At 59.6% G+C, this 57671-nt stretch carries 49 protein-coding genes (2 of these 49 running past the window's edge); 20 read left to right on the forward strand and 29 right to left on the reverse strand.

All coding sequences use genetic code 11. The annotated features are described in order from the left end of the window. Together BWR59_RS22425 and BWR59_RS22430 are read left to right on the forward strand one after the other, a co-directional pair. Window positions 1-1437 carry the 3' portion of an ATP-binding protein gene (locus BWR59_RS22425; RefSeq protein ID WP_081567812.1) on the forward strand. It extends 456 nt beyond the left edge of the window, so only the last 1437 of its 1893 coding nucleotides appear in the window; the start codon falls outside the window, past its left edge; the stop codon is at window positions 1435-1437. A 99-nt stretch (window positions 1438-1536) separates the two neighbouring features. Next, complete coding sequence (locus BWR59_RS22430) at window positions 1537-2862, forward strand: sigma-54 dependent transcriptional regulator (RefSeq protein WP_081567813.1); 1326 nt, start codon at window positions 1537-1539, stop codon at window positions 2860-2862. A gap of 114 nt (window positions 2863-2976) precedes the next feature. On the opposite strand, the gene BWR59_RS22435 is transcribed toward BWR59_RS22430, so the two are convergent. From BWR59_RS22435 to metE, 7 genes are all read right to left on the reverse strand, one after another. Beyond that, on the reverse strand, window positions 2977-3897 hold the full coding sequence (locus tag BWR59_RS22435; protein WP_081567814.1) for a PfkB family carbohydrate kinase: 921 nt from the start codon (window positions 3895-3897) through the stop codon (window positions 2977-2979). Beyond that, window positions 3887-5356, reverse strand: coding sequence for a cytosine permease (locus BWR59_RS22440; protein ID WP_081567815.1), 1470 nt, complete (start codon window positions 5354-5356; stop codon window positions 3887-3889). Before BWR59_RS22440 ends, BWR59_RS22435 begins: the two co-directional genes overlap by 11 nt. A 168-nt stretch (window positions 5357-5524) precedes the next feature. After that, window positions 5525-6541 carry an ADP-ribosylglycohydrolase family protein gene (locus BWR59_RS22445; protein WP_081567816.1) on the reverse strand — a complete coding sequence of 339 codons (1017 nt, stop codon included), beginning with the start codon at window positions 6539-6541 and terminating at the stop codon, window positions 5525-5527. Beyond that, window positions 6538-7251, reverse strand: coding sequence for a GntR family transcriptional regulator (locus BWR59_RS22450; protein WP_081567959.1), 714 nt, complete (start codon window positions 7249-7251; stop codon window positions 6538-6540). Before BWR59_RS22450 ends, BWR59_RS22445 begins: the two co-directional genes overlap by 4 nt. A gap of 168 nt (window positions 7252-7419) precedes the next feature. After that, on the reverse strand, window positions 7420-8103 hold the full coding sequence (locus BWR59_RS22455; RefSeq protein WP_081567817.1) for a DsbA family oxidoreductase: 684 nt from the start codon (window positions 8101-8103) through the stop codon (window positions 7420-7422). A 90-nt stretch (window positions 8104-8193) separates the two neighbouring features. Beyond that, the gene (locus BWR59_RS22460; protein WP_081567818.1) at window positions 8194-9186 is read right to left on the reverse strand and encodes an alpha/beta hydrolase; all 993 of its coding nucleotides are present in this window, start codon (window positions 9184-9186) and stop codon (window positions 8194-8196) included. A gap of 237 nt (window positions 9187-9423) precedes the next feature. Then, entirely contained in the window at window positions 9424-11736 is a 2313-nt protein-coding gene (metE, locus tag BWR59_RS22465; RefSeq protein WP_081567819.1) for a 5-methyltetrahydropteroyltriglutamate--homocysteine S-methyltransferase, read from the reverse strand. 107 nt (window positions 11737-11843) lie between these two features. Between metE and metR the strand changes: the two genes are divergently transcribed. Beyond that, window positions 11844-12761 carry a transcriptional regulator MetR gene (gene metR, locus BWR59_RS22470; RefSeq protein ID WP_081567820.1) on the forward strand — a complete coding sequence of 306 codons (918 nt, stop codon included), beginning with the start codon at window positions 11844-11846 and terminating at the stop codon, window positions 12759-12761. Between the two features lie 167 nt (window positions 12762-12928). On the opposite strand, the gene BWR59_RS22475 is transcribed toward metR, so the two are convergent. The 3 genes from BWR59_RS22475 to BWR59_RS22485 form a co-directional block, all read right to left on the reverse strand. Continuing rightward, window positions 12929-13333 (reverse strand): NUDIX domain-containing protein, encoded by a 405-nt coding sequence (locus BWR59_RS22475; protein WP_081567821.1) that lies wholly within the window; start codon window positions 13331-13333, stop codon window positions 12929-12931. Then, a complete protein-coding gene (gene ddlA / locus BWR59_RS22480; protein WP_081567822.1) occupies window positions 13330-14421 on the reverse strand; it encodes a D-alanine--D-alanine ligase in 1092 nt (363 codons plus the stop codon). The genes BWR59_RS22475 and ddlA overlap by 4 nt, the downstream gene beginning before the upstream one ends. A gap of 265 nt (window positions 14422-14686) precedes the next feature. Further along, a complete protein-coding gene (locus tag BWR59_RS22485) occupies window positions 14687-14956 on the reverse strand; it encodes a type B 50S ribosomal protein L31 (protein WP_081567823.1) in 270 nt (89 codons plus the stop codon). Between the two features lie 202 nt (window positions 14957-15158). Between BWR59_RS22485 and BWR59_RS22490 the strand changes: the two genes are divergently transcribed. Next, window positions 15159-15524 carry a hypothetical protein gene (locus BWR59_RS22490; RefSeq protein WP_081567824.1) on the forward strand — a complete coding sequence of 122 codons (366 nt, stop codon included), beginning with the start codon at window positions 15159-15161 and terminating at the stop codon, window positions 15522-15524. Between the two features lie 90 nt (window positions 15525-15614). Here the strand turns inward: BWR59_RS22490 and BWR59_RS22495 are convergent, their stop codons facing one another. Then, window positions 15615-16949 carry an APC family permease gene (locus BWR59_RS22495; RefSeq protein ID WP_081567825.1) on the reverse strand — a complete coding sequence of 445 codons (1335 nt, stop codon included), beginning with the start codon at window positions 16947-16949 and terminating at the stop codon, window positions 15615-15617. Between the two features lie 126 nt (window positions 16950-17075). Next, a complete protein-coding gene (locus tag BWR59_RS22500; RefSeq protein WP_081567826.1) occupies window positions 17076-17897 on the reverse strand; it encodes a carbon-nitrogen hydrolase family protein in 822 nt (273 codons plus the stop codon). Window positions 17898-18031: 134 nt separating this feature from the next. Between BWR59_RS22500 and BWR59_RS22505 the strand changes: the two genes are divergently transcribed. From BWR59_RS22505 to BWR59_RS22540, 8 genes are all read left to right on the forward strand, one after another. Beyond that, window positions 18032-18844, forward strand: coding sequence for a LuxR C-terminal-related transcriptional regulator (locus BWR59_RS22505; protein ID WP_081567827.1), 813 nt, complete (start codon window positions 18032-18034; stop codon window positions 18842-18844). A gap of 78 nt (window positions 18845-18922) precedes the next feature. Further along, entirely contained in the window at window positions 18923-20536 is a 1614-nt protein-coding gene (locus tag BWR59_RS22510; protein ID WP_081567828.1) for an FMN-binding glutamate synthase family protein, read from the forward strand. Between the two features lie 158 nt (window positions 20537-20694). Continuing rightward, on the forward strand, window positions 20695-21153 hold the full coding sequence (locus BWR59_RS22515) for a helix-turn-helix domain-containing protein (protein ID WP_081567829.1): 459 nt from the start codon (window positions 20695-20697) through the stop codon (window positions 21151-21153). Beyond that, window positions 21153-21650, forward strand: coding sequence for a PIN domain-containing protein (locus BWR59_RS22520; protein ID WP_143490906.1), 498 nt, complete (start codon window positions 21153-21155; stop codon window positions 21648-21650). Before BWR59_RS22515 ends, BWR59_RS22520 begins: the two co-directional genes overlap by 1 nt. Before the next feature lie 255 nt (window positions 21651-21905). Continuing rightward, a complete protein-coding gene (locus BWR59_RS22525) occupies window positions 21906-23051 on the forward strand; it encodes an OpgC domain-containing protein (protein WP_081567830.1) in 1146 nt (381 codons plus the stop codon). 238 nt (window positions 23052-23289) lie between these two features. After that, a complete protein-coding gene (locus BWR59_RS22530; protein ID WP_081567831.1) occupies window positions 23290-26415 on the forward strand; it encodes a transglycosylase domain-containing protein in 3126 nt (1041 codons plus the stop codon). Between the two features lie 277 nt (window positions 26416-26692). Beyond that, window positions 26693-27286, forward strand: coding sequence for a PadR family transcriptional regulator (locus tag BWR59_RS22535; RefSeq protein ID WP_081567832.1), 594 nt, complete (start codon window positions 26693-26695; stop codon window positions 27284-27286). After that, a complete protein-coding gene (locus BWR59_RS22540) occupies window positions 27283-28053 on the forward strand; it encodes a siderophore-interacting protein (protein WP_081567833.1) in 771 nt (256 codons plus the stop codon). The genes BWR59_RS22535 and BWR59_RS22540 overlap by 4 nt, the downstream gene beginning before the upstream one ends. A gap of 126 nt (window positions 28054-28179) precedes the next feature. On the opposite strand, the gene BWR59_RS22545 is transcribed toward BWR59_RS22540, so the two are convergent. Together BWR59_RS22545 and BWR59_RS22550 are read right to left on the reverse strand one after the other, a co-directional pair. Then, window positions 28180-28836, reverse strand: coding sequence for a Pr6Pr family membrane protein (locus BWR59_RS22545; protein WP_081567834.1), 657 nt, complete (start codon window positions 28834-28836; stop codon window positions 28180-28182). A gap of 23 nt (window positions 28837-28859) precedes the next feature. Next, window positions 28860-29087, reverse strand: coding sequence for a VF530 family protein (locus BWR59_RS22550; RefSeq protein ID WP_081567835.1), 228 nt, complete (start codon window positions 29085-29087; stop codon window positions 28860-28862). Between the two features lie 211 nt (window positions 29088-29298). Here BWR59_RS22550 and BWR59_RS22555 point away from each other — a divergent pair, with 211 nt between their 5' ends. The 3 genes from BWR59_RS22555 to BWR59_RS22565 all read left to right on the forward strand — a co-directional run bounded on the left by BWR59_RS22555 (window position 29299) and on the right by BWR59_RS22565 (window position 35717). After that, a complete protein-coding gene (locus BWR59_RS22555) occupies window positions 29299-31329 on the forward strand; it encodes a TonB-dependent receptor (protein ID WP_081567836.1) in 2031 nt (676 codons plus the stop codon). A 477-nt stretch (window positions 31330-31806) separates the two neighbouring features. Further along, window positions 31807-33171 (forward strand): carbohydrate porin, encoded by a 1365-nt coding sequence (locus BWR59_RS22560; RefSeq protein WP_081567837.1) that lies wholly within the window; start codon window positions 31807-31809, stop codon window positions 33169-33171. 125 nt (window positions 33172-33296) lie between these two features. Then, window positions 33297-35717 carry a glucose/quinate/shikimate family membrane-bound PQQ-dependent dehydrogenase gene (locus BWR59_RS22565; RefSeq protein ID WP_081567838.1) on the forward strand — a complete coding sequence of 807 codons (2421 nt, stop codon included), beginning with the start codon at window positions 33297-33299 and terminating at the stop codon, window positions 35715-35717. A gap of 234 nt (window positions 35718-35951) precedes the next feature. Here the strand turns inward: BWR59_RS22565 and BWR59_RS22570 are convergent, their stop codons facing one another. The 4 genes from BWR59_RS22570 to BWR59_RS22585 all read right to left on the reverse strand — a co-directional run bounded on the left by BWR59_RS22570 (window position 35952) and on the right by BWR59_RS22585 (window position 40309). Continuing rightward, window positions 35952-36380, reverse strand: a complete 429-nt coding sequence (locus tag BWR59_RS22570; protein WP_081567960.1) for a group 1 truncated hemoglobin — start codon at window positions 36378-36380, stop codon at window positions 35952-35954. A gap of 2 nt (window positions 36381-36382) precedes the next feature. Then, on the reverse strand, window positions 36383-37201 hold the full coding sequence (locus BWR59_RS22575) for a DUF3034 family protein (RefSeq protein ID WP_230982069.1): 819 nt from the start codon (window positions 37199-37201) through the stop codon (window positions 36383-36385). A gap of 85 nt (window positions 37202-37286) precedes the next feature. After that, window positions 37287-39641: an EAL domain-containing protein gene (locus BWR59_RS22580; protein WP_081567840.1), complete on the reverse strand. Its 2355-nt coding sequence runs from the start codon at window positions 39639-39641 to the stop codon at window positions 37287-37289. After that, window positions 39638-40309: a methylamine utilization protein gene (locus tag BWR59_RS22585; protein ID WP_081567841.1), complete on the reverse strand. Its 672-nt coding sequence runs from the start codon at window positions 40307-40309 to the stop codon at window positions 39638-39640. The genes BWR59_RS22580 and BWR59_RS22585 overlap by 4 nt, the downstream gene beginning before the upstream one ends. A gap of 266 nt (window positions 40310-40575) precedes the next feature. On the opposite strand from BWR59_RS22585, the gene lon reads away from it, so the two are divergent. From lon to cmoB, 4 genes are all read left to right on the forward strand, one after another. Further along, on the forward strand, window positions 40576-42993 hold the full coding sequence (gene lon / locus BWR59_RS22590; protein ID WP_081567842.1) for an endopeptidase La: 2418 nt from the start codon (window positions 40576-40578) through the stop codon (window positions 42991-42993). Between the two features lie 238 nt (window positions 42994-43231). Then, window positions 43232-43624 carry a protease inhibitor I42 family protein gene (locus BWR59_RS22595; RefSeq protein WP_081567843.1) on the forward strand — a complete coding sequence of 131 codons (393 nt, stop codon included), beginning with the start codon at window positions 43232-43234 and terminating at the stop codon, window positions 43622-43624. A gap of 91 nt (window positions 43625-43715) precedes the next feature. Beyond that, on the forward strand, window positions 43716-44459 hold the full coding sequence (gene cmoA, locus BWR59_RS22600) for a carboxy-S-adenosyl-L-methionine synthase CmoA (protein WP_081567844.1): 744 nt from the start codon (window positions 43716-43718) through the stop codon (window positions 44457-44459). Further along, window positions 44456-45415, forward strand: a complete 960-nt coding sequence (gene cmoB / locus BWR59_RS22605) for a tRNA 5-methoxyuridine(34)/uridine 5-oxyacetic acid(34) synthase CmoB (RefSeq protein ID WP_081567845.1) — start codon at window positions 44456-44458, stop codon at window positions 45413-45415. Before cmoA ends, cmoB begins: the two co-directional genes overlap by 4 nt. Window positions 45416-45559: 144 nt before the next feature. On the opposite strand, the gene pdxJ is transcribed toward cmoB, so the two are convergent. From pdxJ to rpoE, 11 genes are all read right to left on the reverse strand, one after another. Beyond that, window positions 45560-46306, reverse strand: coding sequence for a pyridoxine 5'-phosphate synthase (gene pdxJ, locus BWR59_RS22610; RefSeq protein WP_081567961.1), 747 nt, complete (start codon window positions 46304-46306; stop codon window positions 45560-45562). Between the two features lie 47 nt (window positions 46307-46353). Next, window positions 46354-47043 (reverse strand): DNA repair protein RecO, encoded by a 690-nt coding sequence (recO, locus tag BWR59_RS22615; protein ID WP_081567846.1) that lies wholly within the window; start codon window positions 47041-47043, stop codon window positions 46354-46356. A gap of 161 nt (window positions 47044-47204) precedes the next feature. Then, a complete protein-coding gene (gene era, locus BWR59_RS22620) occupies window positions 47205-48107 on the reverse strand; it encodes a GTPase Era (protein ID WP_081567847.1) in 903 nt (300 codons plus the stop codon). Continuing rightward, the gene (gene rnc / locus BWR59_RS22625) at window positions 48100-48789 is read right to left on the reverse strand and encodes a ribonuclease III (protein WP_081567848.1); all 690 of its coding nucleotides are present in this window, start codon (window positions 48787-48789) and stop codon (window positions 48100-48102) included. Before rnc ends, era begins: the two co-directional genes overlap by 8 nt. Continuing rightward, window positions 48786-49163: a DUF4845 domain-containing protein gene (locus BWR59_RS22630; RefSeq protein ID WP_081567849.1), complete on the reverse strand. Its 378-nt coding sequence runs from the start codon at window positions 49161-49163 to the stop codon at window positions 48786-48788. The genes rnc and BWR59_RS22630 overlap by 4 nt, the downstream gene beginning before the upstream one ends. A 103-nt stretch (window positions 49164-49266) precedes the next feature. Further along, on the reverse strand, window positions 49267-50121 hold the full coding sequence (gene lepB, locus BWR59_RS22635) for a signal peptidase I (RefSeq protein ID WP_081567850.1): 855 nt from the start codon (window positions 50119-50121) through the stop codon (window positions 49267-49269). A 9-nt stretch (window positions 50122-50130) separates the two neighbouring features. Continuing rightward, on the reverse strand, window positions 50131-51927 hold the full coding sequence (lepA, locus tag BWR59_RS22640) for a translation elongation factor 4 (RefSeq protein WP_081567851.1): 1797 nt from the start codon (window positions 51925-51927) through the stop codon (window positions 50131-50133). 168 nt (window positions 51928-52095) lie between these two features. Then, the gene (locus BWR59_RS22645) at window positions 52096-53526 is read right to left on the reverse strand and encodes a DegQ family serine endoprotease (protein WP_178111245.1); all 1431 of its coding nucleotides are present in this window, start codon (window positions 53524-53526) and stop codon (window positions 52096-52098) included. Between the two features lie 318 nt (window positions 53527-53844). Then, window positions 53845-54807 carry a MucB/RseB C-terminal domain-containing protein gene (locus BWR59_RS22650; protein ID WP_081567853.1) on the reverse strand — a complete coding sequence of 321 codons (963 nt, stop codon included), beginning with the start codon at window positions 54805-54807 and terminating at the stop codon, window positions 53845-53847. Between the two features lie 8 nt (window positions 54808-54815). Further along, window positions 54816-55406 (reverse strand): anti sigma-E factor RseA C-terminal domain-containing protein, encoded by a 591-nt coding sequence (locus BWR59_RS22655; protein ID WP_081567854.1) that lies wholly within the window; start codon window positions 55404-55406, stop codon window positions 54816-54818. Window positions 55407-55439: 33 nt separating this feature from the next. Next, window positions 55440-56021, reverse strand: coding sequence for an RNA polymerase sigma factor RpoE (gene rpoE, locus BWR59_RS22660; protein ID WP_037014368.1), 582 nt, complete (start codon window positions 56019-56021; stop codon window positions 55440-55442). A gap of 497 nt (window positions 56022-56518) precedes the next feature. Between rpoE and nadB the strand changes: the two genes are divergently transcribed. After that, window positions 56519-57671 carry the 5' portion of an L-aspartate oxidase gene (nadB, locus tag BWR59_RS22665; protein WP_081567855.1) on the forward strand. Its footprint extends 464 nt past the window's final position, so 1153 of the gene's 1617 nt are visible here — the first part of the coding sequence; it begins with the start codon at window positions 56519-56521; its stop codon lies beyond the right edge, outside the window.

Below are 57671 nucleotides of genomic sequence, written 5' to 3' on the forward strand. Positions count from 1 at the left end.
GCCATTCGCGGCCTGCCCGGGCGCTTCTACGGCATAGGCAGCACCACCGGCGAGCCGGGTTATTACCTCGCCCACGGGCTGGAAGAAAAAGGCAAGATCATCGGCGTTGCCGTGATCAAAGTGCGTCTGGAAGCCTTGGAAGAACGCTGGCAGCGGGCGCGTCTGGAAGCCTTCGTCAGCGATGAGAACGGCATCATCATTCTGTCCAGCGATCCGGCACGGCGTCTTAAATCGGTTCGTCCGCTGACCGCGGAAACCAAGGAGCGACTGGCGCGCAGCCTGCAATATTACTGGTGGCCGCTCAACGAGTTGGTGCCGCTGGAACGCGAACTGATTTCCGAGGGTGTGGAGAAGCTGACCTTCCCCGCCAACACCAGTGTCGACCATGAACATACGGTGGTGAGTTATCTGGCGCAGACCCGCGATCTGGCCGACACGCCGTGGCATCTCACCCTGCTCACACCGCTGGAAGACCTGCGTCGTGAGGCTGCCAACCAAGGCATGCTGGTGGCCGTGGCCTGTGCGCTGGTGGCGTTTCTGCTGATCGCCTGGAACGAGCGACGCAAGGTGATTTCCACTCGCCTCGCCGCACGTGAGGCACTGGAGCAAGCCAACAACGAACTGGAGCGTCGGATTACCGAACGCACCGCTGATCTGCGCGCCAGCAATGAACGCCTCAAGGGGCAGATTCGCGAGCGGCGTCAGGCCGAGGAGACGTTGCGTCAGGCGCAGGATGAGTTGGTGCAGGCCGGCAAACTGGCGGCTATCGGGCAGATGTCCACCAGCATCGCTCATGAACTCAACCAGCCGCTGGCGGCATTGCGCACGCTTTCCGGCAATACCGTGCGCTTCATCGAGCGTGGCGCGCTGGACACCGCCAGCGCCAATCTGCGAACCATCAATGATCTGGTGGACCGCATGGGTCGTATCACGGCGAGCCTGCGCGCGTTTGCCCGACGCGGCGAAGACAAGGGCCAGGCATCGCTGACCAAGGCGGTAGAAGCCGCACTCCAATTGCTTTCCGGACGTCTGGAAAGCAACTCGCTGGCACTGCATCAACAATTCGACGATGTGGAGCTGGCGATTGATCAAACCAGGTTGGAACAGATTCTGGTGAACCTGATTGGCAATGCGCTGGACGCCATGCAGGCGCAACCGCTGCCGGTGCTGTGGCTGGAGGGCGACCTGTTCGAAGGCCGCTATCGCCTGCGAGTCCGCGACAACGGCCACGGCATCGACGCTGAAGCGCGCAAGCATCTGTTCGAACCGTTTTTCACCACCAAGCCCGGTGAACAGGGCCTGGGACTGGGCCTGACGTTGTCGGCCAGTCTCGCTGCTGCGGCAGGAGGCAGCCTGAATGCCGAAGACCCGGCCGAAGGAGGCACGATGTTCGTGTTGATGTTGCCGCTGGTGAACAGCGGGGCTCACACCGCATGAGATTTCAAGGCCGACTCTGTTCCTCTAGCAGTCCGGCCTGCCGGCGGAGCGGTGTGTCAGCCAGCATTTTCTTCACAGGTGTATCGATGAGAGTTTCGAATGAACACTGAACTGACTGTCCTCATCGTCGAAGACGATCCTCATGTCCTGCTCGGCTGCCAACAGGCGCTGGCACTGGAAGACATTCACAGTCAGGGCGTGGGCAGTGCCGAAGAGGCGCTGGCGCTGGTCGGCGACAATTTTGCCGGGATCGTCATCAGCGATATTCGCCTGCCAGGCATCGACGGGCTGGAACTGCTCAAACGCCTGAAGGCGCGTGATCGCACGCTGCCTGTGGTGCTGATCACCGGCCACGGCGATGTGTCGATGGCGGTCGGGGCGATGCGCGACGGCGCTTACGATTTCATGGAAAAACCCTTCTCCCCCGAACGCCTGGTGGATGTCGCCCGACGTGCGCTGGAGCAACGCGGGCTGGCGCGGGAAGTCTGGTCGCTGCGTCGTCAACTGGCCGAGCGCGATTCGCTGGAAGGCAGAATCATCGGGCGCTCGGCCGCCATGCAGAATCTGCGGGCGCTGATCACCAATGTCGCCGACACCTCGGCCAACGTGTTGATCGAAGGCGAAACCGGTACCGGCAAGGAACTGGTCGCCCGTTGCCTGCATGATTTCAGTCGGCGTCATTCCAGTCAGTTCGTCGCCCTGAACTGCGGCGGGCTTCCGGAAAACCTCTTCGAAAGCGAGATCTTCGGCCACGAAGCCAATGCCTTCACCGGTGCTGGCAAACGGCGCATCGGCAAGATCGAACACGCACACAACGGCACGCTCTTTCTCGATGAAGTGGAAAGCATGCCGATCAACCTGCAGATCAAACTGCTGCGGGTCTTGCAGGAGCGCACGCTGGAGCGGCTGGGGTCCAATCAAAGCGTTGCCGTGGATTGCCGCGTGATCGCCGCGACCAAGTCGGACCTCAACGAACTGAGCAAAGCCAGTCAGTTCCGTAGCGATCTCTATTACCGTCTCAATGTAGTAACGCTTGAACTGCCGCCTCTGCGTGAACGCCGCGAAGATATCCTGCAATTGTTCGAGCACTTTTTGCAGTTGTCTTCGCTGCGTTTCGATCGTGAGCCGCCACAGCTGGATTCGCAGACAATGTCCGCACTGATGGGCCACGACTGGCCGGGCAACGTGCGCGAGTTGCGTAACGTCGCAGAGCGTTATGCTTTGGGGCTTCCTGCTTTCAAGAAGTCAGGGCTTTCGGTCAGCAGCCAGAGTCTGGGTTTTTCCGAAGCCGTGGAGGCGTTCGAGAAGAACATGCTCAGCGAGGCATTGCAGCGCAGTGGCGGGAATCTCAGCCAGGCCAGTCAGGAACTGGGGATGGCCAAGACTACGTTGTTCGACAAGGTCAAAAAGTACGGGTTGGGCTGAATGCCGGCGCGATCGCGCATTACCGTTTCGCAAATACAGCTTCTGTTGCCGTCCGGCTTGCCGGCGGTGACACACCCAAGATCGCCACCGCCGGCAAGTCGGACGGCTACAGGGTTATCCGCCAATCAGCTCATCAACCTCATCGGCTTTCGGTGCGGTCGCAGGCCCCCAGCGGGTCACGGCAATCGCCGCTGCCGCGTTAGCGCGCAATGCGGCCTGTTCCGCTGATAGCCCCGCCGCCAGCCCGGCCAGCAATACACCGGCGTGAGCATCCCCTGCACCGTTGGTGTCGATGGCGGTGACCGGGAAACCCCGCACATGGCGCGTTTCCCCTTGCTGACGAATCCAGCAACCCTGAGGCCCGTCACGCACGACGATCAGTGCATCGTCGTTCAGCCACTGCGCCAACTGCTCCAGTGCATCGGCGATGACTTCGCAGTCGGTGAAGCGCAATGCCTCTTCGCAGTTGCTGGTCCACAAGGTGATCAGAGGCAGCACCGCCTGCATCTCGGGGCCGTCCGGCGAGTTCACCAGCGGACCGGGATCGAACACCACTCCCGCACCTTTGGGCAGCTCGCACAGCCACTCCAGCAAAGTCGAGACTTTGTGCTTGTGCAACAGGCTGTAGCCGCTGACGCACACATAATCCTCAGGGAGCACCGTGACGCTGCGCAGGTCCTCGCGGGACAACCCGCCTTCGGCGCCCACGTAAGAGATGAACGAGCGCTCGGCGGACGGTTCGATCAACGCGACCGACAAACCGGTGTCCTGATCATCGGACCCCGGCGTTGCGATTTCGATACCTTCGGCAGCCATCGCCTGACGCGCCAGGTCGCCGAAGCGACCCGAACCGTGACGCCCTAGATAGACCGTCTGCATGCCGTTTCGACAAGCAGCGGCCATCACGTTGAAACCACCTCCGGTCTCGAACTTCGCCGAGCTGGCGAGCACATCGCCGCCTGAGCGTGGCAAGGCATCGAGCGCCATGACCAAGTCAACCACGACCTGGCCTGTGTAGAGCAATCTAGCGGGCATGAGCAGCCTCTTCGGGAACGACGCGGCGGTCGCGAGAACCCCCGAGAATGGCATACAGGCCGCCAGCGACCACGAAGGTCACGATCCAGCCCAGACCGTTGTGGCCAAACCAGGAGTCAGACAGAAAGCCTTTGAACAACACGTTGTCCGCAGTAGTGGCGACAGTGGTGAAGCTGAACCCCAAAACAATCGCCAGCGCCCAGGATCCCAGCGCTCGCCACTCGATCCCGCCGCGATACCAGTAGGCGCTGCGTGGCGACACGTCCATCAGATCCTTGGCCGAGTAGTAATGGCGATGGATCAGATCGACGACGAAGATCCCGACCCACGCGGTGATCGGCACGGCGAGCATCGAAATGAAGGTGATGAACGGGCCATAGAAGCTGTCGGCGATCAGCATGAAGTAGATCGAACCGGCGAAGATCGCCACGATGTCGACGATCACTGCGTGAACGCGCTTGATCTTCAGACCCAAGGTGAGCGTGGTCAGCCCGGCCGAATACACCGACAGATTGTTCGACAGCAACAGCCCGCCGAAGGCCGTGATCAGGTAAGGAACGGCCATCCAGGTCGGCAGCAATTCGCGGATCGCGATGATCGGGTCCGTGGCCGACGCCAGGTGATCGTTGCCCACCGACAGCAAGCCGCCGAGAGTGATCAGCAGTACCAGAGGAATGCCCGCACCGAATGCCGCCGAGGCGACCAGGCGAGTGGCTTTGACGCTGCGGTGTTGATAGCGCGACATGTCGGCGCCCGCGTTCGCCCAGCCGATGCCGGTGCCCGCCGCCATGGTGCCCACGCCGATGATCATCGCGCTGAGGGGGGCCGGGGTGGCATTGAATACCGCAGTCCAGTCGATGTGTGCGATCAGGAAACCGCCGACAATGATGTTCAGTGCGCCAAAGATGTACGTCGCCCATTTCTGGATGACCAGCAGCGTGGCGTGGCCCAGTCCGGAAACGGTGAGAGTCATCAGTACGAAAATCGCGATGAACAGCAGGGTCAGGCCCGGCGAGTTTTTCGCCTCGACCGCCGTACCGAACAGAATCGAGCACAGCGACAGCAACACGAAAGCAGCCGTGGTGGTGTTGACCGTTTCCCAACCCAGGCGCGACATCAGCGAAACGATGGTCGGACCGATATTGCCGCGCACCCCGAAAATGGCACGCGAGAGGGTCAGACTGGGCGCACGGCCGCGTCGGCCTGCGATGGAAATAACCCCCACCACAGCGAAGGAGCCCGCCGCTCCCAGAATCGCCACGATGATTGCCTGGCCAATGGACAGCCCGCGAAAGGCCACCAGCGTCGCACCCAACGGCAAGCCGAGAATGCTGATGTTGGCCGCGAACCAGACCCAGAACAGTTGCAGCGGATGGCCGTTGCACTCGTTTTCCGGAACCGGCTCGATGCCGCGTGTTTCAAGTTGTCCTGCGCCTTGACTGGCGTTGGATGACGTCATGGGAAATGCTCCTGTTGCCATTTGTTCTGGTTGTGGGCAGTACGCAAAGCAAGTGACGTCCATGTCGCTGGGGCTTTTTCTGACAACGAGGCGCCCCGAACCTGCGCCGAATCCAGCGCAGGTATATGTCTCTTATTCATTTCAGCCAATCAGCAGGCTGGCGTCGGCTCAGACCGCGCGCAGGGACAGCAAATGCTCGACCAGTGGATAAAGTTCGAGTCCATTCACGGTTTTGATCTGTTCAATCAGCTCATCAGGCCAGGCGGACATGCCCTCGCAGGCGCCCAGCATCGCACCGAGAATGGCTGCGATGGTGTCGGTGTCGCCGCCCAGACTGGCCGCCATGCACACCGCGTCGAATGCCGATAACTGCGCCGACGCCACTTGATGAGCCAGGGCAAAGGCTGCGACCACCGACTCCTGGGAGGCCACCGAAGTACCGATGACGTCGTAGACCATTTCAGGCAGCTGTTCATTGCTGCACTCGGCGCAGAGCTTTTTCGCCCAGACGATCCGCGCCGCGATTCGCCCGCCCGCGATCCAGTGGCCATGGCGCTCGGCGCGCTGCGCAATACGTACACCAATCTCCAGCGCATCGCCCAGACTGGCGCCATTGATGCCCGCCGACACCACGGCGGCCACCGCCGCCGCGCTGGAAATCCCCAGGTTGGTGTTGTGGGTCACTTGGCAGGCCTGCATCACTGACTGGACAAATTGCTCCTCGTCGACCACGTCGGCGGCAATCCCAACCGGGGTGATACGCATGGCAGCGCCATTGGTAGTGCCGAAACGCCCCGCTTCTTCGGGGCTATGGCCCGCCAGGATCATCTCGATTGCGCGCTTGGTGGAGGGGCCAAGCAAATCCTGAGATCCCTTGGCCTGCATCACCGCTTCCCAGTCGATCAGGCTCTGCGCCAGATCCGAAGGCTCGATGCGCCCTCCTCCGGCCACCAGCAATTCGGCGACCAGCACCGCCTGTTCCGTGTCATCGGTGATCGAGCCCGCGACCATGTTCGGCGCGATGGGCTGATCGGCATCGGCTGCGGTCAGCGTGGTAATGCGATCAAAGCGTTGCTTGATCTGCTCGCGACTCAACGATTGCGTGGGCATGCCCAGCGCATCGCCTAAAGCCAGGCCGTAAAAAGCGGCCAGAGCGCGGTCGCGAATGTCGATCAATGCAGTCATGTAGACGATCCAAATGCCAGGTGAAGTCGAAAATGCACGGGGTCCAGAAGACTTTCCACGTGCTCCATGAAACGTTGTCGTCGGTCGAAGGTGGTGCGGATCGCTTTGAGAAACACCGAACCCGGCTCACGCAGCATCAGCGCTGCATCGTCTTTGCTCAGCGGCTCGGCGCCGATCCATTGATCACCGCGATCACCTACATAACCATGAGCGGCCATGGTTACGGTCAGCGAGTCGTCGATCAGCCCGTCGCGTGGCAGGTTTTCCAGCCCGTCGACCGCCGGAATCAACACACGCTCCAGCGACACCACGCTGCCGTCCGCCGCCGTGCGACGACGGTCCAGCGCAATGAAATCCGCCGTGCCGAACCGGGCTTGCAGATCGGGACGTTGCACCGCGACCAGGCGCAGAATCTCGGTGCTGACCCTGGCGCCAGTGTCGGCCAGTGCCTGCGCCCACCCTGCGCGTTGATCCAGCGAGATTCCGTCGTAGGTCACGATGGAGCCGACGCCGGTCTGGGTCGCGATGTAGTTGCGGCGTTTGAGTTCGGACAGCGCCTCACGCAACGTGCCACGGCTGACGTTGAATTCCTGAGCCAGCAGATTCTCGCCGGGCAACAATTCACCGGACCCCATCTGCCCGGTTTCAATGCGTCGCGCCAGCTCATCGACCACGCGTTTTTTCTTGTCAAATCGAACCTGTCTAATCATGTACAAATTGATATCCGAGTTGGGGAATGGGAGCAAGTGATTTTTCATTTGCAATCCGGAATTTGTTACAGCTGTTACATCGCGTTGCGAGCGATTTCGCTCCACAAAGGTCGAGCGAAACCCTGTGAAAACGAGCTTGCTCGCGGGTGCATCAATCAGCGTAGACCATCATTGAGCAGGGTTAACCACACTGCCCTGCTCGCTGACGATCTGACGAATGGCGCCAACGAACACGTCCACAGGCTGACCACCGGTGACGGCGTATTGATCGTTAAAGACGATTGTCGGCACCGAACTGACCCCGCGCGAGGTCCAGAGCTGTTCCAGCGCGCGCACGTCATCGGCGTACTGGCCTGAGGTCAGCACCTCTTCGGCACGAGCGCGGTCCAGGCCGACTTTCTGCGCGACATCGGCCAGTATCGAGTGGCTGGACACATTGGCGTGCTGGCTGAAATAGGCTATGAACAGGGCTTCCTTGAGGGCGTGCTGCTTGCCTTCGTGCTTTTTATCTTCGAGCGCAGCCCAATGCAGCAGGCGATGGGCATCGAAGGTGTTGTAGATACGCCGTTCGCCCTGCTTGAAGACAAAACCCAACTCCGCGCCGCGCTCACGGATGTTTTCGGCGTTGGCCTTGTACTGCTCCTGGGTCGAGCCGTACTTCTGGGCAATGTGCTCGAAGATCTCCTGACCCTCGGGAGCCATCTTCGGGTTGAGTTCGAACGGCTGGAAGTGGATCTGCGCCTGAACCTCATCACCCAGATGCTCAAGGGCCTGATCCAGTGCCCGCAGGCCGATGATGCACCAGGGGCAGGAAACGTCAGAGATGAAATCGATTTTCAGTGGAGTGCTCATGGCAGCCTCGTGCGAAAGAGGAAAAGTCGCACGATACGCCTAAGTGGCCCGGGTAAAAACCTGTAGCCGTACACCTGCAGAGGGAGCACTTCAGAGTTGCGCCACGTGGGAAGCATCCTCGCGGTGTTCTCGCAGATACGGCAACACCGCCGCCAGCAGTGGCGCCTTGAATGCTTCCTGGAAACGGTGGGCCAGGCCAGGAATCAGCTTCAATTGACTGCCCTGAATGTGCGCGGCGACATGTATGCCGTGCATCACCGGCAGTAACGGATCGGCCGTACCGTGTACCACCAGCGTCGGAACACGCAGGCGATTCAACAGTTCCACCCGGCTTGGCTCCGCGAGAATCGCCAGAATCTGGCGTTTTACACCCTCTGGATTGAACGCTCTGTCGTAGGAGAGAGCCGCTTGTTGCAGCAGCTTTTGCCGATCATCCTTGACCTCCGGACTTCCCAGCGCTGCCAGAAGGTCAGCCTGTTGTTCCAGAGCGGTCTGACGATCAGGCGCGCCACGGCGGGCAAGCAATTGCAGCAGCGCAGGGCTGGGCATTGGCAGCCCCGGCGCACCGGAGCTGGTCATGATCAGGGTCAGGCTCTCAACGCGTTTGGGCGCCATGTCCGCCAGATGCTGAGCGATCATGCCGCCCATGCTTGCGCCCAGTACATGGAATTGCTGAATGTGCATGGCGTCCATCAGGCCCAGAGCATCCTGTGCCATGTCGGTCAGGGAATACGGTGCCGACACCGGCAGACCGATCTTGTAGCGCAACACCTCGTACGTCAGGTTGGCGCTTGCAGGTGCCTGAACCCAGGTCGACAGGCCGACGTCGCGGTTGTCATAGCGAATGACCCGAAAGCCTTGCTGACACAGCGCGACGACGACCTCGTCCGGCCAATGGATCAACTGCCCGCCCAGCCCCATGACCAGCAGCAGTGCCGGGTCCGAATCACGACCGATACTTTGATACGCCAGGTGCACCTCATCGAGCTCGGCCACTTGCGTGGGAACGTTGACATCGCATCGAGAAGCCGCAAAAGACGGCAAGCTGCACAAGAGAGCAGCCAGGAAAAATAGAACCCGCATGAAAAACACCGAAACGCAGAACCCCAGTAGGCCGCGAGTCTGATGAAGTTTTTAAAAGCGCGCTGCCACAGTTGCATGACATTTTGATGAAGGGGGCCAGACGGTAAGAAATCCTCCAGAACCAACAGGCCAGGGGGCCCCGGAAATAGTCTGTAGCGGCACGGCATGTCGGCAGTGACGGATTCAAGATCGCCACCGCCCGCAAGCCATGCTGTTACAGACATTGCGTCACATCGCTCAGGCCAGTTCAGACCGCAGCTGCCGCGCCGCCGCAACCATGTTCACCAACGCAGCCTCGGTTTCAGGCCAGGCGCGTGTTTTCAGGCCGCAATCGGGGTTGACCCAAAGACGCTCGGCCGGAATGCGCTGCACCGCCTTGTTCATCAGCTTGACCATCTGCGCCTTTTCCGGGACTTGAGGCGAATGGATGTCGTAGACGCCGGGGCCGATGTCGTTCGGGTAATCGAACGCCTTGAAGGCTTCCAGCAGTTCCATATCCGAACGCGAGGTTTCGATGGTGATCACGTCGGCATCCATGGCCGCGATGGACTCGATCACATCGTTGAACTCGCTGTAGCACATGTGGGTGTGGATCTGGGTTTCATCCCGCACGCCCGAGGCGCACAGACGGAAGGCTTGCACCGCCCAGTCCAGATATTCGTTCCACTGCGCGCGACGCAATGGCAGCCCTTCGCGGAACGCGGCTTCGTCGATCTGCACGATCTTGATGCCGGCGCTTTCCAGGTCCACCACTTCGTCCCGGATTGCCAGCGCCAGCTGCTGTGCCTGAACCTTGCGCGACACATCTTCGCGCGGGAACGACCACATCAGCATGGTCACGGGCCCGGTCAGCATGCCTTTCATGACTTTGTCGGTGAGGCTCTGCGCGTACTCGATCCAGCTGACGGTCATCGCCTGCGGACGGCTCAGGTCGCCGAAGATCACTGCCGGCTTCACGCAACGGGAGCCATAGCTCTGCACCCAGCCGAAACGACTGAAGACGTAGCCTTCCAGTTGCTCGGCAAAATACTCGACCATGTCATTGCGCTCGGCCTCGCCATGCACCAGCACGTCCAGGCCCAAGCGTTCCTGGATTTCCACCGCATGACGAATCTCGGCGCGCATCGCATCGTTGTAGTCGTTGGCCGACAGCTTGCCCTGCTTCCACGATTGACGCGCCAGGCGGATCGATGCGGTCTGTGGGAACGAGCCGATGGTGGTGGTCGCAAACGCAGGCAGATTCAGACGAGCACGCTGCACTTCAATGCGTTCGGCAAAGGCTGACTGACGCTGACTGTCGGCAGCTGTAATGGCGGCCAGGCGCGCCTGTACCTCAGGCTTGTGAATGCGCGACGACTGTCTGCGGCTCAGTTGCACGGCACGGCTTTCGGCAAATGCTGCCTGTACGCGCTCGGCCTGAGGCTCGTTCAACGAAGCGCTGAGGATGGAGATTTCAGTGCACTTCTGTTTGGCAAATGCCAACCAGCTTTTCAGCTCGGCATCGAGCTGGTCTTCGCGCTCCAGATTGACCGGGCTGTGCAACAGCGAGCAGGAACCGGCCACCCAAAGGTTGTCGGCGAAGCGCAGTTGAGCTTCGATCAACAGCTCACGAGCCGCTTCCAGATCGCAGCGCCAGACGTTACGCCCGTTGACCACACCCAACGACAGCACTTTGTAACTCGGCAGGCGATCCAGCAGTGTCGATAGTTGCTCAGGGGCGCGCACCAGGTCGACGTGCAAGCCGTCCACCGGCAACGAAACTGCAAGACCGAGGTTGTCTTCCAGACCGCCGAAGTAGGTCGCGATCAGCTTTTTCAGCGGTGAATATTGAAGGCTGTGATAGGCGCGTTCGAACGCGTTCTTCCACTCTTGTGGCAGGTCCAGGCTGAGGATTGGCTCATCGATCTGCACCCACTCCACGCCCTGCCCGGCCAGACGACCGAGGATTTCGCCGTAGATCGGCAGCAAGCGGTCGAGCAATTCGAGCTTGTCGAAACTGTCGCCCTTGACCTTGCCCAGCCAAAGGTAGGTCAGCGGGCCGATGATCACCGGCTTGACCTTGTGGCCCAATGCGCGGGCTTCGTCGACTTCCTCGAACAGCTGCTCCCAGCTCAGTTTGAAGCGTTGATCCTGAGTGAATTCCGGGACGAGATAGTGGTAGTTGGTGTCGAACCACTTGGTCAGTTCCTGGGCATATTGCGCCTTGTCATGACTTGCGCCGCAGCAGGTGTTGGTGGCGCCACGGGCCATGCCAAACAGAGTATCGAGGGTCGGCAGGCCTTTGTCGTTGCGTAGGTCGTTAAAGCGCTCCGGGATGACCCCGAAAGTCAGCGAATGGGTGAGCACCTGGTCGTACCAGGCGAAGTCGCCTACAGGCAGCAGATCGATGCCTGCGTCTTTCTGCAACTGCCAGTGGGTCGCACGCAGCTCTCGTCCTACAGTTTGTAGCGCGACCTGATCGAGGTCGCCTTTCCAGTAGGACTCAAGGGCTTTCTTCAATTCGCGATCAGCGCCGATGCGCGGAAATCCAAGGTTATGGGCCAGGGCCATGACGACAACTCCATTCAAAATATGGCGCCATTGTCGACACTCGCGGTTACATGAGACAAACTCATTGTTTTCGTGTTGATCACAAAATACATTCATGGAGCGCCACGGTGCTTGAGATACGCCACCTGAAAACCCTGCATGCGCTGCGCGAGGCCGATAGCCTGGTGGATGCGGCCGATCGTCTGCATCTGACCCAGTCCGCGTTGTCCCACCAGTTCAAGGAACTGGAAGAGCGCATGGGCATGCCGCTGTTCGTGCGCAAGACCAAACCGGTGCGTTTCACCAGTGCTGGCCTGCGTCTGCTGCAACTGGCTGACTCGGTCCTGCCGCAATTGCGCAGCGCCGAGCGTGACATTTCCCGTCTGGCGGGCGGTGTCGCCGGGCGCTTGCATATGGCGATCGAATGCCACAGCTGTTTCCAGTGGCTGATGCCGACCATCGACCAGTTCCGCGATGCATGGCCGGAAGTGGAGCTGGACCTGGCCTCGGGTTTTGCCTTTGCCCCGCTCCCTGCCCTGGCCCGCGGCGACCTCGATCTGGTGGTCACCTCGGACCCGGTGGATCTGGCAGGCATTACCTACGTGCCGCTGTTCACCTACGAGGCGATGCTGGCGGTGGCCAACCAGCATCCATTGGCGAGCAAGCCTTACGTGGTGCCTGACGATCTGGCCACCGAAACGTTGATCACCTATCCCGTGGAGCGGGATCGTCTGGACATCTTCACCCGTTTCCTGGAGCCAGCGGACGTTGAACCAGCACAAGTGCGCACTTCGGAGCTGACCGTGATGATGATGCAGCTTGTCGCCAGCGGCCGAGGCGTGTGTGGGATGCCGCACTGGGCGCTGCACGAATACAGCTCACGTGGGTACGTGAAGGCGAAGCGGCTGGGTGAGAAAGGTCTGTTTGCCACGTTGTACGCAGCGATCCGCGCAGACATGCTGGATGCGCCGTACATGCGCGATTTTCTGCTGACGGCCAAGGACACGTCGTTCTCGACGCTGGATGGGGTGAGTGCGGTGCGATGAAAAACCCAACGCAGGTTACCGCGTTCGTTACTTTCCAGCGCGACCTTATACCTGTAGCAGTCCCGCTTGCCGGCGGCAGCGGTCTTGAGCCCGTCACCGCCGGCAAGCTGGAGTACTACAGGGTATCCGACACCCACAGTATCAGTGTCAGCACGGAACAGAGAAAATCAGGCGCTTTGCAGACGTCTGTACAACGGCAAAATCGAATCCCGGGTCAGCGGCGCCAGATGAAGGTGATCGATACTTGCGGCGTCGACCCAGACAATCTCCTCGATCTCTGCCGCTGGCACCACTTCCTGCTCGACGTGCAACTGGTAGAGCTGGCAATTCACCTCAAATCCGGGCTCATTGGCTGCAACAGCCGAGAACTCGCCTAGAAACTGCGCATGTTCTGCCGCGATGATCAGTCCCAACTCTTCGTGCAGCTCTCGCACCAGCGCTTCGGCGGCGGACTCGCCAGCGTCGATCTTGCCGCCGGGTTGCATGAACGCCTGAGTACCGCGCTTGCGCACCAGCAAAGTCCGGCCATCCGCGCCAATTAACAACGCGGCAGCGATGCGAATGACCTTCACAACACCACCTCGGTTTTCAGCGCGCGGTTTTCTTCGGCGCGTTCCAGAGCCAGCACGATCAGGCGGTCGATCAGCTCCGGATAGCTCAAGCCACTTGCCTGCCAGAGTTTCGGGTACATGCTGATTGAGGTGAAACCGGGAATGGTGTTGACCTCGTTGATGATGATTTCCCGCGCCTCAGTGACAAAGAAATCCACCCGCGAAAGACCGGCGCAACCGAGCACACGATAGGCCTGCAAGGCGACCTCACGCACTGCGTCGCTGAGGTCCTGCGGCAACTCGGCAGGAATCGCGATACGCGCCTGACCGTCGTTCAGGTACTTGGTGTCGTAAGCGTAAAACTCGTCGTTGGCGACCACTTCACCGCACACGCTCACCTGCGGCTCATGATTGCCCAACACTGCGCATTCCACTTCGCGACCGACGATGCCCTGCTCCAGCAGCACCTTGTTGTCATAGTCGAATGCCAGCTTCAAGGCTGCGGCGTAGCCGGCTTCATCAGTGACCTTGCTCACGCCGACGGACGACCCCTGGCTCGCGGGTTTGACGAAAAGCGGCAGGCCCAGCTGTGCAGAAACGCTGACGAAATCCACGGACTCACCGCGATGCAACACCACGAATGGCGCGACGCTGATGCCGGCATCTCGCAGCAGGCGTTTGGTCACGTCCTTGTCCATGCACGCGGCCGAGCCAAGCACATCGGGGCCTACGAACGGAATATCGAGCAGACGCAACAGGCCCTGCAGCGAGCCATCTTCGCCATAGCTGCCATGGATCAGCGGGAACACCACGTCGATCCGCGGTACCTCGAGGCCCCTTTCTACCTCGACGAACTGCGGCCCTTGAGTGCCAGGCATCAACGACAGCCGGCGGCCCGATTCGCTGAGCCTGATATGCGCAGGATCATTAGGGTGCTGCAGGTAATCGCGCTCGTCGAAACGCAGCCAATGGCCCTGTTTGTCGATGCCGATCAGGGTCACGTAATAGTTGTTGCGATCAATCGCGTTGATCACGTTGCGCGCCGATTGCAACGACACTTCATGTTCGGAGGATTGCCCACCAAAAACGATGGCGACTGACTTTTTCAAAGGGAGAAGCTCCTGGATTACAGGTCGCAGAGCTAAAAGCAATTTGCGTCGTTAGTCCAGTGCCAAGGGCATTCGGTTGACGGAATGCAGGGGGGCTTAAGGCGTGAAGGCGTGCCGTTTTGTGGGCAAATCCGAAATTTTCGGTGTTGCCCGTTTGGGCTCCGGCTAACCCAGCCCCGTGTCAGGATCACCCCTCCCCAAACAAAAAAATCCCGCGCTCCGGGAATTCGTCATACGAAACCCCAAAGCGCGGGAATCACCAAGGTCACTCAGCCTTCCTGGCACCCGACCCAAACGTCGCAAACCGCTTGTTGAAGCCCGCAATACGGCCTTCAGTCGTGGTCTTGCGCTGCTGCCCGGTGTACATCGGATGCGACGCACTCGACACATCGAGCGCAACGTAAGGGTAGGTATTGCCATCGCTGTGCTTCTGCGTGCGGTCAGTATCGACCGTCGAACCGATCAGAAAATACACATCGGCAGCGGTGTCATGGAACAGAACCTGACGGTAGTCGGGATGGATATCGGCTTTCATGGCGCTCTCCAGATTTAAGTGATCATGTAATACGTTATACAGTAACAAACTGTAAAAGTTCAACCGCCGACTTTTTTGTAACGGTTACAACTTTCAGCTTTGCCCACACCTCGACTGCCGCTAACGTTCGCGCCGCCGACAAAAAGCCCACCCGGGCCTCCATCGGAAACGGAATGAAAAATCATCACCAGGAGGTTGTGCCATGCATGTCATCGATCGCTACGAACTGACCATTCCCGGCCACATGCGACTGGTCGACGCCCGAAGTGCATTGAATGATCTGGAGCGCTTCGTCGAGCGCAGTGAAGGCCAACTGGACCGCGACCTGCTAGGCGAGAAGCTGGAGCTTTTGGTCGAGGCGCTGAACGACGCCGCCGACGACACGCGCCCCATAGACGGTCATGACGCGTTCATGCGTCAGGCCTGCGAGTGGAATTACATTGCACTGTCGCACAGAGAGCACGAGGTACTTCAGGAATTGCGCAGTTGCAGTGCCGAGGGTCAGGAAGACATTTTCCGGATGATCAGCGACACCCTCGATCGCAAACCTACCCGCGTCCCCCTGTAGCGTTCAAACATCGGCACTGTGGACCTTCGACATACGAGCAAATACATCTGAAACAACGGAGCGCGCCATTGCAGCGCGCTCCGCTTTGCATCACGCCGCTTCCTGGAAATCCATTTCGGGCGGCTGACGGCGGAAACCACCGGTGAGCCAGGCCAGGTAGATGCAGCCCAGTACAAGCCAGCTGACGCCGAGCATGATTGCCAGCTTGTCGAGGCTGACCATCAGCCACAGGTCAGCCAGCAAGCCGATCAGCGGGCAGATCAGGAACAGCACCAGCTCGCGCAACCCGCGTTTTTCGCCAGCGATCCAGTAATGAAAGATCACCGACAGATTGACCAGACTGAACGCCAGAAACGCACCGAAGTTGATGAAAGACGTCGATGTCGTCACGTCCAGTTTCAGCGCCAACAGCGCGACCACAGCGCAAAGCAGGATGCTATTGACCGGCGTGCCGAAGCGCTCGCTCAAAGCGGCGAAGAACGACTTGGGTAATACGCCGTCGCGGCCCATGGCGAAGAGCAGGCGCGAACCACTGGCCTGAGCCGAAAGCCCCGAGGCGAACTGGCCGACGATCAGGCCGATCAGGCCGATCAGGAAGAGGGTCACGAACAGGTCACCACCGATGTTACGAGCGATCTCGTACGCGGCGGAGTCAACGTTTTCGAACTGCGCCGACGGATGCGCCAGCTGGACGAAATACGACACGCCGACAAAGATCAGGCCACCGATCAAAGTGATCAGCATGATCGCCTTGGGAATGGTGCGACGCGGGTCTTTGGTTTCTTCGGTCAGCGTACTGACTGCGTCGAAGCCCAGGAACGAGTAACAGGCAATCGCCGCACCGCTCATGATCAGCGGCATCTGCATGTCACCGTTGAAGAACGGCGTCAGGGTCCACAACGGCTTGCTGGCATCACCGCCGATGTAATGGATGCACAGCACAACGAACGCAGCCAGCACCAGAAACTGCACGATCATCAGCAAGGCATTGACTGTATTGGCCAGTTTCAGGCCCACGATGTTGATCAGGCTGGTGATGACGATGAACGCCAGGACCCAGACCGGCTGAGGAACGGAGGGAAACGCCGAACCCAGATACGCCGCGCCGATCAGCCAGATCGCCATCGGCAGGAACAGATAATCGAGCAACACCGCCCAACCGGCGATGAAACCCAGCTTAGGGCTGATGGCCTTGCGCACGTAGCTGTAGGCAGAGCCTGCAACGGGGAACGCTGCAGCCATGCGGCCGTAACTCATCGCGGTGAAAAACATCGCCACCAGCGCCGCCAGATACGACGCCGGAACCATGCCGCCGGTGGACTGTGCAAGGATGCCGAAAGTCCCGAGCACGATGATGGGGGTCATATAGGCGATGCCAAACAACACCACCGACCCTAACGAAAGGGTGCGTTGCAAACGAGCCATGAGCGACTACTCCGAATTTATAGGTTTTATGGCAGAGAAAAGTTCGGCAGAACAAAGGCGTTTCTATTATTGAGAGCTGCTGATCACTCGCCGTCGCAGCACGGCGGCGATCAGTCATTTGTTCTTTTAGTTTTTTGGAATCATCAATTCGCGCACGCCATTGGCATGCTCGATCACTTCGCCCGGCAGGCGCAGGCGCTGGTCGTCGAGGTAGCGGTAGTCACGGCGCGCGGCTTGCAACTGGCTCAGGTCGAGTTCCGCGCTGAACTGGCATTCCTCGCGGCCTGCTTCCTGCAACAATGTGCCGAACGGGTCTACCAGTGCGCTGCCGCCGGCGAACACCAGGCCGCCATCGCCTTCGCCGACGCGGTTGACCATCAGTGCGAACGCCTGGTTTTCCTGCGCGCGGGCCATGATCGCAGTGCGGTGGGTCGGGCCGTACGGGTCCATGTTGCCGTTGGTGACGATGATCAACTCGGCGCCCAGCTGTGCCAGCGCTCGGGCCGATTCCGGGAATTCGATGTCGTAGCAGATCAGCATGCCTACCCGCAGCCCGTTCCACAGACAGGTGGCGTAACGGTCGCCAGGCGTGAAAACACCGCGGTCGGACGCCCACAGATGGGTTTTGCGATAGCGCAGCGCGATGCCTTCAGGGGTAATCAAAAGCGTGGTGTTGTAAAAACGGCCGTTGTCGCTTTCGGCAATGCCAATCACCACAGAGATGTTGCGCTCGCGAGCGGCCTGTTGCACGGCCTGAACGGTCGGGCCGTCCAGTGGCTCCGAGATCCGGGAGACAGTTTCGCTGGAGGGGAACCCCATCAGATGAGTTTCCGGAAACACGATCAGCGCAGTATCGCTGGCGCAGGCTGCAATCGCGGCCAGTGCGCGTTTCAGGTTATGGCTCGTGCCATTGTCCTGGCCCGTCAATTGGGCAAATTCGACCTTCATGGGTTCTCCTTATCGCGTCACGTTGCCGATCGGCCACAAAACGCTGGCCTGATCATTGGCTCTGCGGGCAGTATGCGCATCAGCACGTGTTACGGGGTATTACGCAGCTGTAGTAACCCAATAGGGGTAGATCAATGACAATCGCACTTCAGGACATCGCCTGGCATCGCTCGGTCGCGCAATTGATCGAAGCGCTGGACCGGCCGAACTTCTGGGCCCAGCTGGTGCGCCTGCTCGATCAATACGTCAGTTTCGATAGCTGGGTCGCGCTGCAATTCAGCTCAGGTCAGCGCCCTCAAGTGTTCGCCGAATGTCCCGCCGAAGACGGCAGCCCGGACCAGCTGTTTCAGGACTACCTCAAGGGCCTGTACCTGCTCGACCCTTTCTATATCGCCAGCCGCGAGCGCTCGCAGAGCGGCCTGTTCCGCCTCGCCGAAGTGGCACCTGAGCACTTCGAGCTGACCGAGTACTATCAGCGATACTTTCGTCTGAATGTCGTAGCCGACGAAATCCAGTTCAATTGCCAGCTCGACAGCGACCGCACACTTTGTCTCTCGTTAGGTTCGACTCAGCGCTTCAGTGCCGAACAGATCGCGCTGCTGTCGATGGTCCAGCCATGGGTGATTGCCCTGCTTCGCCAACGGCTGCCATTCGAACTGGCGGACACTGTGTCCGATGTCGAACCGAACTTCGCGCAGTTGCCGACCAGCGATTGGCGCACCCAACTGGAAGCCTCCGTGCAGCAAAGCCGAGGCGCACAGCTGACCGCCCGTGAACTGGATGTCGGGCGCCTGATGCTCAGCGGATGCTCAAGCAAGGAGATCGCGCGCAAACTGGAAATTTCTGCCGAAACCGTGCGCGTACACAAGAAACATATGTACAGCAAACTCGGAATCAAATCGCAGTCCGAGCTGTTCTCGATTTTTCTTCAGGCGCAGAGCGCTTGAGGCAAAGGTAAAAAGTCTTGCCGAAAAAAGGCGCGGTACAGCGTCCCCATTAACCGTGTAAAGACCCCAAGGTTGCCTATGAGCCTGTCCCTATTAAGCCGTTACGCCTTTTTCGTTGGCTGCGTGCTATTCACGCTATTGAGCTTGCCGTTCCTCTCTCACGAATGGCTCTGGCCGTTCACCCTCACTACCGCGATCCTCAGCCTGATCGGCATTTTCGACCTGATCCAGGTCCCGCATTCGGTGCGTCGCAACTACCCGATCCTGGGCAATATCCGCTACGCCGTCGAAACCATTCGCCCGGAAATTCGCCAGTACTTGCTTGAGTCCGACAGCGACGCCCTGCCCTTTTCCCGCGCCCAGCGCTCGCTGGTCTACGCACGAGCCAAGAATGAAACGGCAGACAAACCGTTCGGCACGCTGATCGATGTCTATCAGACCGGCTTCGAGTTCATCAGCCATTCCATGCGCCCGGCGCCGCTGTCCGACCCGAACCTGTTTCGCGTCACCGTGGGCGGGCCGCAGTGCACGCAGCCGTATTCGGCTTCGATCTTCAACATTTCTGCGATGAGCTTCGGCTCGCTCAGCGCCAATGCGATTCGTGCGCTGAACAAGGGCGCCAAGCTGGGCAACTTCGCCCACGACACTGGCGAAGGCAGCATCAGCCCGTACCACAGAGAAAATGGCGGTGACCTGACCTGGGAACTGGGCAGCGGCTACTTTGGCTGCCGCACCGAAGACGGCCGGTTCGACCCAGAGCGCTTCGCCAAACAGGCACAGGATCCGCAGGTGCGGATGATCGAGATCAAGATGAGCCAGGGCGCCAAACCCGGCCACGGCGGCATCCTGCCCAAGCACAAGGTCACGCAGGAAATCGCCAACACCCGTGGCATTCCCATGGGCGAAGACTGCATTTCACCGTCACGCCACAGCGCGTTCTCCACGCCCTTGGAAATGATGCAGTTCATCGCGCAATTGCGTGAGCTGTCGGGCGGTAAACCGGTGGGTTTCAAGTTCTGCCTTGGCCACCCCTGGGAATTCATGGGCATTGCCAAGGCCATGATGGAAACCGGCATCCTGCCTGACTTCATCGTCGTCGACGGCACCGAAGGCGGTACGGGCGCGGCACCTGTCGAATTCACCGACCACATGGGCGTGCCGATGCGCGAGGGCCTGTTGTTCGTGCACAACACGCTGATCGGTCTCAACCTGCGCGACAAGATCAAGCTCGGCGCCAGTGGCAAGATCGTCAGCGCGTTCGACATCGCCAGCGTGCTGTCCATCGGCGCCGACTGGGCCAACTCGGCGCGCGGCTTCATGTTCGCCATCGGCTGCATCCAGTCACAAAGCTGCCACACCAACAAATGCCCGACCGGTGTCGCCACCCAGGATCCTCTTCGCCAACGCGCACTGGTAGTCCCGGACAAGGCCCAGCGCGTATTCAACTTCCACCGCAACACCCTGCACGCCCTGGCCGAAATGCTCGCCGCCGCAGGCCTGGACTCACCGGATCAACTGGAAGCCAAACACCTGGTGCGCCGCATGTCCGCCACCGAAGTCAAACAATTCTCCCAATCCCACGTGTTCCTGCAACCGGGGCAATTGCTCAACGGCATCGTCGATGACAGCTTCTACTCCCGCACGTGGCGCATGGCCCGGGCGGACAGCTTTGAGCCCAATGAGATTGATTGATCTGATCAGCTGACACCACCGCTTGCAGGCTGACGTATCCACTACTTCTGCTTCAGCAAGCGGTTTCACAAACTTCTCGATAATCCCGTTTCGTTTATTGCGTTTTCGTTTATTTCGAATAACATCATTGCAACCTGTACAGAGCAGATGGCGCCGAAATGAACGCATCCACCCTTTCCACCTTTCCCGAAGCCCGGGAGGTCGCCGCTGCCGTGCAAGGCCAGCGAGATCTGGCGGCTTTCCTGACGACTAAAACCGACACACAACGAATCGAAATCTACGATGCCGAAAACGTTGCTCATGCGGTAGAACTCCCCACCAGTGCTCTGCGCCTACTCGTAGATATTCTGGGTGAACTGGCGTTGGGCAACTCGGTAAAGGTTGTGCCGGTGCATGCTGAACTTACCACCCAGGAGGCGGCAGACCTTTTGAATGTCTCTAGACCGCACCTCGTAAAGCTGCTGGAGAACGGTGCGCTCCCTCACCACAAGACCGGCAGGCACCGCAGGGTGTTGTTTTCGGATCTCATGGCGTTCAAACAGGAGCGCGATGAAAACAGTCGACAGGCCATGGATGACCTTGCCCGATTACCAGAAGAGCTCGGGATGGGCTATTGATGCGGCACTCGCCTTTTACAGCTATCTACGATGCATGCGTGCTTTATCCTGCCCCTCTGCGAGACCTACTGATTCGCCTTGCTGGCAAAGGACTGTATCGAGCCAAATGGACCGCCGAAATAGACGATGAATGGAAACGCAACCTCCTGCTCAATCGCCCGGACTTGACGCGCGAACAACTCGACCGCGTTTCCGAACTGATGATCCGGGCCGTGCCCGACGCTTTGGTCACCGGGCATCGTTCACTCTGCGCCGGCCTTTCGCTGCCGGATCCGGGGGATGTTCATGTTGTGGCGGCAGCCATCCGTTGCAATGCCGAGGTCGTGGTGACGTTCAATCTTCGAGACTTTCCAGCTTCAGCCTTGGACGAGTTCGAGATTGAAGCCCAGCATCCCGATGAGTTAGTCATGAATCTATGGGATCTTGATCAGGCGGCGGTATTGGCCGCTGCCGCGCAGATGCGTCGGGCGATGATCCGCAATCCGTATTCGCCGTAACAATTCATCGACTGCATTTACCGACAAGGTCTGCCACTGACAGCCACCACATTACGAGACTATTGCTCTCTTCTTTGAAACGCTTAAGAAATTGAACCCTGCCAAGATCTTTCGAGACATTCTGTAATACCCCCCTTTTGCATTTACCCCCTGAAACCGCCACCCTTCGCGCCGCCGATCAGCCCCGGCTGGCGGCGCGGAACCAAGGCCCCTGCGGCCACTCTTCTTTAAACAGACTTGCAAGAGCCCACCGTCATGACGAACGGACGCGACCATCGAATCGACTTCTTTCGAGGTTTGGCGCTGATCTTCATTTTTTGGGATCACGTACCGGACCACCCTTTCGCGCAGTTGACCCTGCGTAACTTCGGCTTCAGCGACGCGGCTGAAGTCTTCGTGTTTCTCGCCGGTTATGCCGCTGTCCTGGCCTATGGACGTGTCGCTCAACGCGACGGCTACGGTGTGGCGTGCCTGCGTATTCTGCGACGCACCTGGGTGCTCTATGTCGCGCATATATTCCTGCTGACGCTGCTGATGGGCATTGTCTTCGTCGCCAACAACCACGTCGAAACCCGCGACATGGTGCGCGAGATGGGGCTCGAATATTTCGTCGGCAATCCGCAACAGGCGCTGGCAGACGAATTGCTGCTGCGTTTCAAACCCAACCTGACCGACCCTCTGCCGCTGTACATCCTGCTGATGGGGGCGCTGCCGCTGATTCTGCCGATCATGATGCGAAGCGCTGCCGTGGCGGTGGGCCTGTCGATCACGCTTTACATGATGGTGCCGTTGTTCGGCTGGAATCTACGCGCCTATGAGGGCGGCGGTTTTTGGTATTTCAATCCGCTGGCCTGGCAGTTGATCTTCGTGCTCGGTGGCGCGCTGGCCATGTACACGCAACGGCGTTCAGTGCCTCGCACCACTGCGACGCGGCCGTCGTGGCAGCAGCCGCTGTTTCTAAGTGCTGTCCTGTACCTGCTGATTACCGGCACCATCGCCTTCCTATGGAAGTTCCCGGCAGTGCATGACGCGCTGCTGCCCAAGACGTTTACCGACTTGATCTACCCGATCGACAAGACCAATCTGTCGCCGCTGCGGCTGATCCATTTCATCGCGCTGGTCTATATCGTGGCGAAACTGCTGCCAGGGTCACACAAATGGATCGACAACTGGCCGGCTCAACAAACCTGTCGCATGGGCCGCTATTCGCTGGAAATCTTTTGTCTGGGTGTACTCCTTGCCCCGCTGGCCGACATGGCCAACGCACTGGCTGACGACGCTTGGCAGATGCGCGTGATCACTGCGCTATTGGGGCTGGGCCTGATGTTGCTGCTGTCCAATTGGCTGGAGCTCAATAAGCGTTTGGGAAGCCCGAAAACAGCGGCCGCCGCGCGAGCCTGATCCAGCCCCGCCCCATACCAGCAAGGCTTGCTGGTGGTTTCGGTCTTCCGGCCGCCACCGCCGGCAAACCGTGCTGCTACAGGAAAAACCTCCCCTCGCCCGCCACCCTCGCTGCCCTAAGCAATACAAACATGCAGCCTGCCTCCAGCGTATCTCACGTTACAAAATCTTCACCATCCCCGCTCAGCGTCTAAGCTTGTAGTCAGGTGCGATTAACAGGTTTAACCGGGCCAACGATATGGGCGCTTTGTGGCATTCCGATGCAAAGAAGGCTGCGGTCAAGGCTGACAGTCAGGGGGACGTTCCAATGCCCGCAAGCCCAAGCCACTGGCGACACGTGTGGCGTGCGCTGGCGGTGTTGGTGCTGGTGGCATTGGTGATCCTGGGATTTGCCATTTCGGTAGAGAGCCGCAGCTCGAAGCTGCAGGCCCGCGAATTCAGCCAGTTTGCGCATAACCTCAGCTATGCGTTGGAGCCAGGGCCAAGCGACGCGATTGTGTATCCCGGCGATGGCCCGTTCGACAAGCGCCTGGGCTATTCCTCTCTGGGCGATTTCCTGCCCCGGTTGCTCAAGCGCGACTATCGAATCATCGAGCAAGCGCATTTCTCTCCCGAGCTGCTCTCCTACGCCAAACGAGGCTTTTTCGTTCCGTATCAGGAAAAGAGCCAATCTGGCCTGACCATCGCCGATTGCCGCGGGGATCCGCTGTATCAGTACACTTATCCGCAGCAGTTGTACCCGAACTTCGCAGCCATCCCGCCCGTGCTGGTAAACAGTCTGTTGTTCATCGAAAACCGCGACCTGCTGGACCCTCGGCAGCCCTTGGCCAACCCGGCCGTGGACTGGCCGCGGTTCCTCAAGGCGGCCATTTCTCAGGTCGCCAAAGTGATCGGTTTGCCAGGCCAGTCTGCCGGGGGCAGCACGTTGGCGACTCAACTAGAAAAGTATCGTCACTCGCCCGATGGCCTGACGATATCCGGCGGCGAGAAGATTCGTCAGATGATTTCCGCCAGCGTGCGCGCCTATCAACCCGGCCCGCAAACGCTGGAAGCTCGGCAACGCGTGGTGCGTGACTACCTCAACAGCGTGCCGCTTTCGGCGGTGCCGGGGCATGGCGAAGTGCATGGCATGGCCGAAGGCTTGCGCGTCTGGTATGGCGCTGATTTCGACCGCTCCAATCAGTTGCTGATGGCCCCGGCCAAGGATGCCAAGACCCTCGCTGCGCAAGGCCTGGCCTTGCGTGAGATGCTGTCGCTGGTGATCGCGCAACGACGCCCCTCGCACTATCTGGCCAAAGGCCGCAAGGAACTGGCGGACCTGACAGACAGCCACATTCGCCTGCTCGCCCAGAACAAGGTGATTGAGCCGACACTGGCCGATGCCGCGCTGGCTTCCACCGTGACCTACCGCGACTGGGTACAACAACCGACAGTCACGCCGATCGAGACCAACAAGGGCATTACGGTCGCGCGGACTCGCTTGTCGAATATGCTGGATCGGCCACTCTACGACCTAGACCGCCTCGATCTCTCAGCCACCAGCACCCTGCAAAGCGATCTGCAGGTCAGCGTCGGTCAATACCTGCGCGATCTGGCCAATCCCGAGTTCGCTGGCAAGCTCGGCCTGCTTGGCGAACATCTGCTGACGCCGACCAGCACCCAGGCCGTGCGTTACAGCTTCACCCTGTTCGAGCGCGACGCGGATGGCTCGCGGGTACGGGTGCAGACCGACAGCACTGACCAACCGTTCGACATCAACGAGGGCAGCAAGCTGGAACTGGGCTCCACCGCGAAAATGCGGGTGCTGACCACTTACCTGCAAATCCTCTCCGAGTTGCATGACAAGTACGCCGGCATGAGCAACGCCGATCTGAAGAAGGTCCCGGTCGAGGATCCTGACCGACTGAGCCGCTGGGCGCTGGACTACCTGATGCAGAACAAGGACCGCGACCTGTCGAAAATGCTCGCCGCAGCCCTGGACCGTAAATACTCCGCCAGCCCAGGTGAGTATTTCTTCACTGGCGGAGGCATGCACCACTTCAACAACTTCCGCAGGGAAGACAATGACCGTAACCCAACACTGCGCGACGCTCTGCGCGAATCAATCAACCTGCCGTTCATACGCTTGATGCGCGATGTGGTGCGCTACACCACCTATTCAGGCCCCAACAACAGTGCGGTGCTACTCAAGGACGACAGCGACCCCAGACGTCAGGAGTACCTGGCCGAATTCGCCGACCGAGAAGGGACATCGTTTTTGCTGCGCTTCTGGAAGCGCTACAAGAACAAGACCACTCAGGATCGTCTCGATACCTTTCTCGATGGCGTCCATCCATCGGCCAGTCGCATGGCCGCGGTGCATCGCTACCTCTTGCCGGATGCCACGCAGAGCGCGTTCAACGCATTCGTTCGGGCTCATGTGGTCGCCGACAAGCGCCAGCCGCCGCTGAGTGAAAAACGCCTCGACGACCTGTATTACGCCTATGGGCCAGGCAAGTTCGATCTGCCGGATCAGGGCTTTGTCGCCCGCGTTCACCCGCTGGACCTGTGGCTTGTGGGCTATTTGCTGCAGAACCCGGATGCCAAGTTCAAGGACGCCGTGGCGGCCAGTCGTTTCGAGCGTCAGGAGGTGTACAGCTGGCTGTTCAAGAGTCGGCACAAGAGCGCCCGCGACAGCCGTATTCGCACCATGCTGGAGATCGAAGCGTTCCTGGATATTCATCAGCGCTGGCAGCGTCTGGGCTATCCCTTTGACCATCTGGTGCCTTCGCTGGCAACTGCAATCGGCAGCTCTGGCGACCGCCCCGCCGCGTTGGCAGAGTTGATCGGGATCATTCAGAACGACGGCATTCGTTTGCCAGTGCTGCGCATCGACAGCCTGCATTTTGCCGCCGATACGCCCTATGAAACCAAACTGACCAACAACCCCGAACTCGGCAAACGCGTGCTGCAATCGGAAGTGGCGACCGCCATGCGCGAGGCGCTGTCGCAGGTGGTCGACGCGGGTACCGCAAGGCGCGTCTCGGGCAGCTTCAAGACTCTGGACGGCACGACGCTGGCGATGGGCGGCAAGACTGGCACGGGCGACAACCGTATCGAGAGTTTCGGTTCTGGCGGACGCATCATCGCGTCCAAGGCGATCAACCGCACCGCGACGTTCGTGTTCTATATCGGCGACAACCATTACGGCACGTTGACCGCCTATGTGCCCGGGCGGACCGCTGAAAGCTTCAAATTCACCTCGGCATTGCCCGTCCAGGTTCTCAAGGGCATGGCGCCGATTCTCAATCGCTACCTGGAGCCGGGGACGTATACCCAGTGCAAGGCTCCGGAGGCAACGCAAGTGGCGAGCAACTCGCTCTAGGCCCCGCCACCGTGCGTCGTCCATCGTCCATCGTGGGAGGGAGCTTGCTCGCGAAGAGGCCAGTGAGTCCGACAAATCCTCCTCGCCTGAGGCCGGGTATTCGCGAGCAAGCGCCCTCCTACAGGTCTGCTTTCCAGGCCTGCCTCATCTGTGCCTTGCCCCTTCTCCCACGCAGACTTTTGACGTACAGATGAGAACCGTTCGTCTTTATCCCTCTTGCAGACTCATTAAGATATATCTTAAGGTATATCTAACTTGTAACGAGAGATGAAGAAAGATGAGAGACCACTCACACGATCACCCCCATCATCACCGCCCTCACTTCGGTGACCACGGCGACGGACGCGATGGTTTTGAAAAACGCACCGGCCGGGAACGCGGCGGCCGCGGGCCACGAGTGTTTGCCCCTGGCGATCTGAAATTGTTGCTATTGGCGTTGATCGCCGATCAGCCCTGCCACGGTTATGACCTGATTCGACAGATCGAAGGCCTGTTCGATGGCGCCTACAGCCCAAGCCCCGGCGTGATCTACCCGACCCTGACCTTTCTGGAAGAAAGCGAGCTGATCACCGGCGACGCCGAGGGTGGCAAAAAGCGCTACCAGATCACTCCGGCCGGGCAGCAATTTCTGGTGGAACAGGCCGTTGCGCTGGACGGCGTGAAGATGCGCATCGAGGTCAGCAAACGTTCACTGCGCGGTCATGATCGCCCGCCGGAAATTCACGAAGCCGTGCACAACTTGCGCCACGCCCTGCAAATGCATCACGGCCGCTGGAGTCCGGAAGAGATCATCCGCGTCCGCGACCTGCTCAACGAAACCGCCAAAGCCGTCGTCGATGGCCCACACAGTCGTTCGGAGAAGTCCGTATGAATTCACAGCAATCGATCCACCGCGTCAGCCACGAAATCAAACGCCGCAAACTGCACGTGCTGCGCGTGACCGACATTACCCCGCGCATGCGCCGCATTACCCTGCATGGCCCGGAATTGACCGGTTTCATCAGCCTGGGCACCGATGACCACGTGAAGCTGCTGTTCGCCACCACGCCTGAGCAGCAGGCTGCGCTGGACAACTTCACGCCCGGTCCGAACGCCGAAGGGCCAAAGCCTGCCATGCGCGACTACACCCCACGCCGTTATGACGCAGCTTCAGGTGAGCTGGACATCGACTTCGTGCTGCATGGCGATGGCCCTGCCGCAACCTGGGCCGCTCAGGCAGAAGTGGGGCAGTTTCTGCACATCGCGGGCCCACGCGGCTCGATGATCGTTCCCGACATGTTCGACAGCTACTTGCTGATCGGTGACGAAACCGCCCTGCCCGCCATTGCCCGTCGCCTGGAAGAACTGGCCGGGAATCGTCGTGCGCTGGTGGTGGTTGAAATCGAAGACGACGCTGAGCGCCAGACGTTTGTGAGCAAGGCTCAGGTCGAAGTGATCTGGGTGGTTCGGGGCGAACAGGATCTGCTCGACGTAACCCGTCAGCTGAAACTTCCCGAAGGCGGTCTTTACGCGTGGGTCGCCACTGAATCTGCGCTGTCGCGCAAGGTTCGGCGGGTGTTGCTCGACGAATTCAAACTCGATGAAGCGGCAGTGAAGGCCGCGGGTTACTGGCGTCTGGATGACTCAGACGAGGACTGATCCGGGTCGTAATTGACCCTCTGTAGAAGCACGACTTGCCGGCGGTAGCGCCCTTGAATGGCCACCGTCGGCAAACGGAAACCCGCCCGGCCAGACTGCTACGAGGGGGTTGAAACCAAGGCAGCGTCAGACTCTGGGCATGCGCCGTTTATCAATCATCAAAATCACCAACCCAATCACCACAAACCCCGCCAACACCCCGCACGCATTGACCAATGCATCACCGACCCCCAGCGTACCGATATCCAGAAACGGGTAGAGGTAATCGCCGAAGATGTTCCCGCGAAACAGCAGATAGCCGAAATACACCGCCGGATAAAGCATCCACGCCAGCACATGCTTCAGGCGCAGCACGCCTTTGCGCAGGTACAGCCACCAGTAGCCGAGAAACACCAGCGGCATCACGTCGTGCAGCAGTTCATCGGCGATCCATTGCCAGCCTTGCGGGCTCCACAAATGACGCAACAACACGTTATAGGCTATGCCCACCAGCAGAATGCTGGTGGTGATCCCCGCGCAGACAACCGGGGATCTGAAGAAACGGTGCCCTGAGCGGTCCCGGTCGGTGATCGCACAGGTCAATGCCACCGCAACCAGGGTATTGGTCAACACCGTGAAAAAGCTTAAAAACCGCACCAGACCGCCTACCAGACTGGCCTGATCGGTCCAGCGCCCCCACAGAATCAGATACAGCTGCACCGCCAGCGCGAACCAGCCCAGAAGAGCGCCGACTGTCGCATAACGACGCTGTCCTGATGGCAGTTGCAGCGTTTGGCTGTGCATCTCATCCAATCCCGAATGACGAATCACCAACGTTTGGTACGGGCCAGCTTCACGTACAGATGCTCGACCTTCTCCCGCGCCCACGGCGTCTTGCGCAGAAAGGTCAGGCTCGACTTGATGCTCGGGTCGCTCTTGAAGCAACGGATGTCGATGCGTTCAGCCAGACCGGACCATTCGTAGTGCTCGACCAGCGCGTTGAGGATCTGTTCGAGCGTCACGCCATGCAGCGGGTTGTTGTTCGGTGTGGTCATGCCTGGCCTTCGGGACTCGGTGATCGGGACGTTTTCGCAAGGTGCGCACCTTAGCGGAGGTGCTCGCCAGTGTGAAGGGTTGCCGTGTGCAGCGCCCGCAAGAAGCGTAGCCATTGTCCGGGCCGATTCCAAAATGATTGCGTTTTTATTGTTATGTTATAACACTAACAGACTAATCATCAGGTCTCACCTCTGCCAAGGAAAACGCTGCATGTCCCGCCCCTCTAAACTCCAACTCTGGCGTCTGACGCCGCTCGCCACTGCCTTGCTCGTTGCATCCCCCGCGTACGCCATCGAACTTGAGCAACAGACCATCACTGCCAACCCGCTCGGCAGCGATCAACTGGCGTCGCCCAGCACCGTACTCACCGGTGATGAGCTGACGCTGCTACAAAAAGGCAGCCTCGGCGAAACGCTTAACAAACAACCGGGCGTGTCGTCCTCGTATTTCGGTCCGGGCGCCAGCCGGCCGATCATTCGCGGCCTTGATGGCGACCGCATTCGTTTGTTGCGCAACGGCGTCGGCGCGCTGGATGCCTCGTCGCTGTCCTACGATCACGCTGTGCCGCTGGATCCGGTGAACGTCGATCGCATTGAAATCGTTCGTGGCCCTGCTGCCCTGCTCTACGGCGGCAGCGCCATCGGCGGGGTGGTGAATACCTTCGACAATCGCATTCCGACCGAAGCCATCGAAGGCATTCATGGCGCAGGCGAACTGCGCTACGGCGGCGCTGACACCACCCGCAGCAGCGCGGGCAAGCTGGAAGCGGGCAACGGCACCTTCGCGCTGCATCTGGACGCCAACGCTCGCGAGTTCAACGACCTGAAGATCCCGGGCTATGCACGCACCGCAGATGAACGCGCGCGCGATCCCGATGGCGACGACAAGAAGCACCGCCTGGGCAACAGCGACGGGCGTCAGGACGGCGGCTCGATTGGCGGTTCCTACACCTGGGACGACGGCTACGCGGGGCTTTCCTACAGCAATTACGACTCGAACTACGGCTCGCCCGCCGAGCAAGACGTGCGCATCCGAATGAAGCAGGACCACTACGCCTTCGCCTCAGAAATCCGCAATCTGTCCGGGCCGTTCAGCTCGGTGAAGCTCGACGCCGGCTACACCGAATACAAGCACATGGAAATCGAGGACGGCGAAGTTGGCACGACCTTCAAGAACAAGGGCTACGAGGCTCGCGTCGAAGCGCGGCATCAGCCCATCGGCCCGCTGAATGGGGTCGTCGGTGCGCAAGTCACGCGTAGCGAGTTCTCCGCGCTGGGTGAAGAAGCCTTCGTCCCGCAGACCGATACCGATGCAGGCGCACTGTTCATCCTTGAAGAATTGCAGGCTACCGAGCGCCTGAAGCTGAGCCTGGGCGGACGCCTGGAGCACACCACCGTCGACCCGGACGGCAAAGGCAACGAGCGCTTTGCCAACGCCGATCGTTCGAGCAGCTTTACTGCGGGCAGCATTTCCTCAGGTGCGGTCTACACCCTGACGCCGGTCTGGTCGCTGGCCGCGACGCTGGGTTACACCGAGCGGGCCCCGACGTTCTACGAGCTGTACGCCAATGGCGCACACGTCGCCACTGGCACCTATGAAGTGGGCGACGCCGATCTGTCGAAAGAAAAAGCCGTCTCCAGCGATCTGGCCTTGCGCTTCGACAACGGCACGCACAAAGGCAGTTTCGGCGTGTTCTACAGCCACTTCTCCAATTACATCGGGCTGCTGGGAACAGGTCGGACACTGAACGACGAAGGAGAGGACGATCCAGACGGCATTCCGGAATACACCTACTCCGGCGTACGCGCGCGATTTGCAGGATTCGAGGCGCAGGATCACTGGAAACTGGGCGAGAGCCGGTACGGAAAGTTCGCGCTTGAGCTGTCAGGCGATTACACCCGCGCCAAGAACCTGGACACCGGTGAGGCCTTGCCGCGTATCGCACCTCTGCGCCTGAACAGCGGTCTGCTGTGGGAACTGGACAAGTGGCAGGCGCGTATCGATGTTGAACATGCCGCCTCCCAAGGTCGTGTTCCCGACAACGAAACCGGCACCGATGGCTACACCACCCTGGGGGCCAGCGCCGGTTACAAGTTCGACCTCGGTGGCAGCCAGTGGCTGGCGTTCGTCAACGGCGAGAACCTGACCAACCAGACCGTGCGCTACGCCAGTTCGATCCTGCGCGACATCGCGCCAGCGCAAGGCCGGAGTATCGAGGTGGGGTTGCGTACGACGTTCTGATACTCGCCACCTAGTACCTGGCTGAATATCAAGCCTGTGGGCGGGGGCTTGCTCGCGATTGCGCAGCGTCAGGTGGCCTACTCGTAACCGACCCACCTTATTTCGCGAGCAAGCTCCCTCCCACGGCGATTCGTGGTCACTCAGGTCCGCGATCCGACTGAACACCCAACTCGTATTGCTGAATCTCGATCTATACAGCCACTGCAAGGATGGCGGAATCTGCGCAAAGCCACGCCAGTCGCGCATCCCACGTAAATACTGGGGATAGCGCTACCTCATATATTCACAACTGTTGCGCGATAGGTAACTATTCATGTCGCAAAATCGTCTTTTTAAAAAATCATTAGCCCCCTATCATCGCGCCGCGCCAACAGCTGAATCGTTTCTTTCAGCAACATGTCAAGTTTTGCCACGCGGCTTAACGACGCAGCACGTGCCTGCGCCGTACCCAGATCACTAAAAAGAATCCATTGCCCTATGCCTTCTCAATCTAAACGCTGCACCCGCCTTCACCCGCTTCGTCACCGCCACGCAATGGGCTTGCTCGCCCTCAGCCTGACGACGTGCGCTCACGCAGCGTCAGCATTCGACAGTGAATCACCGTGGATGCTGGGAGATTGGGGCGGGAAGCGATCGGAGCTGTCGCAACAGGGTTATGACTTCAAACTCGATACCGTCGTGGAAGTGGGCTCCAATCTGCACGGCGGTTACAACCACGACAAGGCAACCCGCTACGCCGACCAGTTTGCGCTTGGCGCGCACATGGACCTGCAGAAGATTCTTGGCTGGCACGATGCCGAGTTCCAACTGACGCTGACCAACCGCAACGGCGACAACATCAGCAACGACCGCGTGTCCGATCCGCGCGTTGGCACCATTTCGTCGTCGCAGGAAGTCTGGGGCCGTGGCAACGTCACCCGCCTGACAGACATGTGGTACCAGCAGAAATTCTTCGACCAGAAGCTGAGTGTCAAGGTCGGTCGCTTCAACGAAGGTGAAGACTTCAACACCTTCCCTTGCGACTTCCAGAACCTGGCCTTCTGCGGCTCTCAGGTGGGCAACTGGGGCGGTGGCATCTGGTACAACTGGCCGATCAGCCAGTGGGCGATGCGCGTCAAATACCAGATCTACCCTGAATTGTTCGTTCAAGTCGGCGCCTTCGAGCAGAACCCGTCGAACCTGGAAAACGACAACAACTTCAAGCTCAGCGGCAGCGGCACGCAAGGCGCGGTCTTGCCGGTCGAGCTGGTCTGGTCGCCGAAGGTCAACGACCTGCCGGGTGAATACCGCCTCGGTTACTACTACAGCACCGCCGACAGCAGCGACGTTTACAAGGACAGCAACGGTCGTTATGCAGCACAGAGCGGCGACGACTACGCCTCTTCGTCGAGCAAGCACGGCATGTGGCTGACCCTGCGCCAGCAAGTCACCAGCCTTGCCAGCGACAACGGCCGCGGCCTGAGCCTGTTCGCCAACGGCACACTGCACGACAAGAAAACCAACATGATCGACAACTTCGTCGCTCTGGGTGCGACCTACAAGGGCCCGTTCGATGCGCGCCCGCAGGACGACCTGGGCCTGGCAGTGAGCCGCATTCACGTCAATCCCGCTTATCGCAAGAACATCAACCTGCGCAATCAGGCCGACGGCGTATCGGACTACAACGACCCTGCCTTCCTGCCTGTTCAGGACACCGAATACAACGCCGAGCTGTACTACGGCGTGCACGTGACCAACTGGCTGACAGTGCGCCCCAACCTGCAATTCATCCGTCATCCGGGCGGCGTGAATCAGGTCGATGACGCCCTGGTGGCGGGGCTGAAGATTCAATCCTCTTTCTGATCGGCATAAATCGCCTTTCTCAATCCCTTTTGAGGAACTAGCGTTAAGGCCATGGCTTCAAAGGTCAGGCCTGAACGCAGAAAGGGATAAGCGTCAACCAATCAATCGTTACGGAGTACGACACTATGAGCACTGACGGTGCTTTCGGTAAGGGTCGCCTGCTGCCGAGCTTGCTCGGACTGGTGATTCTGGTCATGGGCCTGGCCTTGTTGGCCGGGGGTATCAAACTGCTGACACTGGGCGGGTCGCTGTATTACCTGCTGACCGGTATCGGCTTCGTCATCACTGGCATTCTGCTGATCATGGGCCGTCGTTCGGCCCTGGGTCTGTTTGCGCTGGTGCTGTTCGCGAGCACGGTCTGGGCGTTGTGGGAAGTCGGCCTTGACTGGTGGCAACTGGTGCCACGTCTGTCGCTGTGGTTCGTCCTCGGCATCGTCATGCTGCTGCCATGGTTCCGTCGCCCGGTGCTGCGTGGCCAGCCTGGCGGCATGCCGACCGTGGCGCTGAGCATCGCCGTGGTCCTGGCGGGTCTGACTGCACTCGCCAGCCAGTTCACCAGCCCTGGTGAAGTCAAAGGTACGCTGGACCGCGACGACGCAGGCGTTGCCTACGACCCGCAGCCGATGCCCGATGGCGACTGGCAGGCGTATGGCCGTTCCGAGCACGGCAACCGTTACTCGCCGCTGAAGCAGATCACTCCGGAAAACGTCGGCAAGCTGCAAGAAGCCTGGCGCATTCGCACCGGCGACCTGCCGACGGCCGAAGATCCGGTCGAGCTGACCAACGAAAACACCCCGCTCAAGGTCAACGGCATGGTCTATGCCTGCACACCGCACAGCAAGGTGCTGGCGCTGGACCCTGATACCGGCAAGACGATCTGGTCCTACGACCCGCAGATATCCAAAGAAGGTGCGAAGAACTTCACCGGTTGGGCGCACATGACCTGCCGTGGCGTGTCGTATTACGACGAAAACGCCTACGCCAAGTCGGACGTCGGCGCACCTGCCGCCGCGCTGTCGACGGCAGGCACTGCCGTTGCCACTTCGTGCCCGCGTCGTCTGTACCTGCCGACCGCCGATGCACGCCTGATCGCGCTGAACGCCGACACCGGCAAGGTCTGCGAAGACTTCGCCAACAAAGGCGCGGTCGATCTGCGTGCCAACATCGGCCCGTTCACGGCTGGTGGTTACTATTCCACCTCCCCTGCCGCGATCACGCGTAACCTGATCATCATCGGCGGCCACGTGACTGACAACGAGTCGACCAACGAGCCATCGGGTGTGATCCGTGCGTACGACGTACACGACGGCAAGCTGGTGTGGAACTGGGACCCGAACAACCCTGACGCGACCGCGCCGATCGCTGCCGATCAGTTCTATTCGCGCAACGCGCCGAACATGTGGTCGCTGGCCAGCGTCGACGAGAAACTCGGCCTGGTGTTTCTGCCTCTGGGCAACCAGATGCCTGACCAGTATGGTGGCGACCGCACCCCTGGCGCCGAGAAGTACAGCGCAGGTCTTGTAGCTCTGGACGTCAATACCGGCAAGGTGCGCTGGAACTACCAGTTCACTCACCATGACCTGTGGGACATGGACGTACCGAGCCAGCCGACCCTGATCAACCTGAAAACCAAGGACGGCGTGAAGCCGGCCGTGATTCAGCCGACCAAGCAAGGCAGCCTGTACGTGCTGGACCGTCGCGATGGCACGCCTATCGTGCCGATCGACGAAGTCCCGGCGCCGACCGGTGCCGCACAAGGCGACCACACTTCGCCGACTCAGGCCCGTTCGCAGCTGAACATGCTGCCACCTGAGCTGACCGAAAAATCCATGTGGGGCGCTACCGCGTTCGACCAGATGCTGTGCCGTATCCAGTTCAAGGAGCTGCGTTACGAAGGTCAGTACACGCCTCCGTCGGAACAGGGCAGCATCATCTATCCGGGCAACGTGGGTGTGTTCAACTGGGGAGCTGTGTCGGTCGATCCGGTGCGTCAACTGTTGTTCACAAGCCCCAACTACATGGCTTTCGTCTCCAAGCTGGTGCCTCGCGCCAAGGTTGAAGCGGGCAGCAAGCGTGAAAGCGAAACCAGCGGCGTGCAGCCGAACACCGGCGCGCCGTATGCGGTGATCATGCACCCGTTGATGTCGCAGATCGGCATTCCATGCCAAGCCCCTTCGTGGGGTAACGTTGCCGCTGTCGACCTGACGACCAACCAGGTGGTCTGGAAGCACAAGAACGGCACCACCCGCGACAACACGCCAGTGCCAATCGGCCTGCCGGTCGGCGTGCCGAGCATGGGCGGTTCGATGGTAACGGCAGGTGGCGTTGGCTTCCTGGCCGGTACTCTTGACCAGTACCTGCGTGCCTATGACGTGAAAACCGGTAAAGAGCTGTTCGCCGGACGTCTGCCAGCAGGCGGCCAGGCGACGCCGATGACTTACACCGGTAAAGACGGCAAGCAATATGTGCTGATCGTGGCTGGCGGTCACGGTTCGCTGGGTACGCGGATGGGTGACTACATCATTGCGTACAAACTGCCGGAGTGATTGGGTAGTGCATTAATGCAGTGAACAGAAAGGCGGTCATCGTGAGATGGCCGCCTTTTTTGTTGTGTGGCTTCCGGGACATGAGGACTGAGTTGGCGCTCAACCTGCGGGAGCTTCTTGAGCTGCATCTGCAACCGACCTGACGCTGTCGCTGCCTTCGTCACCTCCGGCGTCTCCCACGAGGGCAGAGGAGTGTCGGTAAACGAGTGCCTACTCATCGCCAAGACCACAGCGCTACTTCTCGATCACTTCTCCCCGCTGCGGCGCCAATCTGGCGATCAACCGGTTCTGGACCGGTACAGGAATGTGCTGGTCATCCATCGAATCGATCAGATTCTCCACCAACGCATTGAAATCGCTACGGCTCAGGTTCATCCCCTTGTGCGCTTCGGCCAAGGTATCGCCGGTGTAGGTACAAGGCCCACCCGCCTCGACACAGAACTTCTCGACCAGCTTGTCGCGTACACGAACGATGTCGACCTTGGCGAAATACTTGTAAATCCGGTCGTCCCTGGCGATATGCAACAGCATCCCTTCGATGATTTTCTGAATCCCGGCGCGCTGACCCAAATCCTGATACAGGCTGTCATCCTTGGCCGGCTGCTGCGCGCACCCCACCAGAATGGCCAGCAACACAACGCTCATCCACCGCAAAGGCCGCATCATCAGAAGCTCCCCTGCACGGACAGATAAGTACCATTCTGATTATCCAACGTGGCGATTTCGCCGAGGCGGGCGTAGGCCAAAACAACAGATACATGTTTGTTGGGAAACCAGCCGACGAACATGTCAGCCCAATCGCTCTCACCCGCAAACGATAGATTATCCGGCTTCTCCCGATACTCGACCCCGACAGCCCAGCGCGGATTGAACAACAGCGCCACCGAGCCTTCTTTCAACAGACTGCGAGTGTCGCGACGGTCGCCGCCAAAACCCAACAGGCCGGTTTCGTTGGCACGGCTGTAACGCACGCCGCCGTTAACCACTACGTTGTAACCAAACGCAGCACCCATGAACAAACGGCTGGCGGTGAGGTAACCCTCGACATCCGAATCCCGCTTGGAACCCACAAGGGTCGGAATCAGGAAATCGTTCTGGTGTTTGTATTCAAGCCCCAACGAGACTTGCGGCAACTGGTCGTAGATCAGGTCACCGAACAGGCGCACTTTGACCCCAAAAACATCCTGAGTGAGATTGTCTTCGGGCAAGCTGAGTTTGTTCACCAGAGAGCCCAGGTCGAATCGCTGATGGGCGTAGGACACTTCCACTCGATTGCCATAGGAAAACGCGGCGCCGGCGACATCCAGCGTGTAATCCGGCAGATTGATATGGGTCGCGAACACATTCGCGCCCCACTCGCCTTGCTCGTCGTAACCGGCAAGCACCGCCCACGGGATAATCCCGCCGCCTGCGGCGCCTTCGATACTGCTGGCGCCACCGGTCGCGATCAGACGCCCCTGATCGGCTTCAACGACAGGTGCCATCGCCCCTGCGCAACCGCCCACCACACTTGCCAACACCACAGGGCTGAAAACAGCCGAGAGACTACGTGCCATAAACTTCAACCAATCAGTGAACCATCATGCTCGCAGAGCTGTGAGACTTGGCGATCCATGCCTCGAACGCCACCGCAGTCAGCGGGCGGCTGATCAGATAACCCTGTGCAGTGTCGCAGTGCCAGCGTTCCAAAAGACGCAGGCTGTGTTCGTACTCGACGCCTTCGGCGACCACCTTGAGGCCCAGGTTATGGCTCATTTCGATGGTCGAGCGCACGATCACCGCGTCTTCACTGGTTTCATCCAGATTACGTACGAAAGACTGGTCGATCTTCAGCTCTTGAACCGGCAGCCGCTTCAAGTGCGCCAGCGAAGAGTAGCCAGTCCCGAAGTCATCCACCGACAAGCTGATACCGCATTCGCGCAGGCGATTGAGCACCTTCAAGGCATTCTCGGGCTCGCGCATCACGGCGCTTTCAGTGATCTCGAATATCAGTTGTTCGGCGGGGACGCGATAAAGCTTGAGCAGGCCCGACACGCGGTCGGCCAGATCACCGCTGAGCAGGTCGTCCGCCGAGATATTCACCGACAGCTGCACATGCAAGCCACGACGCGCCCATTCGGCCAGTTGGCGCATCGATTCCTCGATGACCCAACTGGTGAGAATCTGAATGCTGCCCGTACGCTCGGCCAGCACGATGAATTCAGCCGGCGAGACGTTGCCGAACTGCGGGTGCTGCCAGCGCAGCAAGGCTTCGGCCTGACGCACAAGGCCATTGCGGATGTCCAGTTTCGGCTGGTAATGCAGCATAAGTTCGCCGTTGCGCGCGGCGTGGCGCAGGTCGCGGATCAGGCTGATCTGACGTTGATGCGCCAGATCGCGGCCATCTTCGTAAACCTGCAGACGGCCCGGCAGCTGCGCTGCATCCTGACGAGCGATGGAGGCGCGACGAAGCAATTCGGACGGCGAATCCCCGTTCACGGGGTAGGCGGCGATGCCGATGCAGGCGTCCAGAGAGATATCGTGATCGCCGATGCGCTGGGGCTTGAGCAGCAGGCGTTGCAGTCGGTCAGCCACAGCCACTGCACTGTCGGTCTCGGCGTTGTGCACCAACAACAGGAACTCATTGCCAGACAAGCGCGCCACGGTGTCGCCGGGACGCAACGGCAATTGCAGTTGTGCGCCGATCACTTGCAACAGTTGCTCGACGCCTTCGGGCCCGATGCTGTCGTTGATCGCGCGGAAGTTGTCGATGCCCAGATACAGCAGGGCCACCGCGCGCTGCGCTGAAATCGCACTGCCCAGACGCTCCATCACCAATGCCCGATTGGGCAGGCCCGTAAGTCCGTCGTGCAGGGCGTTGTGGGCCAGTTGCTGTTCGCGTTCGGCGATGCCGCTCTGCATCGAATTGATCGCCCCCGCCAGCAGGCCCAGCTCGTCGCTGCGCTCAAGGGCAACCGGGGTGCTGTAATCGCCTTCCCCGATCCGCTCGGCGGCCAGCGCCAGGGCTCGAACCGGCAGCGACACACTTCGGGCCAGCAACAAGGTGCCGACCAGCGAACCCGCGAGCGCGACCAGAGTGATCCAGAACAGTTTTTCATCCAGCGGCGCAAAGGCTTGCATGGCCTGATCGAGCGGGCTTTGCAGCAACGCCACGACTTGATCGCCCGCCGCATCGCCGGTGTTGCCCAGGTTCAACCGTTTATTGAGGAACGTCTGATCGCCATGCTCGGTCATCTGCATCTGGTCGCTGGCGGGATTGAGCATCACCCCACGCACGCTGTCGTAGAGCGGCTGCGGCTGGGTGCTGATGATCTGCCCCGGCAACTGATGCACCACCGAGAGAAACGACACCTGCAAACCGCTGAGCGAACGCAGCTCCTGAGCGAGGTCGTCGTCCATGCTGAACCCCATGACCACCCGCGCAATCGGCAACGGCGCCAGCACCGTGCTCTCCACCAGCAGGTGCGGCTTGCCTTGCAGCGGCACGATCAGCATCGACTGGTTGTGCGCCTTCAGATCACGCAGGGCCTGGGTGAAGGGAAACGGCGAGCCCTCAGGAATCTGCTCGATGGTGCTGGAGAGAACCTTGCCGTCCATGCCCAGCAGAAACATGTCATTGGCGTTGATTCGCGCGCCGTGGTTGAGCAGCACCGAACGAATCGTCGCCGAGTCGGCAGACGCCACGGCATCACGAAACCCGAAATCACTGGAGAGCAACTGCACCGCATCACGCAGCCGCTTGCCGCGCATTTCCAGCAAACCTTCGAAAACCCGCGTCCCCACTTCCAGTTGCGCCTGTGCCTGCTTGCTCACAGCGTCCTGCGTCGCTGCCTTGACGGCCAGAAACACCGCAACGACCACGATCAACAGCAGCATGATCAGCACGCCGGCGATGCGTGCCTGAAAGCTAATTCGCAGTTTCATTCATGGGCGGCTTTATGAAAGGCATCGCCGAACGCGCTGGGCGGTGGCGCTGCGGGCATGTCGACACCCTTGGGCTGCACGGCAACGCTGAAGCGCTGACGCAGGCCCGCGGCCGGAATATCGATTTCGCCTCCTGGCACAGGCTGCATGTCAGGCGCCTGTGGATGCCACAGCGTCGCCACATAATGCCCGGCAGGCATCTGCTCGAGGATCAGCGTGCCTTTGTCGTTGCTCACGCCGAACCAGGGATCGTCCGTTACGTAAACGTAGCCCAGCATCCAGTCGTGGATGTTGCAACCAAGCACCACGACGCCAGGTTTGTCGAACAGCACAGGATCGGAGGGCGTGCCGCCGTAAAGACGCAATTCGAAACGCTTGGCCGGAGAAAAGGAATACACCTGATGGCGAATGTCGTCGCTGTTGGGGAACCTGATTTGTGTGCCAGTGCGCACGGCGAGCACATGGGGAGCGAAACGCTGGTCGCGCTGGTCCATATCGGCCTTGGGTGCAGCATCGGGCTTACCCGACGGTCCCTGCAGCGTCAGCACGGCATCGGTCAGCGGTTTGCCTTGAGCGTCGACGAACTCGGCGGTCAGCGTGGCAGCACTGGCGAACGTGCCGAGCAGAAGGCTTGCAGCCACCAGTAACGAAGAGACGACGTGGGTCATACACAGGGTCCAGAACGGCTTGGTCGGAAGAAAAACAGCGCCGGCCCTGGCAGATGTTTGCAGCGTCCCGCGAGATTAACCGCCCCTTGGCGGAAGATCACGCTTTAAAAGCAGGCACAACGCCATCACCGATTAAATGCCGACGAAAGGCACAAATCACACAGATCTCTTTATCTGCGGCGATATTCAATGCTATCGACCGCAACTATTGAAACCTGAGCTTAACTGCCCCATCTAAGCCTCATCTCCATTTATGCAGGTGCCCCATGAGCGACCAGCAAACCGACTCCTCCCATTCCTCCGATGACTTCGACCACGAACACGAAGTCATCGGCTCAGACCGAAAAAGCCTCGCCCTGCCCGGCCAGAACCTGCCGGATCAGGTGTACATCATCCCGATTCACAACCGCCCGTTCTTCCCGGCGCAAGTCTTGCCGGTCATCGTCAACGAAGAGCCCTGGGCCGAGACACTTGAGCTGGTGAGCAAATCCGATCACCACTCCCTGGCGCTGTTCTTCATGGACACGCCCCCCGACGACCCACGCCACTTCGACACCAAGGCGCTGCCCGAGTACGGCACGCTGGTGAAGGTGCACCACGCCAGCCGAGAAGGCGGCAAGCTGCAATTTGTCGCGCAAGGCCTGAGCCGCGTGCGCATCAAGACCTGGCTGAAACACCATCGCCCGCCGTTTCTGGTAGAGGTCGAGTACCCGCATCAGCCCAACGAGCCGACCGATGAGGTCAAGGCTTATGGCATGGCCCTGATCAACGCGATCAAGGAACTGCTGCCGCTCAACCCGCTGTACAGCGAAGAACTGAAGAACTACCTCAACCGCTTCAGCCCCAACGATCCTTCGCCGCTGACCGATTTCGCCGCTGCCCTGACCTCCGCCACTGGCATAGAGCTGCAGGAAGTGCTCGATTGCGTGCCTGTGCTCAGGCGCATGGAGAAAGTCCTGCCAATGCTGCGCAAGGAAGTCGAAGTCGCGCGCCTGCAGAAAGAAATCTCCGCCGAGGTGAACCGCAAGATCGGCGAGCACCAGCGTGAGTTCTTCCTCAAGGAACAGCTCAAGGTCATTCAGCAGGAACTGGGACTGACCAAAGACGACCGCAGCGCCGACATCGAACAGTTCGAGCAGCGTCTGGAAGGCAAGACCCTGCCAGCGCAGGTGCAAAAGCGCCTCGATGAGGAAATGAACAAGCTGTCGATCCTCGAAACCGGCTCACCCGAGTACGCGGTCACCCGCAACTATCTCGACTGGGCGACCTCGGTGCCGTGGGGCGTGTATGGCGAGGACAAACTCGACCTCAAGCATGCGCGCAAGGTGCTGGACAAGCACCACGCGGGCCTTGACGACATCAAGGATCGCATTCTCGAATTCCTCGCGGTCGGTGCTTACAAAGGTGAAATCAGCGGCTCCATCGTGCTGCTGGTGGGCCCGCCGGGCGTGGGTAAAACCAGCGTCGGTAAATCCATCGCCGAATCCCTCGGCCGCCCGTTCTATCGCTTCAGCGTCGGCGGCATGCGCGACGAGGCGGAAATCAAGGGCCATCGCCGCACCTACATCGGCGCTCAGCCGGGCAAGCTGGTGCAGGCGTTGAAAGACGTCGAAGTGATGAACCCGGTGATCATGCTCGACGAGATCGACAAGATGGGCCAGAGCTACCAGGGCGACCCGGCCTCGGCACTGCTGGAAACCCTTGACCCGGAACAGAACGTCGAATTCCTCGATCACTATCTGGACCTGCGGATGGACCTGTCGAAGGTCCTGTTTGTCTGCACCGCCAACACCCTGGATTCTATCCCCGGCCCGTTGCTGGACCGGATGGAAGTGATTCGCCTGTCGGGCTATATCACTGAAGAGAAAGTCGCCATCGCCAAGCGTCACCTGTGGCCGAAATTGCTGGAGAAGGCTGGAGTCTCCAAGGGCAGCCTGAGCATCAGCGATAACGCGCTCAAGAGCTTGATCGACGGCTATGCCCGTGAAGCCGGGGTGCGTCAGTTGGAGAAGCAACTGGGCAAACTGGTGCGCAAGGCAGTCATGAAACTGATTGGCGAGCCCAAAGCCGTCATCAAGCTGGGACCGAAAGATCTGGAAGCCTCGTTGGGTCATCCCGTGTTCCGCAACGAACAGGTGCTGTCCGGGACTGGCGTGATCACCGGCCTTGCGTGGACCAGCATGGGCGGAGCGACCCTGCCGATTGAAGCCACGCGCATTCATACCCACAACCGCGGCTTCAAACTCACCGGCCAGTTGGGCGACGTTATGAAAGAGTCTGCGGAAATCGCCTACAGCTACGTCAGCTCCAATCTGGCCAAGTTTGGCGGTGATAAAGGCTTCTTCGACGAAGCGTTCGTTCACCTGCACGTACCGGAAGGCGCGACACCGAAGGATGGTCCGAGCGCAGGCGTGACCATGGCCAGCGCCCTGTTGTCTCTGGCACGCAATCAGGCACCGAAAAAAGGTGTGGCCATGACCGGCGAGCTGACGCTGACCGGGCATGTATTGCCGATTGGCGGCGTGCGCGAGAAAGTGATCGCGGCGCGGCGACAGAAGATCTTCGAACTGATCCTGCCCGAGCCTAACCGGGGCAACTTCGAGGAACTGCCGGACTATCTGAAGGAGGGCATTACCGTCCACTTCGCCAAGCGCTTCTCGGACGTGGCGAAGGTGTTGTTCTAACTCCTTACAGCCAACGCGATCATCTGTGGGAGGGGGCTTGCTCGCGAAGCGTGTTGTGCAGACGACAGAAATGTATCGGATGTACTGATCTCTTCGCGAGCAAGCTCCCTCCCACAAGGGTCCTGTATCCGCAGGCGCCCGGCAGCCATTCCCAGATTGCATCTGAGCCCGATCCGGCATTAGCAAGCATCTCATCTTCGGTTATGCTCGCCCCACGTTGCCTACGACCGGAGCCTTCATGACCCCTGCCCGCCTGCTCGTCCCGCTAAGCCTTGCCCTGCTGGCCGCCTGTGCCCAGCAACCGAAACAGATCGTTTCCCTCGAAGATCAGAAAGACTGCCCGATTACCCTCAAGACCGGTCAGACCCTGATGCTCATGCTGCCCAGCAACCCCACCACCGGGCACCGCTGGCTGATGCAGAATCCCGCTCCGTCGATCCTCAACGCCATGGGTCCTGAGGTGTTCAACACCCCCGAAGCCCTCGGCATGGTCGGCACAGAAGGCCAGTCAGTCTGGCGCTACAAGGCGGCCAATGCAGGCACCGGCCACCTGATGATGGTCTATCAACAGCCTTGGGCGCCAGAAGTGCGGCCGGAACGCACCTTCGACTGCGCGATCACGGTGAATTGAGGTCGATCATTCGAACGATGAGATGAGGTTTCGGCCTGGCCATACAATTGGCTAAAATGCCGCACTTTTCGCCTCAACCCCCGGAATCGCCGTGAGCAAAGAACCCGACCGCATATTCGCCCAGCCGCTGGCACAGGTGCCCGACTTTGCCTTCAACGAGGACGTAGTGCGCGTGTTCCCGGACATGATCAAGCGTTCGGTGCCGGGTTATCCGACCATTGTCGAGAATCTCGGCGTGCTCGCCGCGCAGTTCGCCCAGCCCCATAGCGTGCTGTACGACCTGGGCAGCTCCCTCGGTGCGGTGACGCAGGCCCTGCGCCGTCATGTACGCACCGAAGACTGCCGGGTAGTCGCCATCGACAACTCGGCAGCCATGGTCGAACGCTGCCGCGAGTACCTCAACGCCCAGGACTCGATGTTCCAGGAATTGCTGCCGGTGGAAGTCATCGAAGGCGACATTCTTGCCCTCGAGTTCGAGCCTGCCTCGGTCGTGGCGCTGAACTTCACTTTGCAATTCATTGCGCCCGATCAGCGTCTGGCCTTGCTCGGCCGGATTCGTCAGTCGCTGTTGCCCGGCGGTGCGCTGATCCTTTCCGAGAAACTGCGCTTCGACGACACCGAAGAGCATGCCCTGCTCACCGACCTGCACGTGGCCTTCAAACGCGCCAATGGTTACAGCGAACTGGAAATCGCCCAGAAACGCAGCGCCATCGAAAACGTGATGAAACCCGACAGCTTGGACCAGCATCGCGAACGGCTGCTCGCAGCGGGGTTCTCCAGGGTCGTGCCCTGGTTCCAGTGCCTTAACTTCGCCTCTCTGATTGCCCTGCCATGATTGATCTAGCCCCATTGGTCCGCCGTCTGGCGGGCACCCCCCTGCATGCCTGGGCCCAAGGCCTGCAGGCGCAACTCGACGCGAAGATGGAAAAAGGCCACGGCGACCTTGAGCGCTGGCAAGGTGCACTGAATTCGCTGCCCCAGCTGGTGCCCAGCCGTGTCGAACTCAAGGACGACTTCATCCTCGATGCCGATTGCGACGACGCCACGCGTGAGCAGACCCGCGCCGCGCTGATGGGCCTGTCACCTTGGCGCAAGGGGCCGTTCGATGTGTTCGGCGTGCACGTCGACACCGAATGGCGTTCGGACTGGAAATGGTCGCGAGTTGCCCCGCATCTGGATTTGAAGGGCAAGCGTGTGCTGGATGTCGGCTGCGGCAATGGCTATTACCAATGGCGCATGCTCGGCGCCGGTGCAGACAGCGTCATCGGTGTCGACCCCAACTGGCTGTTCTTCTGCCAGTTCCAGGCGATGCAACGATACCTGCCCGACCTGCCAGCGTGGCATCTGCCGTTCACTCTGGAAGACCTTCCGGCGCGGCTGGAAGGCTTCGACACCGTGTTTTCCATGGGCGTGCTGTATCACCGCAAATCGCCGATCGATCACTTGTTGGCGTTGAAAGACTGCCTGGTGAAAGGTGGCGAGCTGGTGCTGGAAACCATGGTGGTGGAAGGCGATGTGCATCAGGTGCTGGTACCTGAAGATCGCTACTCGCAGATGCGCAACGTGTGGTTCTTGCCATCTGTGCCTGCGCTGGAGCTGTGGCTGCGCCGTGCAGGTTTTGTTGATGTGCGTTGCGTGGATGTCAGCACGACGACGGTCGAAGAACAACGCGGCACCGAGTGGATGCGTTATCAGTCGCTGAGCGATTTCCTCGATCCAGACGATCACAGCAAGACCGTGGAAGGACTGCCTGCCCCGCGCCGCGCCGTTATCGTCGGCCGCAAGGCGTAAGCCAGGCCCTGGTTGCGCAACTGACACTTGATCGTCACACGCGGAGCATGGGAACGATCACATTACCCTTTAGCAGTCCGGCCCGCCGTCGGCAGCGGACTTGAGAACGCTACCGCCGGCAAGCCGGACCGCTACAGGCAATGGTTATCCCTTCAGCGCCGCCGCCAGAATCAACGCTTTCATCTCGGACACTGCCGACTTCAAGCCTACGAACAGCGCGTGAGCTACTAGAGCATGGCCAATGTTCAGTTCGTTGATGCCCTTGATTGCGGCGACCGCTTCAACGTTGTGGTAATGCAAACCGTGACCGGCGTTGACGATCAGCCCCTGCTGGATGCCGAAAGCTACGCCATCGGCGATCCGCTTCAGCTCTTCAGCGACATCGGTCGGGGTCTCAGCGTCGGCATAACGGCCGGTGTGCAGCTCAATCGCAGGCGCACCCACACGCGCCGAGGCCTCGATCTGGCGTTCATCGGCATCAATGAACAGTGACACTTCGCTGCCAATGGCAGACAGACGCTCCACCGCGGCCTTGATCCGGGCTTCTTGACCTGCAACATCGAGACCGCCTTCGGTGGTCAGTTCCTGACGGGTCTCCGGAACTAGGCAAATGTGCGCCGGACGAATGCGCTCGGCGAACGCCATCATCTCTTCGGTGACACCCATTTCGAAATTCATGCGGGTCTGCAGCACATCCTTGAGCAGCAGCACATCGCGCTCCTGGATGTGACGGCGGTCTTCGCGCAAGTGCACGGTAATGCCATCGGCGCCCGCCTCTTCTGCGTCCAGCGCAGCTTTTACCGGATCGGGGTAGCGGGTGCCGCGAGCCTGGCGCAGGGTCGCCACGTGGTCGATGTTCACGCCGAGCAGAATGCGGGTGCTGTGGGTCACTTTGTTCTCCTGAAAACTTGGTCTGCCGGGCGTCATGGACACTCCGGTCAGGGCTTACGAAACAATTCTCGGCTCACCAGCGGGCGGCCACCCAGGTGCACCGCCAGCGCCTGACGCATCAGACGCTTGGCCGCTGACAACGCACCAGGGGCGCTCCAGTCGGCTTCGGACATCGCCAGCAATTCGGCGCCCTGAAACAAGCCGGGCTGCAACAGATATACCCGTTCGAGCCCCGCGTCCACCTGTAGGCGATACATGCCATCGGCTGCCAGTGCCTCGCCATTGATGTCTGCGTCGAGGGCAAAACCGTAACCCAAGTCGTCCAGCAGGCGCCACTCGAAAGATCGCAAAAGTGGTTCGAGCGCTCGCTTTTCGGCCAGCGCCGCCAGCGTCGCGGCATAGTGATCGAATACACCGGGATGAGGGTCTTCGGCAGGCAGCAGGCGAATCAGCAGTTCGTTGAGGTAAAGGCCACTGAACAGCGCCTCACCCTCCAGCCAGGCCGCGATGCCGGCGCTTTCCATACGCCCGACATTCTTCAATTCCCCCCGCCCGCGAAACTCGACATCCAGCGGCACGAACGGACGCGCCAGCGACCCTGCCTTGCCCCGCGCGCTGCGCAGAACAGCCCGCAAACGGCCTTGAGGTGTCAGAAAATCGACCAGCGCGCTGTTCTCGCGATATGCCCTGCTGTGCAGAACGTACGCAAGCTGGCTGGCAGGAGGGGTCTGGGACATTTATCTCTCAATGACGAAACACGGTTTACCAGCCACCTCAAACCATTGTGGGAGGGAGCTTGCTCGCGAATAGGCTGTCCCAATCAACATCAATGTTGAATGTCACATCCCCTTCGCGAGCAAGCTCCCTCCCACAGAAGGTCGGTGTATCAACCGAAGTCTTACAGGTCGCCGTAGCCCAACGAACGCAGGGCGCGCTCGTCATCGGACCAGCCGCCTTTGACCTTGACCCACAGATTGAGCATGACCTTGGAGTCGAACAGCACTTCCATGTCACGGCGCGCGTCGGAACCGATGCGCTTGATGCGCTCGCCCTTGTCGCCAATGATGATTTTCTTCTGGCCGTCACGCTCGACGAGGATCAAGGCATGAATGTGCAAGGTCTTGCCCTGTTGCTTGAACTCTTCGATTTCGACGGTGATCTGGTACGGGAGCTCAGCGCCCAGCTGGCGCATGATCTTCTCGCGAACCAGTTCGGCGGCCAGGAAACGGCTGCTGCGGTCGGTGATCTGGTCTTCAGGGAAGAAATGATCGTTTTCCGGCAGATGCTCGGCGATCACCTTCTCCAGTGCTTCGAGGTTATGCCCCTGCTGCGCCGAAATCGGAATGATCTGCGCATTCGGCAGTTGTTCCTGCAGCCAGGACAGATGCGGCATCAGGTCAGACTTGTCCTCGATGCGATCAGTCTTGTTCAGTGCGACGATCAGCGGCCCGGTCACGTACTGAACGCGCTCCAGGACCATCTGGTCTTCGTCGGTCCACTTGGTGCGGTCCACCACGAAGATCACCACGTCGACGTCTTTCAACGCAGCCGACGCGGTCTTGTTCATGTAGCGGTTCAGCGCCTTGTCACTGCCCTTGTGCATACCGGGGGTGTCGACGTAGATCGCCTGCACGGCGCCTTCGGTCTTGATGCCCAGCATGTTGTGGCGAGTGGTTTGCGGCTTGCGCGAGGTGATCGCGAGTTTCTGGCCAAGGATGTGGTTCAGCAGCGTCGACTTGCCCACGTTTGGCCGGCCAACGATGGCGACATAGCCACAGCGTGTTGCAGTTGAATCAGTCATTGCCGTTCTCCACACCCAGGGCGATAAGGGCTGCGGCCGCGGCTACCTGTTCGGCAATGCGACGGCTGACACCTTGTCCCCGGCTTTTTTCGTTCAATAGGGTGATCTCGCATTCGACGAAAAAGGTTCGGCAATGCGGTTCGCCCTGAATGTCCACCACTTCGTAGCGCGGCAATTCACAGGCGCGGGACTGCAGGAATTCCTGCAACCGGGTTTTCGGGTCCTTGTTGGTGTCGACCAGCGTCAGGCTGTCGAACTCGCTGGCAAGCCAGGCAAGCACCCGCTCACGGGCCATGTCCATGCCCGAATCCAGATAGATCGCGCCAATCAGGGCCTCAAGCGCATCCGCCAGAATCGACTCACGACGGAAGCCACCGCTTTTCAGCTCGCCCGAACCCAGTCGCAGGTATTCACCCAGATCGAAACCGCGAGCCAGCAAGGCCAGGGTCTCGCCCTTCACCAGGCGCGCGCGCAGACGCGAGAGTTGGCCTTCGCGAGCCTGAGGAAAACGCTCGAACAGCGCCTCGCCAGCCACGAAGTTGAGAATGGCATCACCGAGGAATTCCAGACGCTCGTTGTTGCGTCCGGCAAAACTGCGGTGAGTCAGGGCCAGAACCATCAGTTCCTGATCCTTGAAGGTATAGCCGAGCTGACGCTCCAGGCGACTCAATGACACGCTCACGGTTTACCCACGCTGAATTCGTGGTCGAACTTGACCACCAGATCGATGTTCTGGATCAGTGGCTCACGATTCTCGTATTTCAAATGGGCGAGGAACCTGTTGTTCTCCGTCGTCACACTTAACGCCTTGTTCAAATCCAAATCCCGAATGTTATTGACCTGCATGCCTTTGGCGACGTAATCGTAGAACTCGCGGCTGTTGCTTATTTCAGCGGTCTTGTCCGTGCCAGCGGCTTCGATGATTTTCTTCATCGACATGTAATCGAGGTAATGCGGCACCACTTTGGCTGCGGTACTCGCGGCAAATGCAAGAACGGCCAGCAACACCAGCCATCCAATGAACGACAAGCCTTTTTGCGAACCGGCAACTGTCATGTGTGCCCTCAAGAATAGTCCGTCCCTGCTGTCTGCAAGGTGAACCCTGCAGCATAGCCCGCCGAAATGACATACGGCGCTGTATCACACAGCGCCGCATCGGTTACTTGATCAACCCGACTCGCGAGAAGTTCGGCAAGTGGCTCAGCTTCGGCTCCGGCCAGCTCATCCATACGGCGAAGGCCTTGCCGACGATGTTCCTGTCGGGAACCATGCCCAGCTCGTCCTTGGGAATATTGGGATCATCCCAGTAACGGCTGTCGTTGGAGTTGTCGCGGTTGTCACCCATCATGAAGTAGTGACCGGCCGGAACCGTCCACTCATGGTCAGGCGGTGCGCGGTAGCGGCTCATTTCCTGACGGATCTGATGCTGGACTTCGCCGAGTTTCTCGTCATACAGCTCGGCGCTGCCCAGTGTGCCCGGCTCCGAGCCGATCAGTTGCTTGGCGACCAGTTGTCCGTTGATGAACAGCTGTTTGTCATTGGTGTAGCGAATGACATCGCCCGGCAGACCTACGACACGCTTGATGTAGTTGACGTTAGGGTCACTTGGGTAGCGAAACACCATCACGTCGCCCCGCTGCGGATCGCCCACCGGAATGACCTTCATGTCGATCACCGGCAGACGGATACCATAGGAAAACTTGTTCACCAGGATGAAGTCGCCTACATCCAGTGTTGGTTTCATCGAGCCCGACGGAATCTGGAACGGCTCAACCAGGAACGAACGCAGCACCAATACGATGAACAGCACTGGAAAGAACGACTTGCCGTATTCAACCAGCAGAGGTTCCTTGTTCAGTTGCTCGACGACAGCGACATCCGGCTGGCTCACGCTGCCCTGATAATTCGCTATCGCAGTCCGCCGACGCGGCGCCAGTATGATCAGATCGAACAAGGCCAGCAGACCGCAGACGAACACGGCGATGACCAACAACAGCGGGAAATTTAGTGACATAGGGCCTGACTATTCCAACCTGAGCACGGCAAGGAAGGCTTCTTGTGGAATTTCCACGTTGCCGACCTGCTTCATGCGTTTTTTACCGGCCTTCTGCTTTTCAAGCAGCTTGCGCTTACGGCTGACGTCGCCACCGTAACATTTGGCCAGTACGTTCTTTCTGAGCGCCTTGACGGTTGTACGCGCGATAATCTGGCCGCCGATGGCTGCCTGGATTGCCACGTCGAACATCTGACGAGGAATCAGTTCTTTCATCTTTTCGGTCAACGCACGGCCCTTATAGGCCGCGTTGTCACGGTGCACGATCAAAGCCAGGGCATCGACCTTGTCGCCGTTGATCAGCACGTCCAGCTTCACCAGATTCGCCGATTGATAACGATCGAAATGATAGTCCAGCGACGCATAACCGCGACTGGTGGACTTCAGACGGTCGAAGAAGTCCAGCACCACTTCGTTCATCGGCAGATCGTAAGTCACCTGGACCTGAGTGCCGAGGAACAGCATGTCGTGCTGGATACCGCGTTTCTCGATGCACAGCGTAATGACGTTGCCCAGGTGCTCTTGAGGCACAAGGATGTTCGCGCGCACGATCGGCTCGCGCATATCCTCGATGGTCGAGAGGTCTGGCAGCTTCGACGGGTTGTCGACGTAAATGGTTTCACCGGTCTTGAGCAACAGCTCGAAGATTACGGTTGGCGCGGTGGTGATCAGGTCCAGGTCGTACTCGCGCTCCAGGCGCTCCTGAATGATCTCCATGTGCAGCATGCCGAGGAAGCCGCAACGGAAGCCGAAGCCCAGTGCGTCGGAGCTTTCCGGGGTGTACTGCAACGAGGAATCGTTCAGCGTCAGCTTCTGCAACGCTTCGCGGAAATCTTCGAAGTCGTCGGAGCTGACCGGGAACAGACCGGCATACACCTGCGGTTGAATGCGTTTGAAACCAGGCAGGACTTCGACGTCCGGCGTGGTGCTCAAGGTCAGGGTGTCACCCACAGGCGCACCGTGAATGTCCTTGATGCCGGCGATGATGAAGCCCACTTCGCCCGCTTTGAGATCGGCGGTGGCGGTGTGCTTCGGGTTGAATACCCCGACGCTGTCGACCAGATGGATCTTGCCGGTGGACTTGACGAGGATCTTGTCGCCCTTCTTGACGCGGCCATGACGCACCCGCACCAGGGACACAACGCCCAGGTAGTTGTCGAACCAGGAGTCGATGATCAGCGCTTGCAACGGGTCTTCGATGTTACCGGTCGGGGCCGGGATGGTCTTGACCAGACGTTCCAGCACCTCGTCGACGCCCATGCCGCTCTTGGCGCTACAGGCCACGGCGTCGGTGGCATCGATACCGATGATCTTCTCGATTTCTTCCTTGACGCGGTCCGGATCGGCCTGCGGCAAATCCATCTTGTTCAGGACTGGCATGACTTCCAGGCCCTGTTCAATGGCGGTATAGCAGTTGGCGACGGACTGCGCCTCTACGCCCTGACCCGCATCGACCACCAGCAGCGCACCTTCACAGGCGGCCAGCGAGCGACTGACTTCATAGGTGAAGTCCACGTGGCCCGGGGTATCGATGAAGTTCAGTTGGTAGGTGATGCCGTCATTGGCCTTGTAATAAAGGGTGACGCTGTGGGCCTTGATCGTGATACCGCGCTCACGCTCCAGGTCCATGGAGTCAAGCACCTGCGCTTCCATTTCGCGCTCGGTGAGGCCACCGCACATTTGAATGAAACGGTCAGCCAGCGTCGACTTGCCATGGTCAATGTGGGCGATGATGGAGAAATTGCGGATATGACTCAAATCACTCACGGATCAACACTCGAAAAAGGTTGCAGGCAGACTGCCCGCCGAAAAATAGCCGGGAATTGTACCTGAAGGAAGGCTGGGGCGTCACGTTCACACGTCAAGCCTTGCAGCCACAAGCCCGTCGGGCACAAAAAAGGAGCGGACGTGCCGCTCCTTTCCCGTCATGGCTGATTATTCCGCCAGTTTGAAGGTGATGAACGTAGCGCGACCCTGACGCAGAACCCGCATCGACACCGAACGGTTCTTCGGCAGGCCTTTAGCCACTTCAGTGAACTGCTTGGCCGAGCTGATGGCTTGGTTGTTCAGGTGAGTGATCACGTCGCCAGTCTGCAGACCGATCAGCGAAGCCGGACCATCCTGTACGTCCTTGATGACGACACCGCCTTTGAGGTCCAGCGACTTCATCTGCTCGGGCGTCAGATCGGTGACCGAAACGCCAAGGCGGTTGCTGTTACGCTCCACACCCGAGTCAGTAGCGCCCATCTCTTCGCCTTCAGCTGGCAATGCGCCAACAGTCACGGTCAGCTTCTGACGCTTGCCATCACGGATCACTTCAAGCTCGGCCTTGCTGCCGTCCTTCAGGTTGCCGATCAGGTGCGGCAGATCAGCCGACATGACGATTGGCGTACCGTTAGCGCTGAGAATCACGTCGCCGACCTGCAGGCCGCCCTTGGCCGCAGGACCGTCCTCCAGAACCTGAGCCACCAGCGCACCCGCCGGTTTATCCAGACCGAACGACTCGGCAAGATCCTTGTTCACTTCCTGAATAACGACGCCCAACCAGCCGCGATTGACCTTGCCGTTGGACTTGAGCTGGTTGGCAACGTCCATCGCCACGTCGATAGGAATGGCGAACGACAGGCCCATGAAGCCACCGGAACGGGTGAAGATTTGCGAGTTGATGCCCACGACTTCGCCATCCATGTTGAACAGCGGACCACCGGAGTTACCCGGATTGATCGCTACGTCGGTCTGGATGAACGGCACGTAAGTATCGTTCGGCAGGCTTCGGCCCTTGGCGCTGACAATACCTTTGGTCACCGAATGGTCAAAACCGAACGGCGAACCGATCGCCAGTACCCATTCACCGACCTTGAGCTTGTCGGAGTTACCGAGCTTGACGGTTGGCAGATCCTTGCCATCGATCTTCAGGACCGCTACGTCGGTGCGCGGATCAGTGCCGATCAGCTTGGCTTTCATTTCACTGCGGTCGGACAGGCGGACGAGAATTTCGTCGGCACCATCGATCACGTGATTGTTGGTCAGGATGAAGCCGTCAGCGGAGATGATAAACCCCGAACCGAGCGACTGCGCTTCGCGCTGACGATCGCCCTTGCCCGATCCAGGCGGACGCGAGCTTGGCGGCATGCTGCGCTCCAGAAACTCGCGCAACATGGGTGGCAACCCTTCCAGGTCAGGCATCTGCCCTTGAGCCACCGAACGATCCGGCAGTTTCTGGCGGGTACTGATGTTCACGACGGCCGGTGAGGCCTGTTCCACCAGTGTCGTGAAGTCCGGCAAGGCTTCCGCCTGCGCCGTGAGGGCCTGGCCAAGCATCAGCACGGCGGCCATCCAGGACAGATAAGTTTTCAAGCGTGGTATCGACATACGGCTCCCGTTCACAACGAGCATGGTTAAGCGGTACGAACCGACAGGTTCGAGGAGCATCTACACATCGCAGTCTTGCTCAGTGCATCGCTCTCAGCCAGTTTTACTCTCAATTAGCTTTCTGAAAGCTGAAACAACAAAAGGCCAGAGCTGCGAAGCTGTGACCTATAGAAAAAAAAGAGTGTGTTTGCAACCTGCAAAGCTGACCAAACATTTCAGCCTCTCGTCCATAGCGCGCAATTGCTGGGCTGACGGCTTGGAATGCCCAATATGAAACCTTTTTCATAGTGGGCATTTTACGATTCGGACCGCTTACTTCTTGGTTGTGCCCGGGGCTGCATCGTTACGCATGGACAGGGCGATCCGCTCGGCGGTACCAATCGGAATTTCGCCGACAACGGTCACCATCGCGTCGCCCTTGGGCGTGGTCAGCCGGCGCGAAACCGCGACGGTGGGGCCCAACTGGGTACGAATGTCGGTCACCGCCGCGCCACTGACCGGCTCGATGAACACCGAGAAACGCGCAAGACCGTCGTCATACATGAGGCTGGTAACCAGCGACTTGGAATCGGGGTCCTTGCGGGCGGCGGCGCTGCTGAGTTCGAAGCCAGGAGGCAACCAGTCCGAGCGCCAGGCAACTTGCTGCTTCTGGGAGTCGGTCTTGGCCTTCACCACTTCCACCGTCTTGCAATCGGCGCTGGGGTGCAGCATCTGATCGGTAGGGTCAGTGGTATCCAGTTCGGTGAACTGGAATCGCTCCAGCAATTGCCCCTTGTCACTGAGTAACAGCGACTTGAGCGGCAGGCCGGTTTCGCTATCCAGATGCAACTCGATGCCATAGCGATGCTGGTCGCGCGGCGTCAGCGTCACCACTACAGCAGGTCGCCCTGCCACCCGCGAATTTCCTGCAACCTTCATGTCGTACCAGGCAGAGAGCTTGGCGGCATCGAAGGCATGAGCCGGGGAATCGGGGATGTTCGAGACGCCCGCAACCAGGGTACCGCTGACGCATTGGGTTACCCCATCGACGCGCAATACTTCCTGAGCGGAGCCATCGAGCTGAAGGAGATGCTCACGAACCTTGCCGTCTACAACCCGGTGCCAGATTCGATGAGTGGAAAAACTTCCATTGCGTTCGTAAACGAAGGTGCCTTGGAAACTTTGCTGCTGTTCTGCCTGCGCAAGACGCTTGAGCTGGTCTTGCGCATCATCGGCATGAACTGGAAGGACCAGCCATCCACCAAGCAGAAGCGGCACTAGAGGGATGGCGCGCATGATCCTCCTTAACGGTTTTCCAGGCTGGCGGCGCGTGCGTACGGCAGAGCGCTTTCAGTGCCTTTCAACGCAGCTTGTTGAGCATGTTGACGCAGGTAGCCTGGCAGACGCTGATCGTGCCAGCCGGCCTGGTTCTGCATCACGCCACTGGCCATAGGGCCCGGCGCCTGGTCGCTCTCGGTGTATCCAGCCAGAACTGCCGGGCCTTTTACCTGAGGCATGGCAACATTGGCAGGCTGAGCCGACTGCTGAGCCAGTTGGGCGCCAGCGATCTCGTCCTGGTTGTACAAACGAACACCTGCCAGCACAGCCACAGTAACCGATGCAGCTACAGCCAGACGGCCCAGCGTGCGCCAAGGGCCACGACCGGCCTTGAGCGGGCTGACTTCGTCGGCGATCGCGGCGGCTACGGCTGCCGAGATGTCCAGATGAGGCATCAGCAGTTCTTTATGCATTGCTGCACGAGCAATCTGATAACGCGACCATGTGGCACGTGTATCCGCATCGTCGATTGCATTGAGCACTCGACGTAATTCCAATTCGTCCGCTTCGTTATCCATCACCGCGGACAGCGATTCCTGCAGGGCTTCACGACTCATGGCGGTTCCTCTCATATGGCTATCGCCGCTGTCTCAGGTTTCCTGCAACAAAGGCTGCAGGGCTTTATCAATGGCTTCCCGAGCGCGAAAAATGCGAGAGCGCACGGTACCAACCGGACATTGCATAACGCTCGCAATGTCTTCGTAACTCAGACCGTCAAACTCACGCAAAGTTAGAGCTGTACGCAAATCTTCTGGCAGTAGCTGGATGGTCCGATGGACAGTGCCCTCGATCTCATCCCTTAACAATGCACGCTCCGGCGACTCGATGTCCTTGAGGCCATGATCGCCGTCGTAGAACTCCGCGTCTTCAGATCTGACATCGCTGTCCGGCGGTCGCCGACCTCGCGACACCAGATAGTTTTTCGCCGTGTTAATGGCGATGCGGTACAGCCACGTATAAAACGCACTGTCGCCGCGGAAGTTTCCAAGTGCACGGTAAGCCTTGATAAAAGCCTCTTGCGCGACATCCTGGGCTTCATGGGTGTCGTGGACGAATCTCACGATCAACCCAAGAATCTTGTGCTGATATTTCACCACTAGCAGATCAAAGGCTCGCTTGTCGCCGCGCTGTACGCGTTCGACCAGTTGCTGATCCTCTTCCTGGGTTAGCATGAACACTCCTCATAGAGCTCAAGGGAGTGTCGCAGAGGCTGCTTCACAGGCTTGCAAACATAGACTCGGGCTTTTCGCAAAAGTTCTCCCCCCTTCAAGCAAGTTTCCGGCGAGCGTTGGTAGCCCGCACGAAAAACGCAGCTCGAACCAGGTCGGCTGCGTGAATAATCTTGTCGTCGAAAGCGCTTGCGCGGTGTTTGATTACTTCCCTCGCAAAGCGCCGACGCTGTCCCTTTATCGGCAACCCTCTATTGAACGTGGGGCTTTATGAAAAGTTCCCACATTTCGCTTTAGAGCGTCAGACATGCATCGTCGGGCGGGCAGGATCCAATTCGAGTATTGCCTCGTCATTGAAATTGCCCGCCAGACGGTATGCACGATGCCGCGCAGTAGCGCACAATCCGCCCCCGCTGCGCGACACAATTGCCATAAAATCGCAGCCATTGTGCCGTTCCCGTTCTTTACATACTAGTGGCCATTTAGAAGCCGGATAAGTTATGAGTCAGCATTTTCAGCACGACGTACTGGTGATCGGCTCCGGCGCTGCCGGATTGAGTCTGGCCCTTACCCTGCCCGCCCATTTGCGCATTGCAGTCCTGAGCAAGGGCGACCTGGCCAACGGGTCGACTTTCTGGGCTCAGGGAGGTGTGGCCGCCGTGCTCGATAACGCCGACACCGTTCAATCGCACGTAGAAGACACGCTCAATGCCGGGGGCGGCCTGTGTAATGAAGAGGCGGTGCGTTTCACGGTCGAGCACAGCCGTGAAGCCATTCAGTGGCTGATTGACATGGGCGTGCCGTTTACCCGCGACGATGAATCGACCGTCGAAGATGGCGGATTTGAATTCCATCTGACCCGCGAAGGTGGCCACAGCCATCGGCGGATCATTCACGCCGCCGATGCGACTGGCGCCGCGATTTTCCGCACCTTGCTTGTGCAGGCCAAAGCCCGTCCGAATATAGAGTTGCTGGAGCAGCGCGTCGCCGTTGATTTGATCACTGAGCGGCGCCTTGGTCTTGAAGGTGAGCGCTGCCTGGGTGCCTATGTGCTGGATCGTTCGACCGGCGAAGTCGACACCCACAGCGCGCGCTTCACAATTCTGGCCTCTGGCGGCGCAGCGAAGGTCTACCTCTATACCAGTAATCCGGACGGCGCTTGCGGGGATGGCATTGCCATGGCCTGGCGTTCGGGGTGCCGCGTTGGCAATCTGGAGTTCAACCAGTTTCATCCCACTTGCCTCTATCACCCACAGGCCAAGAGCTTTCTTGTGACCGAGGCGCTCCGTGGTGAAGGTGCCTATTTGAAGCTGCCTAATGGTGAACGCTTCATGCAGCGTTTCGACACCCGTGCCGAACTGGCGCCCCGGGATATCGTCGCACGGGCCATCGACCATGAAATGAAGCGCCTGGGTGTGGACTGCGTTTATCTGGATATCAGCCACAAGCCGGCAGAATTCGTCAAAACCCATTTTCCGACTGTTTATGAGCGTTGCCTGGAGTTCGGGATCGACATCACTCGTCAGCCCATTCCCGTGGTGCCAGCCGCGCATTACACCTGCGGCGGCGTGGTCGTCGACCAGCATGGCCACACCGATGTGCCTGGCCTTTACGCCATTGGTGAAACCAGCTTCACTGGCTTGCACGGCGCCA

It is taken from the genome of Pseudomonas sp. Bc-h (assembly GCF_002080045.1).
Classification (GTDB): Bacteria; Pseudomonadota; Gammaproteobacteria; order Pseudomonadales; family Pseudomonadaceae; genus Aquipseudomonas.

Bases quoted from the DNA above. Each gene is read 5' to 3' on its own strand.
- BWR59_RS22430 (WP_081567813.1), top strand. From the start codon at position 1,537: ATGAACACTGAACTGACTGTCCTCATCGTCGAAGACGATCCTCATGTC.
- BWR59_RS22435 (WP_081567814.1), bottom strand. From the start codon at position 3,897: ATGCCCGCTAGATTGCTCTACACAGGCCAGGTCGTGGTTGACTTGGTC.
- BWR59_RS22440 (WP_081567815.1), bottom strand. From the start codon at position 5,356: ATGACGTCATCCAACGCCAGTCAAGGCGCAGGACAACTTGAAACACGC.
- BWR59_RS22445 (WP_081567816.1), bottom strand. From the start codon at position 6,541: ATGACTGCATTGATCGACATTCGCGACCGCGCTCTGGCCGCTTTTTAC.
- BWR59_RS22450 (WP_081567959.1), bottom strand. From the start codon at position 7,251: ATGATTAGACAGGTTCGATTTGACAAGAAAAAACGCGTGGTCGATGAG.
- BWR59_RS22455 (WP_081567817.1), bottom strand. From the start codon at position 8,103: ATGAGCACTCCACTGAAAATCGATTTCATCTCTGACGTTTCCTGCCCC.
- BWR59_RS22460 (WP_081567818.1), bottom strand. From the start codon at position 9,186: ATGCGGGTTCTATTTTTCCTGGCTGCTCTCTTGTGCAGCTTGCCGTCT.
- metE (WP_081567819.1), bottom strand. From the start codon at position 11,736: ATGGCCCTGGCCCATAACCTTGGATTTCCGCGCATCGGCGCTGATCGC.
- BWR59_RS22485 (WP_081567823.1), bottom strand. From the start codon at position 14,956: ATGAAAGCCGATATCCATCCCGACTACCGTCAGGTTCTGTTCCATGAC.
- BWR59_RS22490 (WP_081567824.1), top strand. From the start codon at position 15,159: ATGCATGTCATCGATCGCTACGAACTGACCATTCCCGGCCACATGCGA.
- BWR59_RS22495 (WP_081567825.1), bottom strand. From the start codon at position 16,949: ATGGCTCGTTTGCAACGCACCCTTTCGTTAGGGTCGGTGGTGTTGTTT.
- BWR59_RS22500 (WP_081567826.1), bottom strand. From the start codon at position 17,897: ATGAAGGTCGAATTTGCCCAATTGACGGGCCAGGACAATGGCACGAGC.
- BWR59_RS22505 (WP_081567827.1), top strand. From the start codon at position 18,032: ATGACAATCGCACTTCAGGACATCGCCTGGCATCGCTCGGTCGCGCAA.
- BWR59_RS22510 (WP_081567828.1), top strand. From the start codon at position 18,923: ATGAGCCTGTCCCTATTAAGCCGTTACGCCTTTTTCGTTGGCTGCGTG.
- BWR59_RS22515 (WP_081567829.1), top strand. From the start codon at position 20,695: ATGAACGCATCCACCCTTTCCACCTTTCCCGAAGCCCGGGAGGTCGCC.
- BWR59_RS22520 (WP_143490906.1), top strand. From the start codon at position 21,153: ATGCGGCACTCGCCTTTTACAGCTATCTACGATGCATGCGTGCTTTAT.
- BWR59_RS22525 (WP_081567830.1), top strand. From the start codon at position 21,906: ATGACGAACGGACGCGACCATCGAATCGACTTCTTTCGAGGTTTGGCG.
- BWR59_RS22530 (WP_081567831.1), top strand. From the start codon at position 23,290: ATGGGCGCTTTGTGGCATTCCGATGCAAAGAAGGCTGCGGTCAAGGCT.
- BWR59_RS22535 (WP_081567832.1), top strand. From the start codon at position 26,693: ATGAGAGACCACTCACACGATCACCCCCATCATCACCGCCCTCACTTC.
- BWR59_RS22540 (WP_081567833.1), top strand. From the start codon at position 27,283: ATGAATTCACAGCAATCGATCCACCGCGTCAGCCACGAAATCAAACGC.
- BWR59_RS22545 (WP_081567834.1), bottom strand. From the start codon at position 28,836: ATGCACAGCCAAACGCTGCAACTGCCATCAGGACAGCGTCGTTATGCG.
- BWR59_RS22550 (WP_081567835.1), bottom strand. From the start codon at position 29,087: ATGACCACACCGAACAACAACCCGCTGCATGGCGTGACGCTCGAACAG.
- BWR59_RS22555 (WP_081567836.1), top strand. From the start codon at position 29,299: ATGTCCCGCCCCTCTAAACTCCAACTCTGGCGTCTGACGCCGCTCGCC.
- BWR59_RS22560 (WP_081567837.1), top strand. From the start codon at position 31,807: ATGCCTTCTCAATCTAAACGCTGCACCCGCCTTCACCCGCTTCGTCAC.
- BWR59_RS22565 (WP_081567838.1), top strand. From the start codon at position 33,297: ATGAGCACTGACGGTGCTTTCGGTAAGGGTCGCCTGCTGCCGAGCTTG.
- BWR59_RS22570 (WP_081567960.1), bottom strand. From the start codon at position 36,380: ATGCGGCCTTTGCGGTGGATGAGCGTTGTGTTGCTGGCCATTCTGGTG.
- BWR59_RS22575 (WP_230982069.1), bottom strand. From the start codon at position 37,201: ATGGCACCTGTCGTTGAAGCCGATCAGGGGCGTCTGATCGCGACCGGT.
- BWR59_RS22580 (WP_081567840.1), bottom strand. From the start codon at position 39,641: ATGAAACTGCGAATTAGCTTTCAGGCACGCATCGCCGGCGTGCTGATC.
- BWR59_RS22585 (WP_081567841.1), bottom strand. From the start codon at position 40,309: ATGACCCACGTCGTCTCTTCGTTACTGGTGGCTGCAAGCCTTCTGCTC.
- lon (WP_081567842.1), top strand. From the start codon at position 40,576: ATGAGCGACCAGCAAACCGACTCCTCCCATTCCTCCGATGACTTCGAC.
- BWR59_RS22595 (WP_081567843.1), top strand. From the start codon at position 43,232: ATGACCCCTGCCCGCCTGCTCGTCCCGCTAAGCCTTGCCCTGCTGGCC.
- cmoB (WP_081567845.1), top strand. From the start codon at position 44,456: ATGATTGATCTAGCCCCATTGGTCCGCCGTCTGGCGGGCACCCCCCTG.
- recO (WP_081567846.1), bottom strand. From the start codon at position 47,043: ATGTCCCAGACCCCTCCTGCCAGCCAGCTTGCGTACGTTCTGCACAGC.
- era (WP_081567847.1), bottom strand. From the start codon at position 48,107: ATGACTGATTCAACTGCAACACGCTGTGGCTATGTCGCCATCGTTGGC.
- BWR59_RS22630 (WP_081567849.1), bottom strand. From the start codon at position 49,163: ATGACAGTTGCCGGTTCGCAAAAAGGCTTGTCGTTCATTGGATGGCTG.
- lepB (WP_081567850.1), bottom strand. From the start codon at position 50,121: ATGTCACTAAATTTCCCGCTGTTGTTGGTCATCGCCGTGTTCGTCTGC.
- BWR59_RS22650 (WP_081567853.1), bottom strand. From the start codon at position 54,807: ATGCGCGCCATCCCTCTAGTGCCGCTTCTGCTTGGTGGATGGCTGGTC.
- BWR59_RS22655 (WP_081567854.1), bottom strand. From the start codon at position 55,406: ATGAGTCGTGAAGCCCTGCAGGAATCGCTGTCCGCGGTGATGGATAAC.
- rpoE (WP_037014368.1), bottom strand. From the start codon at position 56,021: ATGCTAACCCAGGAAGAGGATCAGCAACTGGTCGAACGCGTACAGCGC.